General features: G+C 70.0%; 57 protein-coding genes (2 of these 57 cut by a window edge). 34 read left to right on the top strand and 23 right to left on the bottom strand.

The genetic code is table 11. The features are described 5' to 3' along the window. Window positions 1-191, top strand: partial view of a CCA tRNA nucleotidyltransferase gene (locus tag EFK50_RS20755; protein WP_123229488.1) — the 3' portion only. It extends 1,228 nt beyond the left edge of the window; 191 of the gene's 1,419 nt are visible here — the last part of the coding sequence; the start codon falls outside the window, past its left edge; its stop codon occupies window positions 189-191. A 388-nt stretch (window positions 192-579) separates the two neighbouring features. Here EFK50_RS20755 and EFK50_RS20750 read toward each other — a convergent pair whose 3' ends face one another. Then, window positions 580-3,150, bottom strand: a complete 2,571-nt coding sequence (locus EFK50_RS20750) for an RCC1 domain-containing protein (RefSeq protein WP_123229487.1) — start codon at window positions 3,148-3,150, stop codon at window positions 580-582. Window positions 3,151-3,313: 163 nt separating this feature from the next. On the opposite strand from EFK50_RS20750, the gene EFK50_RS20745 reads away from it, so the two are divergent. Together EFK50_RS20745 and EFK50_RS20740 are read left to right on the top strand one after the other, a co-directional pair. After that, window positions 3,314-3,793 carry an SRPBCC family protein gene (locus EFK50_RS20745; RefSeq protein WP_123229486.1) on the top strand — a complete coding sequence of 160 codons (480 nt, stop codon included), beginning with the start codon at window positions 3,314-3,316 and terminating at the stop codon, window positions 3,791-3,793. A 26-nt stretch (window positions 3,794-3,819) separates the two neighbouring features. Beyond that, the gene (locus EFK50_RS20740; RefSeq protein WP_123229485.1) at window positions 3,820-4,812 is read left to right on the top strand and encodes a 1-aminocyclopropane-1-carboxylate deaminase/D-cysteine desulfhydrase; all 993 of its coding nucleotides are present in this window, start codon (window positions 3,820-3,822) and stop codon (window positions 4,810-4,812) included. A 4-nt stretch (window positions 4,813-4,816) separates the two neighbouring features. Here the strand turns inward: EFK50_RS20740 and EFK50_RS20735 are convergent, their stop codons facing one another. The 5 genes from EFK50_RS20735 to EFK50_RS20715 all read right to left on the bottom strand — a co-directional run bounded on the left by EFK50_RS20735 (window position 4,817) and on the right by EFK50_RS20715 (window position 8,959). Then, window positions 4,817-5,428 carry a histidine phosphatase family protein gene (locus EFK50_RS20735; protein ID WP_123229484.1) on the bottom strand — a complete coding sequence of 204 codons (612 nt, stop codon included), beginning with the start codon at window positions 5,426-5,428 and terminating at the stop codon, window positions 4,817-4,819. Beyond that, complete coding sequence (locus EFK50_RS20730) at window positions 5,425-6,126, bottom strand: hypothetical protein (RefSeq protein WP_148046250.1); 702 nt, start codon at window positions 6,124-6,126, stop codon at window positions 5,425-5,427. Before EFK50_RS20730 ends, EFK50_RS20735 begins: the two co-directional genes overlap by 4 nt. 59 nt (window positions 6,127-6,185) lie before the next feature. Then, window positions 6,186-7,067, bottom strand: a complete 882-nt coding sequence (locus EFK50_RS20725) for a hypothetical protein (protein WP_148046249.1) — start codon at window positions 7,065-7,067, stop codon at window positions 6,186-6,188. 165 nt (window positions 7,068-7,232) lie between these two features. Beyond that, window positions 7,233-8,324 carry an inositol-3-phosphate synthase gene (locus EFK50_RS20720; protein WP_123229481.1) on the bottom strand — a complete coding sequence of 364 codons (1,092 nt, stop codon included), beginning with the start codon at window positions 8,322-8,324 and terminating at the stop codon, window positions 7,233-7,235. Between the two features lie 20 nt (window positions 8,325-8,344). Then, complete coding sequence (locus tag EFK50_RS20715; RefSeq protein WP_123229480.1) at window positions 8,345-8,959, bottom strand: PadR family transcriptional regulator; 615 nt, start codon at window positions 8,957-8,959, stop codon at window positions 8,345-8,347. A 299-nt stretch (window positions 8,960-9,258) separates the two neighbouring features. Between EFK50_RS20715 and EFK50_RS20710 the strand changes: the two genes are divergently transcribed. Continuing rightward, window positions 9,259-11,472, top strand: coding sequence for a transglycosylase domain-containing protein (locus EFK50_RS20710; RefSeq protein WP_123229479.1), 2,214 nt, complete (start codon window positions 9,259-9,261; stop codon window positions 11,470-11,472). Beyond that, entirely contained in the window at window positions 11,469-12,926 is a 1,458-nt protein-coding gene (locus EFK50_RS20705) for a glycosyltransferase family 87 protein (RefSeq protein WP_123229478.1), read from the top strand. The genes EFK50_RS20710 and EFK50_RS20705 overlap by 4 nt, the downstream gene beginning before the upstream one ends. On the opposite strand, the gene EFK50_RS20700 is transcribed toward EFK50_RS20705, so the two are convergent. Both EFK50_RS20700 and EFK50_RS20695 read right to left on the bottom strand, forming a co-directional pair. Further along, window positions 12,837-13,895: an alanine racemase gene (locus EFK50_RS20700; protein ID WP_123229477.1), complete on the bottom strand. Its 1,059-nt coding sequence runs from the start codon at window positions 13,893-13,895 to the stop codon at window positions 12,837-12,839. The genes EFK50_RS20705 and EFK50_RS20700 overlap by 90 nt on opposite strands. Before the next feature lie 4 nt (window positions 13,896-13,899). Then, complete coding sequence (locus EFK50_RS20695; protein ID WP_123229476.1) at window positions 13,900-15,078, bottom strand: lipid II:glycine glycyltransferase FemX; 1,179 nt, start codon at window positions 15,076-15,078, stop codon at window positions 13,900-13,902. 60 nt (window positions 15,079-15,138) lie between these two features. On the opposite strand from EFK50_RS20695, the gene EFK50_RS20690 reads away from it, so the two are divergent. After that, the gene (locus tag EFK50_RS20690; RefSeq protein WP_123229475.1) at window positions 15,139-15,438 is read left to right on the top strand and encodes a DUF2470 domain-containing protein; all 300 of its coding nucleotides are present in this window, start codon (window positions 15,139-15,141) and stop codon (window positions 15,436-15,438) included. A gap of 12 nt (window positions 15,439-15,450) precedes the next feature. Here the strand turns inward: EFK50_RS20690 and EFK50_RS20685 are convergent, their stop codons facing one another. The 4 genes from EFK50_RS20685 to EFK50_RS20670 form a co-directional block, all read right to left on the bottom strand. Next, window positions 15,451-16,179 (bottom strand): alpha/beta hydrolase family protein, encoded by a 729-nt coding sequence (locus EFK50_RS20685; protein WP_123229614.1) that lies wholly within the window; start codon window positions 16,177-16,179, stop codon window positions 15,451-15,453. An 80-nt stretch (window positions 16,180-16,259) separates the two neighbouring features. Then, the gene (locus tag EFK50_RS20680; RefSeq protein ID WP_123229474.1) at window positions 16,260-17,066 is read right to left on the bottom strand and encodes a deoxyribonuclease IV; all 807 of its coding nucleotides are present in this window, start codon (window positions 17,064-17,066) and stop codon (window positions 16,260-16,262) included. Window positions 17,067-17,100: 34 nt separating this feature from the next. Then, window positions 17,101-18,360: an HNH endonuclease signature motif containing protein gene (locus tag EFK50_RS20675; RefSeq protein ID WP_123229473.1), complete on the bottom strand. Its 1,260-nt coding sequence runs from the start codon at window positions 18,358-18,360 to the stop codon at window positions 17,101-17,103. A 54-nt stretch (window positions 18,361-18,414) separates the two neighbouring features. Then, on the bottom strand, window positions 18,415-18,768 hold the full coding sequence (locus EFK50_RS20670; RefSeq protein WP_123229472.1) for a hypothetical protein: 354 nt from the start codon (window positions 18,766-18,768) through the stop codon (window positions 18,415-18,417). Between the two features lie 65 nt (window positions 18,769-18,833). On the opposite strand from EFK50_RS20670, the gene EFK50_RS20665 reads away from it, so the two are divergent. The 5 genes from EFK50_RS20665 (at window position 18,834) to rplI (ending at window position 21,316) form a co-directional block, all read left to right on the top strand. Then, window positions 18,834-19,496 (top strand): TetR/AcrR family transcriptional regulator, encoded by a 663-nt coding sequence (locus EFK50_RS20665; RefSeq protein ID WP_123229471.1) that lies wholly within the window; start codon window positions 18,834-18,836, stop codon window positions 19,494-19,496. Between the two features lie 134 nt (window positions 19,497-19,630). Beyond that, complete coding sequence (gene rpsF, locus EFK50_RS20660) at window positions 19,631-19,921, top strand: 30S ribosomal protein S6 (protein WP_123229470.1); 291 nt, start codon at window positions 19,631-19,633, stop codon at window positions 19,919-19,921. A 43-nt stretch (window positions 19,922-19,964) separates the two neighbouring features. After that, window positions 19,965-20,546 carry a single-stranded DNA-binding protein gene (locus tag EFK50_RS20655; RefSeq protein ID WP_123229469.1) on the top strand — a complete coding sequence of 194 codons (582 nt, stop codon included), beginning with the start codon at window positions 19,965-19,967 and terminating at the stop codon, window positions 20,544-20,546. A gap of 71 nt (window positions 20,547-20,617) precedes the next feature. Beyond that, window positions 20,618-20,854, top strand: a complete 237-nt coding sequence (gene rpsR / locus EFK50_RS20650; protein ID WP_123229468.1) for a 30S ribosomal protein S18 — start codon at window positions 20,618-20,620, stop codon at window positions 20,852-20,854. Between the two features lie 18 nt (window positions 20,855-20,872). After that, window positions 20,873-21,316, top strand: coding sequence for a 50S ribosomal protein L9 (gene rplI, locus EFK50_RS20645; protein ID WP_123229467.1), 444 nt, complete (start codon window positions 20,873-20,875; stop codon window positions 21,314-21,316). Between the two features lie 44 nt (window positions 21,317-21,360). Here rplI and EFK50_RS20640 read toward each other — a convergent pair whose 3' ends face one another. Both EFK50_RS20640 and EFK50_RS20635 read right to left on the bottom strand, forming a co-directional pair. Next, window positions 21,361-21,960, bottom strand: a complete 600-nt coding sequence (locus tag EFK50_RS20640) for a hypothetical protein (protein ID WP_123229466.1) — start codon at window positions 21,958-21,960, stop codon at window positions 21,361-21,363. 5 nt (window positions 21,961-21,965) lie between these two features. Then, the gene (locus EFK50_RS20635) at window positions 21,966-23,264 is read right to left on the bottom strand and encodes an MATE family efflux transporter (protein ID WP_123229465.1); all 1,299 of its coding nucleotides are present in this window, start codon (window positions 23,262-23,264) and stop codon (window positions 21,966-21,968) included. A gap of 567 nt (window positions 23,265-23,831) precedes the next feature. Here EFK50_RS20635 and dnaB point away from each other — a divergent pair. From dnaB to EFK50_RS20560, 15 genes are all read left to right on the top strand, one after another. Continuing rightward, window positions 23,832-25,136, top strand: coding sequence for a replicative DNA helicase (dnaB, locus tag EFK50_RS20630; RefSeq protein WP_246004270.1), 1,305 nt, complete (start codon window positions 23,832-23,834; stop codon window positions 25,134-25,136). A 57-nt stretch (window positions 25,137-25,193) separates the two neighbouring features. Next, window positions 25,194-26,159 carry an ABC transporter ATP-binding protein gene (locus EFK50_RS20625; RefSeq protein WP_123229463.1) on the top strand — a complete coding sequence of 322 codons (966 nt, stop codon included), beginning with the start codon at window positions 25,194-25,196 and terminating at the stop codon, window positions 26,157-26,159. Then, complete coding sequence (locus tag EFK50_RS20620) at window positions 26,156-26,962, top strand: ABC transporter permease (RefSeq protein WP_123229462.1); 807 nt, start codon at window positions 26,156-26,158, stop codon at window positions 26,960-26,962. Before EFK50_RS20625 ends, EFK50_RS20620 begins: the two co-directional genes overlap by 4 nt. A gap of 12 nt (window positions 26,963-26,974) precedes the next feature. Continuing rightward, complete coding sequence (locus tag EFK50_RS20615) at window positions 26,975-27,763, top strand: helix-turn-helix domain-containing protein (RefSeq protein ID WP_123229461.1); 789 nt, start codon at window positions 26,975-26,977, stop codon at window positions 27,761-27,763. Window positions 27,764-28,116: 353 nt separating this feature from the next. Further along, window positions 28,117-28,506 carry a hypothetical protein gene (locus EFK50_RS20610; RefSeq protein WP_123229460.1) on the top strand — a complete coding sequence of 130 codons (390 nt, stop codon included), beginning with the start codon at window positions 28,117-28,119 and terminating at the stop codon, window positions 28,504-28,506. A gap of 36 nt (window positions 28,507-28,542) precedes the next feature. Next, the gene (locus EFK50_RS20605) at window positions 28,543-29,379 is read left to right on the top strand and encodes a hypothetical protein (protein WP_123229459.1); all 837 of its coding nucleotides are present in this window, start codon (window positions 28,543-28,545) and stop codon (window positions 29,377-29,379) included. Beyond that, a complete protein-coding gene (locus EFK50_RS20600; protein ID WP_123229458.1) occupies window positions 29,376-29,801 on the top strand; it encodes a hypothetical protein in 426 nt (141 codons plus the stop codon). Before EFK50_RS20605 ends, EFK50_RS20600 begins: the two co-directional genes overlap by 4 nt. Window positions 29,802-29,809: 8 nt before the next feature. Next, on the top strand, window positions 29,810-30,517 hold the full coding sequence (locus EFK50_RS20595) for an ABC transporter ATP-binding protein (RefSeq protein WP_123229457.1): 708 nt from the start codon (window positions 29,810-29,812) through the stop codon (window positions 30,515-30,517). Further along, window positions 30,514-31,701: an ABC transporter permease gene (locus EFK50_RS20590; protein WP_123229456.1), complete on the top strand. Its 1,188-nt coding sequence runs from the start codon at window positions 30,514-30,516 to the stop codon at window positions 31,699-31,701. The genes EFK50_RS20595 and EFK50_RS20590 overlap by 4 nt, the downstream gene beginning before the upstream one ends. 189 nt (window positions 31,702-31,890) lie before the next feature. Continuing rightward, on the top strand, window positions 31,891-33,153 hold the full coding sequence (locus EFK50_RS20585) for an MCE family protein (protein ID WP_123229455.1): 1,263 nt from the start codon (window positions 31,891-31,893) through the stop codon (window positions 33,151-33,153). A 159-nt stretch (window positions 33,154-33,312) separates the two neighbouring features. Then, window positions 33,313-34,845 carry a Re/Si-specific NAD(P)(+) transhydrogenase subunit alpha gene (locus EFK50_RS20580; RefSeq protein ID WP_123229454.1) on the top strand — a complete coding sequence of 511 codons (1,533 nt, stop codon included), beginning with the start codon at window positions 33,313-33,315 and terminating at the stop codon, window positions 34,843-34,845. 3 nt (window positions 34,846-34,848) lie between these two features. Continuing rightward, a complete protein-coding gene (gene pntB, locus EFK50_RS20575) occupies window positions 34,849-36,291 on the top strand; it encodes a Re/Si-specific NAD(P)(+) transhydrogenase subunit beta (RefSeq protein WP_123229453.1) in 1,443 nt (480 codons plus the stop codon). Between the two features lie 57 nt (window positions 36,292-36,348). Then, entirely contained in the window at window positions 36,349-36,720 is a 372-nt protein-coding gene (locus tag EFK50_RS20570) for a DUF4267 domain-containing protein (protein WP_123229452.1), read from the top strand. An 80-nt stretch (window positions 36,721-36,800) separates the two neighbouring features. Next, window positions 36,801-37,457, top strand: a complete 657-nt coding sequence (locus EFK50_RS20565; RefSeq protein WP_123229451.1) for a 4a-hydroxytetrahydrobiopterin dehydratase — start codon at window positions 36,801-36,803, stop codon at window positions 37,455-37,457. 21 nt (window positions 37,458-37,478) lie between these two features. Next, window positions 37,479-37,919 carry a nuclear transport factor 2 family protein gene (locus EFK50_RS20560; RefSeq protein WP_123229450.1) on the top strand — a complete coding sequence of 147 codons (441 nt, stop codon included), beginning with the start codon at window positions 37,479-37,481 and terminating at the stop codon, window positions 37,917-37,919. Between the two features lie 84 nt (window positions 37,920-38,003). On the opposite strand, the gene EFK50_RS20555 is transcribed toward EFK50_RS20560, so the two are convergent. After that, complete coding sequence (locus tag EFK50_RS20555) at window positions 38,004-38,966, bottom strand: GlxA family transcriptional regulator (protein WP_123229449.1); 963 nt, start codon at window positions 38,964-38,966, stop codon at window positions 38,004-38,006. 88 nt (window positions 38,967-39,054) lie between these two features. On the opposite strand from EFK50_RS20555, the gene EFK50_RS20550 reads away from it, so the two are divergent. After that, window positions 39,055-39,888: a dienelactone hydrolase family protein gene (locus tag EFK50_RS20550; RefSeq protein ID WP_123229448.1), complete on the top strand. Its 834-nt coding sequence runs from the start codon at window positions 39,055-39,057 to the stop codon at window positions 39,886-39,888. On the opposite strand, the gene EFK50_RS20545 is transcribed toward EFK50_RS20550, so the two are convergent. Further along, the gene (locus EFK50_RS20545) at window positions 39,875-40,222 is read right to left on the bottom strand and encodes a hypothetical protein (protein WP_123229447.1); all 348 of its coding nucleotides are present in this window, start codon (window positions 40,220-40,222) and stop codon (window positions 39,875-39,877) included. The two genes, EFK50_RS20550 and EFK50_RS20545, sit on opposite strands and share 14 nt — an antisense overlap. Window positions 40,223-40,433: 211 nt before the next feature. Here EFK50_RS20545 and EFK50_RS20540 point away from each other — a divergent pair, with 211 nt between their 5' ends. The 5 genes from EFK50_RS20540 (at window position 40,434) to EFK50_RS20520 (ending at window position 46,646) form a co-directional block, all read left to right on the top strand. Continuing rightward, window positions 40,434-41,939: a flavin-containing monooxygenase gene (locus EFK50_RS20540; RefSeq protein WP_123229446.1), complete on the top strand. Its 1,506-nt coding sequence runs from the start codon at window positions 40,434-40,436 to the stop codon at window positions 41,937-41,939. 73 nt (window positions 41,940-42,012) lie between these two features. Then, on the top strand, window positions 42,013-42,921 hold the full coding sequence (locus EFK50_RS20535; RefSeq protein ID WP_221177495.1) for an alpha/beta fold hydrolase: 909 nt from the start codon (window positions 42,013-42,015) through the stop codon (window positions 42,919-42,921). A gap of 183 nt (window positions 42,922-43,104) precedes the next feature. Continuing rightward, window positions 43,105-43,380: a DUF1905 domain-containing protein gene (locus EFK50_RS20530; RefSeq protein ID WP_123229445.1), complete on the top strand. Its 276-nt coding sequence runs from the start codon at window positions 43,105-43,107 to the stop codon at window positions 43,378-43,380. After that, on the top strand, window positions 43,377-44,159 hold the full coding sequence (locus tag EFK50_RS20525; protein ID WP_123229444.1) for a crotonase/enoyl-CoA hydratase family protein: 783 nt from the start codon (window positions 43,377-43,379) through the stop codon (window positions 44,157-44,159). The genes EFK50_RS20530 and EFK50_RS20525 overlap by 4 nt, the downstream gene beginning before the upstream one ends. A 54-nt stretch (window positions 44,160-44,213) precedes the next feature. After that, window positions 44,214-46,646, top strand: coding sequence for a penicillin acylase family protein (locus EFK50_RS20520; protein ID WP_246004255.1), 2,433 nt, complete (start codon window positions 44,214-44,216; stop codon window positions 46,644-46,646). A 55-nt stretch (window positions 46,647-46,701) separates the two neighbouring features. Here EFK50_RS20520 and EFK50_RS20515 read toward each other — a convergent pair whose 3' ends face one another. Beyond that, complete coding sequence (locus tag EFK50_RS20515; RefSeq protein ID WP_246004254.1) at window positions 46,702-47,982, bottom strand: MFS transporter; 1,281 nt, start codon at window positions 47,980-47,982, stop codon at window positions 46,702-46,704. Window positions 47,983-48,048: 66 nt separating this feature from the next. On the opposite strand from EFK50_RS20515, the gene EFK50_RS20510 reads away from it, so the two are divergent. After that, window positions 48,049-49,956, top strand: coding sequence for a penicillin-binding transpeptidase domain-containing protein (locus EFK50_RS20510; RefSeq protein WP_123229442.1), 1,908 nt, complete (start codon window positions 48,049-48,051; stop codon window positions 49,954-49,956). 1 nt (window position 49,957) lies between these two features. Here EFK50_RS20510 and EFK50_RS20505 read toward each other — a convergent pair whose 3' ends face one another. From EFK50_RS20505 to EFK50_RS20480, 6 genes are all read right to left on the bottom strand, one after another. Further along, a complete protein-coding gene (locus tag EFK50_RS20505) occupies window positions 49,958-50,998 on the bottom strand; it encodes an NAD(P)-dependent alcohol dehydrogenase (RefSeq protein WP_123229441.1) in 1,041 nt (346 codons plus the stop codon). 39 nt (window positions 50,999-51,037) lie between these two features. Next, entirely contained in the window at window positions 51,038-51,496 is a 459-nt protein-coding gene (locus EFK50_RS20500) for a MerR family transcriptional regulator (RefSeq protein ID WP_123229440.1), read from the bottom strand. A gap of 88 nt (window positions 51,497-51,584) precedes the next feature. Then, the gene (locus EFK50_RS20495; protein WP_123229439.1) at window positions 51,585-52,190 is read right to left on the bottom strand and encodes a hypothetical protein; all 606 of its coding nucleotides are present in this window, start codon (window positions 52,188-52,190) and stop codon (window positions 51,585-51,587) included. Further along, window positions 52,187-53,530, bottom strand: coding sequence for an MFS transporter (locus tag EFK50_RS20490; protein WP_123229438.1), 1,344 nt, complete (start codon window positions 53,528-53,530; stop codon window positions 52,187-52,189). The genes EFK50_RS20495 and EFK50_RS20490 overlap by 4 nt, the downstream gene beginning before the upstream one ends. Before the next feature lie 30 nt (window positions 53,531-53,560). After that, complete coding sequence (locus tag EFK50_RS20485; RefSeq protein ID WP_123229437.1) at window positions 53,561-54,526, bottom strand: epimerase; 966 nt, start codon at window positions 54,524-54,526, stop codon at window positions 53,561-53,563. Between the two features lie 36 nt (window positions 54,527-54,562). After that, window positions 54,563-55,345 carry a helix-turn-helix domain-containing protein gene (locus EFK50_RS20480; RefSeq protein WP_123229611.1) on the bottom strand — a complete coding sequence of 261 codons (783 nt, stop codon included), beginning with the start codon at window positions 55,343-55,345 and terminating at the stop codon, window positions 54,563-54,565. Between the two features lie 64 nt (window positions 55,346-55,409). Here EFK50_RS20480 and EFK50_RS20475 point away from each other — a divergent pair, with 64 nt between their 5' ends. Next, window positions 55,410-55,640, top strand: partial view of a DUF4345 family protein gene (locus EFK50_RS20475; protein ID WP_123229436.1) — the 5' portion only. Its footprint extends 138 nt past the window's final position; 231 of the gene's 369 nt are visible here — the first part of the coding sequence; the start codon lies at window positions 55,410-55,412; its stop codon lies beyond the right edge, outside the window.

Genomic DNA, 55,640 nt, shown 5'->3' with positions numbered 1-55,640 from the left:
CCGAGCAGGAGGAGCTGGCCTCGATCCGCCCCGACCTCGACGGGAACCAGATCATGGAGATCCTCGGGATCCCCGCCGGACGCGAGGTGGGCGAGGCGTACAAGCACCTCCTCGAGCTGCGCCTCGACAACGGCCCGATGAGCTACGAGGACGCAAAGACCGCCCTCCTCGAGTGGAGCGCCGCCCGCTAAAGACCCGGAAACGGTGTCGGCTTTGCGCGCACCTCACCACGTCTCGACAAGCTCGACGTCCGGGGGGCAGAGACCCCACGACAAGACGGTCCGTTCGGAGCTTTCCAGAACCCCCACCAGAGGGGCCGGGCAAGGCGGGGTGGGACGGGGAGAGGCCGGAGCAGCCAGCATAAAGCGCAGCGCGGCGCTGCAAGCAAAGCTCGTGCGCGGCACAGAAGTCGCAGCGACGCGGTAAGCCCGCTGGTGCGAGGACCTCTCCCCGGCACGCCCCGCAAACCCAGCCACGGAGCCCGCCGCAGGCGCACCCCGCCGCAGGCGAAGAGCCGCAGGCGCAAGCCCGAAGGGCAAAAAGCCCGAAGGGCAAAAAAGCCCGAAGGGCAAAAAAGCCCTAACCAACCACCCCAACCGGAACCCGCGACTGCGCGGTCGAGTTGTTCCCCAGCTGCCCCTTGGTGTTCGCCCCCCAGCAGAAGATGTCTCCGTCGGTCTGGACTCCGCAGGTGTGGGTGTCGCCGGCCGAGACCGTCTCCCAGTTGCTGGCGGTCCCGATCCGGATCGGCGTGCCCTGGTCGGCGAGCGAGTTGTTGCCGACCTGACCGTTGCCGTTCTTGCCCCAGCACCAGAGCTGGCCGGCGGTGTTGACCGCGCAGGTCTGGCCCGATCCGGCGGTGACGTCGGACCAGTTGGTGGCGGTGCCGACCTGGACCGGGGCGAGGACGTCCTTGGCGGTGTCGTTGGCGGTCTCGCCGTTGCCGAGGGATCCGCCGTCGGTGATTCCCCAGCACCACAAGGTGCCGTTGGTACGGATGCCGCAGGTGTACCCGTAGCCGACCCGGACCTTGCTCCAGTCGGTGGCGGTGCCGACCTGGACCGGCGCGCTGGTCGAGGTGGTGCCGCCGGTGCCGAGCTGGCCGCGGTGGTTGGCGCCCCAGCACCAAAGGGTGCCGGTGGCCTTGATCGCGCACCCGAAGTTGTAGCCGGTCGAGACCGAGGTCCAGTCGTTGGCGACCCCGACCCGGGCCGGGGCATTCACGTCGTTGACGCTCGCCGACCCGATGCCGAGCTGACCCTGGTCGTTCTTCCCCCAGCAGTAGAGCGCGCCGGTGGTGGTGACGCCGCAGGTGGAGTTCCAGCCGGCGTCGAGCTTCGCCCAGGAGAGTCCGCCGACGACCTTGACCGGCACGGCGGTGTTTCCGGCCGCGGTACCGCCGGCACCGATCTCGCCGTTCTTGTCCGAACCCCAGCACCAGGCGTCGGTGCCGCGAAGCGCGCAGGCGTGCCGCTCGGTGATCAGGTTGTTGTTGCCGGTGGTGATCCCGGACCAGTCAGTCGCGGTGCCGACCTGCTGCGGGGTGAGCTTGCCGGGCCCGTCGCCGATGGTGCCGTTGATACCGAGCTGGCCGCTCTCGTTGTAGCCCCAGCACCAGAGCTTCTGGTCCGCGTCCGTACGGCAGCTGAACTGGCCGCCTGCGCCGACCGCTACCGGGACGGCCGGGGCGACGTTGGCGAGCTTGAGCGGGATCACCACGGGGGACGCGGCTTGACCGGTTCCCGCACGGGTGAAGCCCACGGTCACGTTGTACGTCTTGGTGAAGTCCGCCGCCTTGCCGGAGATCGCCCCGGTCGCCGGGTCGAGGGTCAGTCCGCCGGGCAGCCCGGTCGCGGACCAGATGCCGGGGACGCCGCCGGAGACGAAGAGCTGGGCCGAGTAGTTCACCAGCGGCCGGGCGTCCGGCAGCGACAACGTCAGGATCACCGGGGCCGGCGGCATCACGACGTCCAGGGTGAGCGCCTTGGTCCCGGAGAGACCGGTGTTGGTCTGGTGGAAGGTGAAGGTGTGACTCACCGAGGAGGCCACGGTCGGCGTCCCGGTGATCGCGCCGGTCATCCCGTTGAGCGAGAGCCCGCCGGGCAGGCCGGGGCTGACCGTCCAGGTTCCGGCCGGGTTGCCGGTGACGGCGAGCTGGGCGCTGTACGCCGTACCGGCGGTTCCGCCCGGCAGCGAGGTGGTGCTGATCACCGGCGGCGTGGCCGGATTGATCGTCAGGCTGAGGGCGGCCGGGGCCGCGGCGAGACCGGTGCTGGTCTGGGTGAACCCGAACGTCAGGGCCTTGGTCTCGGCGGTGGTCGGGGTGCCGGTGATCGCGCCGGTGGCGGTGTTCAGCGAGAGCCCGGCGGGCAGGGTCGGGGTGACCGACCAGGTGCCGGCCGGGTTGCCGACGACGCTCAGCGTCTGCGAGTACGACGTCCCGACGGTGCCGGCGGGCAGCTGCGAGGTGGTGATCACCGGGTTGGTGGTGACCTTCTTCTCGGCCGAGACGGCCGCGAGGTAGAGGCCCTTGCGCGGGACCGAGAGCCGGAAGGTCGTGGTCTCGGTGAGCGGGATCGCCTGGCTGAAGGTGCCGGTCGTGCCGAGGCCGGCGACGGCGGCGGTCTGCCAGGTGCTGCCGACCTTCTTCTGGATCGAGACGATCGCGAACTTGGTGAACGGCTTGACCGTCCCGGAGAGGGTGACGGACTGGCCGGCGGGGACGACGTCGGCACTGGACTTGAGGGTGGCGACCACCCGGGCCAGCGCGCTGATCTTGATGGTGCGCGACGTGGCGGCCTTGAGCTTCTTGGTCTTCACCGCGATCGCCCGGTAGCTGTAGACGGCGGCGGTGGCGGGGAGGGTCACCTTGGCGGCGTACGCGCCGGCGGCGGTCTTGGTCCGCGTCGATCCGGCGGCCACCCACTTCGTGCCGACCTTGCGCTGGATCTTGACCACGGTCCCCCGGGGCGACCGGGTCAGCTTGCCGCTGACCGTCACCGCGGACTTGGCCACCGCGCTGGTCGGGCTCGCGGTGATGCTGAGGGCGCGCTTGGTGGCCGCGCCGGCGGGAGGCTGCAGCGCGCCGATCACCAGGAGCGCGGCGAGCAGGGCGATGATCGGCCGGAGTACGAGCAGACGTGACGGCATCGTGGCAACCTGTGGGGCTCGTGGGGGTGGAGGGGTCCCCCCGGATCCTTCATCAGGGTAGGTCCGGACCTCCATACTTGTCGGGGAAACTGGTGATGACGGTCATAGCGCCGGATTCCTACCCGCCGGTAGCATCACGGCACCTACTTCCCAGGAGACCCCTATGCCGCTCACCGACGTCGCCCCCATCTCGGCCAGCATCGAGATCGCCGCACCCCCGGCCCAGGTCTGGGCCCAGGTCTCGGACCTGCGCAACATGTCCCAGTGGAGCCCGCAGACGGCCAAGTCGATCCTGCGCGGCGAGAACGGACTCGGGGCGCGCTTCATCAACATCAACCGCAAGGGCCCGCTGGTCTGGCCCACGCAGACCAAGATCGTGCGCTTCGACGAGCCTGGTGCCGACTCGACGGGCGAGATCGCCTGGCGCGTCAAGGAGAACTACACGATCTGGAGCCTGCGCCTGGAGCCGACCACCGACGGCGGCACCAAGCTGACCTCGACCCGTGAGGCGCCCGAGGGCATCTCGGACGTCTCGGTCCGGCTGACCAAGGTCGCCTTCGGCGGCGTCCCGAAGTTCACCAGCCAGCTGGAGACCGACATGGGGAAGACCCTGGCGAAGATCAAGGCGGCCGTCGAGGCGTAACCGCGGTCAGGCTCTAGCCTTCGCCTATGACCACCGCAACCCTGCTCCACCAACGCTGGCCCGGACTCGATCTGGGCCACGTTGCGTTGGGGACCGGTCCGACCCCGGTACGACGCCTCGACGGCCTGGTCGACGGCGTCGACCTCTGGATCAAGGACGAGAGCCGGTTCGGCGACGGTGCCTGGGCCGGCAACAAGGTCCGCAAGCTCGAGTGGATCATCCCGGAGGCGAAGCGGCGCGGGGCCCGGACGCTGTTCACGGTCGGCGGGATCGGCACGCACTGGGGTCTGGCCTGCGCGCTCTACGGCAAGGAGCACGGCCTGCGGACGGTGCTCGGCCTGGTCGACCAGCCGGTCGACGACCACGTCCGGGAGCAGCTCGCCCGGCTGGAGGCGTCCGGTGCCAAGCTGCACCGCTACCCGAACGCCCGCCAGCTCCGGTTGGCCGCGCCCTGGCTGATCGCCAGCAACATCCGCGGCGGGTCGGTGCCCTGGTACCTGCCGGCCGGCGGGTCGAACCCGGTCGGCAGCCTCGGCTACGTGGAGACCGCCCTCGAGCTGGCGGCCCAGGTGGCCGCCGGGGAGCTGCCCGAGCCGCGCTCCCTGGTCACCGCGATCGGCTCGGGAGGCACCGCCGCCGGACTGACCCTGGGCCTGCGGCTGGCCGGGTTGTCCACGCGGGTCTACGGCGTGGTGGTCAACGACGCGTTCGCGCTGGACGCACCGGTGATCGCCCGGCTGGCAGACCGTACCGCCGAGCTGCTGCGGGACCGCGGCGCGGAGGACCTGCCGCTGATCGGGCAGTCCGACCTGACCACCTCGGACGCCTGGCTCGGCAGCACGTACGGCGACCCGACGCCGGCCTCGGTGGCAATGGTGGCGAAGGCGGCCGGGCTCGGCCTCGAGCTGGAGCCGGTCTACACCGGGAAGGCACTGGCCGCGATCGCGGACCTCAACGCCGGGTCGAGTTCGGACCTGCCCGGGCCGGTGCTCTGGCTGAACACGCACGGACCGCGCTGAGCCGCTACCCGAGCTGCCGGTCGCCCCACCGGGTGAGGTGCCAGGTATCGTTGTCGGCGACCAGCTCGGCACTGGCGCCGTTCTCGAGCAGGTGGTGCTCGGCGTACGACGGCGTGACGTTCTGCGCCAGGCTGGGCAGCGCGATGCCGCCGGCAGTCTGGTGGCTGACGACCAGCACGGTCTCCCCGCGGTGCTGGTCGACGATCTGCTCCAGCACCGCGCGGTAGCGGCCGACGACCTCGGCGCCGGACTCGCCGCCGGCGAAGCGGGCCTCCAGGTCGCCTTCGAACCAGCGGTCGGTGACCGCGTGGATCGCGTCGATGGAGAACTCCTGGCCGCGCAGGCCGCCGATGTCGACCTCGCGCAGCGCCGGGGTGACGGTCACGCCCAGGCTGAGCCGGGCGGCCACGATCTCGGCGGTCTGCACGGCGCGGGAGGTGTCCGAGGTCCAGACGTGCGCCACCCGCCGGCTGCTGACCAGGTCGGCCAGCGCGCGAGCCTGCGACCGGCCTTCGGCGGTCAGCGATCCGCCCTCGTCGGAGAACCGGGACTCGACGTATGCGGCGTCGCCGTGCCGGGCGACCACCAGCGTCGCCGCGCACATGAGATCACTCATCCGGCATCCCGGTAGCGAAGCGTCTGCGCGATCAGCACCACCGGGATCGCGACGAACAACCCGGCCCCGAGGCAGAGCAGGCCGAGCAGCAGCACGCCGCTCGCGCGGAGGACGAAGCCGGCCTCGCTGAGCAGCCGGGTGCCGCAGAACGCGAAGCTCGCCCCGATCGCGGCGAGGACGCCGAGCTCCCGGTCGACCGCGAAGAGCAGCGCGTACCGGGTGAAGAAGCCGATCACCAGACCCGGGACCAGCATCACCAGGGTGCCGATCGTGAGCGCCGCACCGAGGACCAGGGCGGTCGGGAGCACCCGGAGCAGGTAGCCGCCGTACGGGTTCCGGGCCGGCCGGCCGTCGACGACGTCGAGGAAGCACCGGTACATCCCGGCGACGACCAGGTGGCCGATCACGAAGAGGGCGAAGAGCCCGAGCAGCAGGCCGGCCCCGGCGGCCCCGTTCGTCGGGCCGCAGTCGGCGATCAGGGTGGCGGAGCCGAAGTGCCGCTCGCACTCGGTGCCGCGGACGACCCAGACCCCGATCAGGTGCTGGACGAGCACGTGCAGGGCGATCGCCGGCACCGCCAGCGCGATCGTGGTGACCAGGATCCGTTCGGGCTGGGCGATCACAGCGCGCCAGCCGGCACGCAGCGTTCCAGAGGGCGGTCCGGAGGCGCCCGCGGAGACAACTGCTGAAACAGTCACGCCCGGCATCCTAGGTGGGATGCCGGGCGTGACCGAGGTCAGGCGATCAGATCGGGCTGTCAGGGAGCCAGCGGCGCGACCGGCTGGTTCTGCAGCACCCGGAAGGTGTACGCCGCAGCGACGACGATCACCGGGATGGCGACGAAGATGCCGACCAGGCAGGCGATCAGACCGACGATGACGGTGGCGATCGTCAGCAGGAAGAAGATGATCGTGTCGCCGATCTTGCTCAGCATGAAGTCGAAGCTCGCCTTCAGCGCCGCGACCCCGGAGAGTCCCTTGTCGACGACGAAGTACATCGCGAACGCGGTGAAGAAGCTGACGATGATCGCCGGTACGTAGAACAGGAACGTGCCGACGAAGCTCAGCGCGGCCAGCAGGCCGGCCGTGGCGATCACGCCGGGCTTTCCGGCCCAGGAGAAGACGCCGCCGATGTCCAGGGCGGGCTGGCCGTCGACGATGTTGAGCGACGACTTGATCAGACCGGCAGCCAGGATCTGCCCGACGAAGGTGGTCACTGCGGATGCCAGTGCCGCGACCAGCAGGCCGGTGAAGAGGCCGGAGCCCGAGTCACAGCTGACCCGGAAGGCACCGTCGCCGGTCGAGGTGCTGCAGCTGGGGTCGTCGATCAGGATGCCGGCGAAGAGCAGCTGCGCGAGGAACGAGACGACGCCGACCGCGAGGATCACCACCAGGGCCGGCACCAGCAGCGTGGCCGGGCTCTTCGTGAAGGTCGCCCAGCCGTACTTGATCGCCTCGACGGCGTCGTAGCCGCCGGCACCGGCGGGCGGTGCGCCGTACTCGGGGGGCACCGGCGGGGCCGGGGTCCCGTACGCCGGCGGGGGCGGGGGCGGCGGCGGAACCGACCCGGGCGGGGTCGGCGGCGGGGGCGGCGGTACGGCTCCGGACGGAGGCTGCGGGGGTGTGGTGTCATCGCTCATGCGGGTAACCGTAGTGACCCGGGACCGGCCTGCCCATCCCTGGATGGGTTGAAATCTGAACGCAACGGTGCAGAAACGCATCGGACCCCGGGCCAGGAGGCCCGGGGTCCGACGTGGAAATCAGTTGAGGGTGCGTCCCCGCAGTGCAGCGGGGTCAGCCGAGCTTCAGCGCTCGACGTCTCCGCGGATGAAGGCCTCGACCGAGGCGTGACCCTCGTCGTCGGGGCGCTGCACCGGCGGCGACTTCATCAGGTAGGAGCTCGCCGACAGCAGCGGCCCGCCGACGCCGCGGTCCTTGGCGATCTTCGCCGCCCGGATCGCGTCGATGATGATGCCGGCCGAGTTCGGGGAGTCCCAGACCTCGAGCTTGTACTCCAGGTTCAGCGGAACGTCACCGAAGGCACGACCCTCGAGGCGGACGTAGGCCCACTTGCGGTCGTCGAGCCACGCGACGTAGTCCGACGGACCGATGTGCACGTTCTTGTCGTAGACCTTGCCCGACAGCGGACCGTTCAGGTTCGAGGTCACGGCCTGGGTCTTGGAGACCTTCTTGGACTCCAGGCGCTCGCGCTCGAGCATGTTCTTGAAGTCCATGTTGCCGCCGACGTTGAGCTGGTAGGTGCGGTCCAGCGTGACGCCGCGGTCCTCGAACAGCTTCGCCATCACGCGGTGGGTGATGGTGGCGCCGACCTGGCTCTTGATGTCGTCACCGATGATCGGGACGCCGGCGTCCTCGAACTTCTTGGCCCACTCGGGGTCCGACGCGATGAAGACCGGCAGGGCGTTGACGAAGGCGACGCCCGCGTCGATCGCGCACTGCGCGTAGTACTTGTCGGCGATCTCGGAGCCCACCGGCAGGTAGGAGACGAGAACGTCCACCTGCGCGTCCTTGAGGGTCTGGACGACGTCGACCGGCTCGACGTCGGACTCCTCGATGGTCTCGCGGTAGTACTTGCCGAGACCGTCGTTGGTGACGCCGCGCGAGACGATGACGCCGCTCGGGGGCACGTCGGCGATCCGGATCGTGTTGTTCTCGGAGTTGTTGATCGCCTCGGAGAGGTCGAAGCCGACCTTCTTGGCGTCGACGTCGAACGCGGCGACGAACTCCACGTCGCGGACGTGGTAGTCGCCGAACATCACGTGCATCAAGCCCGGCACGGTGCTGTTCGGGTCGGCGTTCTTGTAATACTCGACGCCCTGAACAAGGGAGCTGGCGCAGTTGCCGACTCCCACGATGCCTACGCGAACTTTCGCCATGGCGGTTTCCTCCTGCTTTCTCAACTGATTTCGGTGCTGAAGTCTGTGGGGGACGCGGTCGGCGGGGTCGCGTTGCGCGGTCGCGCGGCCACCCCGGTGCGGTCCTGGCCGGTGCGCTCGGCCTCGATCAGGTCGGTGAGCCAGCGCACCTCGCGCTCGACCGACTCGGTGGCGTGCCGACGCAGCTCCGTCTGGTAGCGGTCCGAGCCGCTGCTCAGCGCCCGCGCCCGGTCCAGGCGCTCCTGCAGCCGGGTACGGCGGCCCTCGAGGATCCGGAGCCGGACGGCGCCGTCGGTGCGCGAGAAGAACGCGAACCGCATGTTGAAGTTCTCGTCCTCCCAGGCGGCCGGTCCGGCGTCGGTGATCTCGGCACCGAAGTACTCGACCCCCGCGGGGGTGATCTGGTAGACGATCCGGGCTCGACGGGAGACCGGCGTGCTGGTGGCGACGACCTCGGTGATCCAGCCGGCGCGCAGCATCCGCTTGAGCGCTGGGTAGAGCGAGCCGTAGGAGAGCAGTCGGGTCCAGCCGAGGAGCAGGTTCAGGCGCTTACGCAGCTCGTAGCCGTGCAGCGGGGACTCCTGGAGGAGTCCGAGCACTGCCAGCTCGAGGGTCGCGCCCTTGCTCGGCGGCATCTGGGTCTGCTTTCGTCGGTCGGGTCAGGCATAGCGCGCGGTCATATCGACCTGGCGTATCGAAGTAATCTATCGCACCGATATATCAGAGTTCCAATTCACCACGCGTTCATCTGCGAAACAAGGGTTCTTCGCCGCCAGATGAGCGCCCGTCCGGGCGCATCAACCCGCGTCCGCTGGGCGAACGCCGTACCCTCGACCTAGCACCCCGGCCGGACAGCGGTCGCTGCGCAGCCGGGAGCCACCGTCTTTCTCCGCTTGACCAGATCCGATTCGACCTTCCCCTGGAGTCCCCCACAGTGAGTGCCAGCACGCCGCGGTCACGCCCGTCCCAAGGCCAGAAGCGCACCGGTTCCGCCGGCGGCACCTCCCGCCGTTCCGGCTCGGGCTCGAAGGGCAGGTCCCGGAGCAGCAAGGCCAAGCCGACTCCCAAGGAGCGGTTCCGCAAGTACCTGAAGTACGTCCTCATCGCCGGCGTCGTCGGCACCCTGCTGATGGTCTCGATCTTCTACTTCGCCTACCGCCAGACCGAGATCCCGAACCCCAACACGGCGTTCCAGGCGCAGACCACCAACGTGTACTACGCCGACGGCAAGGAGAAGATCGGCCGCTTCGCCACCCAGAACCGTGAGTCGATCAAGCTCTCCGACATCCCGAAGGTGATGCAGGACGCCGTGGTCGCGGCCGAGGACCAGAGCTTCTGGACCAACAAGGGCATCGACCCGAAGGGCATCCTGCGCGCTGCCTTCTCCAACGCCAAGGGCGGGTCGACCCAGGGCGCCTCCACGATCACCCAGCAGTACGTGAAGATCCTGTACCTGACCCAGGAGCGGACCTTCAAGCGGAAGATCAAGGAAGCCTTCCTGTCGCTGAAGATCCAGCAGCAGAAGTCCAAGTCGGAGATCCTCGAGGGCTACCTCAACACCATCTACTTCGGCCGCGGCGCGTACGGCGTCCAGGCGGCCGCGAACGCGTACTTCGGCATCCCGGCCAAGCGCCTCAACGCCTCCCAGGCGGCGATGCTGGCCTCGATCCTGAACTCGCCGAACTACCTGAGCCCGGACCGGAACGAGTCGGCCCGGGCCGCGCTCCTGAACCGGTACGACTACGTCGTCGGCGCGATGGTCGACTACGGCGCGATCAGCAGCAGCGACGCGTCGAAGATCTCCGGGCGGCTGCCGAAGCTGCGGAAGCCGGCGGCCAGCAACAGCCTCGGCGGGCAGACCGGCTTCATGCTCGACATGGTCAAGGACGAGCTGCTCAAGGCCGGCTTCGACGACGCCGAGATCGAGGCCGGCGGCCTCCGGGTCACCACCACGTTCACCCAGAAGGCGATGGACGCGGCCAAGGACGCGGTCGACCAGGAGCGTCCCGAGGGCCTCTCCGACAAGCAGCTGCACGCTGCGACCGCCTCGGTCGACGTGAAGACCGGCGCGCTGCTGGGCTTCTACTCCGGTCAGGACTACCTGCGCAGCCAGCTGAACTGGGCGGCCCGCGGCGGTCTGCCCGGCTCGACCTTCAAGGCGTTCGCGGTGGCGGCCGGCATCAAGGACGGCTTCAGCCTCAAGGACACCTTCGACGGCAACTCGCCGTACAAGTTCCCCAGCGGCCTGGAGTTCGGCAACCAAGGTGAGGGCCGCGGCCGGAGCTACGGCCGGATCAACTTGCTGACCGCGACCGAGAAGTCGGTCAACACCGCCTTCATCGACATGACCCAGGCGATGGACAACGGGCCGCAGAAGATCGTCGACATGGCGAACGCCCTCGGCATCCCCAAGAACGCTCCGGGTCTCGACGCCAACGCCGGTGTCGCGCTCGGTTCGGCGACGATCAGCCCGATCAACATGGCGAACTCCTACGCCACGATCGCCAACGGCGGGTTGCACCACGACACCTACGTGATCTCCAAGGTGACCCGGGCCAGCGACGGCGAGGTGCTCTACACCGCGCCGAAGAAATCCAACCGCGCCCTCGACGAGGACATCGCCGCGGACGTGAGCTACGCGCTGCAGAAGGTGGTCAGCAGCGGAACCGGTACCGACGCGCGGCAGATCAACCGCCCGGCGGCCGGCAAGACCGGCACCGCGACCAACGACGACGGCGACGTGATCTCGTCCTGGTTCGTCGGCTACACGCCGCAGGTCGCCACCGCGGTGATGTACGTGCGCGGCACCGGCGTGAAGCCGCTCAACGGCTACATGCCCAGCTTCTACGGCGGTGACTACCCGACCGAGACCTGGGCCGCGCTGATGGGGATGCTGATGGACGGCGTCGAGGAGGAGGGCTTCCCGCCGCCGGCGAACGTCGACGGTGAGGCGCCGTCGAACGGTCACGCCCCGGCTCCGACCAAGAAGCCCAAGCCGCCGAAGCCGACCAACACCGTGCTGCCGACGATCAAGCCGACGCCCACCCCGACGCCGACTCCGACGCCGACGCCCACCCCGACGCCCACCCCGACCGAGCCGACTCCCACCTGCGGGCTCCTGCTGCAGCCTCCCTGCCCCGAAGAGTGAGCCAGCCCAGCCGGGAGGACGGTGTCGTCGAGGCCTTGAGCGAGGTCATCGGCGGGCCGGTGGGCGACCATGCCCGGCCGGGGTCGTGGTGGACGCCGGTGCGGGTCCTGCTGGCCGTCTTCACGGTGGTCTTCTCGCTGAGCCTGGTGCAGAAGTACCCGTGCGGGAAGACCGACTGGTCCAACGAGAACGTCCGCTACGGGAAGATGTGCTACTCCGACGTCCCGTACCTGTACACCGGTCGCGGCTTCGCCGAGAAGCGCTGGCCGTACGGCGAGAGCGACGACCGGTACGACGCGATGGAGTACCCGGTCGTCATCTCCTACTTCGCGTGGGCCGCTGCCCAGGTGACCGGCCTGATGCCGTCGGGCCCGTCGCAGGAGGTTCGCGCCGACAGCACCACCGACGCGCTCTGGGGCCTGCCCGGGATGGTGAAGGAGGTCAACACCTACTTCCTGGTGACGGCGGTGCTCCTCTTCGTCTTCGGACTCGGCTCGGTCTACTTCCTGGCCGGTGCCAGTCCGGGGCGGCCCTGGGACGCGATGGGGCTGGCGCTCTCGCCGGTGCTGCTGGTCAGCGCCCTCGTCAACTGGGACCTGCTCGCGGTGTTCTTCACCGCCGCCGCGCTCTGGGCCTGGGCGCGGCACAAGCCCGGGCTCGCAGGGGTGATGGTCGGCATCGGCTTCGCCACCAAGCTCTATCCGGTCTTCCTGCTCGGAGCCTTCCTGATCGACGCGATCCGCCGGCGCCGCCCGGACCGGATCGCGATCGCGGCGGGAGCAGCGGGTGCGGCCTGGTTCCTGGTCAACCTGCCGGCGCTGCTCGGCAACTCGACCGCCTGGAAGCTCTTCTGGTCGTTCAACTCCGACCGCGGGGCCGACCTCGGGTCGCTCTGGTTGGTCCTGGATCAGCGCGGCGTGCAGGTCGGCCCGCACACGATCAACCTGGTCTCCGGCGTCCTCTTCCTGCTCGCCTGCGGTGCGATCTTCCTGCTCGGGCTGGCCGCCAAGAGCCGTCCGCAGGTCGCGCAGATCGCGTTCCTGGTGGTCGCGGCGTTCCTGATCGTGAACAAGGTCTACTCGCCGCAGTACGTGCTCTGGCTGCTGCCGCTCGCGGCCCTCGCCCGGCCGCGCTGGCGCGACCTGCTGATCTGGCAGGCCTGCGAGCTCGTCTACTTCGGCGCGGTCTGGCTCTACCTCGGCGGCTGGCTGGCACCGGCGTCGGGGACCACCTCGACGGCCTACCACGTCGCGATCGTGGTCCGGGTGCTCGGCGAGCTCTACCTGGTGGCGCTGATCGTGCGCGACATCTGGCAGGCGGAACCGGACCTGGCGGACCTGGACGAGCTGGCCGACGAAGCCGAGCTAGGAGATCTCGACCGCGTCGAAGGTCGTCGCGGTGAACCGGACCCGGACGTCGACGGTGTCGCCGATCTCGGGCACCGGCGCCTCTGAGGGCAGGAACAGCATCGACGCCTGCATGTGCGGCGGCTCGGCGAAGTAGCGGCTCTTCCCGGCGACGGTGAACGGCGACTTGGAGAGCCCGAGTGCGTCGAGGCCCCCGCGCGCGAGCGTGCTGACCCGCGCCCGGGCACTGCTCTCGCCGGTGGGTGACTCCAGGCCGATGCCGTGCGCGGTGCCGCCGGAGACGATCAGGATCGTCCCGGAGCGGGCCAGGGTGCGGCCGCGGTAGCCGAAGACCTCGCCGCGCTCGACCGGGTGGCTGTCCAGCACGTGCGCGCTGACCCGCAGCGCACCGCGGTCGCCGAGCCAGAGTTCGGTGCCGATCCGCTGCCGGAACCGGATCTCGGGGTAGCGGGTGGTCAGGGTGGCGACGTCGTTCGTGCTCAGGTGCGAGACCCAGACGGCCGGTGCCGTGCCGGCGGCGAGTCCGGCCGCGACGACCTCGGTCATCAGCGTCTCGACCTCGGCGAGGTTGCCGCCGGCCGGACCGAGCGGCAGGTGCAACGAGGCGCCCTCGACCCGGACCCGCTGGCCGGCTTCGGAGCGCACTGCCTCGCGGAGACCCCGCGGGGTGAAGCCGTGCCGCTTCATCGAGGTGATCAGCTCCAGCACGACGCGGGGGCGGTCACCGGTCGCGGCCAGCGCCTCCAGGTCCTCGAGCCGGTCGACGGTGTGGATCAGCCGACGCCGGTCGACGTCGGCGGGAAGCGGCTCGAACGCGCGCCACGGCGTCAGCACCAGCAGGTCGCCGTCGTACCGGTTCGCGACCTCGGTCAGCTCGCTCGGGGTGCCGACCGCCACCACGTCGGCGCCGAGCCAGCCGGACTTGCGGGCAAGGCGGCCGAGGCCGAAGCCGTAGCCGTTCCCCTTGATCACCGGGACCAGCCCCGGGCGGGCCTCGGCGACGGCGCGCAGGTGGCTGCGCCAGCGGTCGCCGTCCACGTGCAGGACCAGGCTCACCGGGTCACCCCCGTCGCTTCAGGTAGAGCTGAAACGCGCGATAGACCGTGCGGTTCAGCGGAAGGTCCCACTCGCCGGCGTACTCGACGGCCTCGCCGCCGGTGCCGACCTTGAACTGGATCAGGCCGAGGTGCGGGTCGTCGGAGGCCAGCGTCTGGGTGATCCCGCGCAGGTCGTAGACGGTGGCGCCGGTGGCGAGCGAGTCCGTGATCATCCGCCACTGGATCGCGTTCGAACCGCGGACGTCGCGCTTCTCGGTGGAGGAGGCGCCGTAGGAGTACCAGCTGTGCGTGCCGACCCGGATCCAGATCGTCGCGGCGACCAGGTCGTCCTCGTGGGTGGCCAGGTACAGGCGGATCTGGACCTTCCCGGCGCTGCGCTCCTCCTCGTCGGCGAGCGCGTCGTACATCGTCCGGAAGTAGGACAGGCCGCGCGGGGTGAAGTGGTCGCGCTCGGCGGTGTGCCGGTACAGGTCGTGGAACGCGGCGAGGTCCTCGGAGCTGCCGTCGGAGACCCGCACCTCGACGCCGGCCTTGGCGGCTTTCTTGATGTTGCGGCGCCAGAGCTGGTTCATCTGCGCCAGCACCTGCTCCTCGGACTTCGGTCCGTCGGGGCCGCTCAGCGGGATCTGGAAGTTGTACTGCGGCTGCCCGGCCGAGAAGCCGCTCTCGCCGGACTGGCAGAGCCAGCCGGCCTCCCGCAGCTGGGAGACCACGGCGGCACCGACCTGGCTGCGCTCGGTCGGCGGCAACGCGGTCAGCGAGGTGACGGCGTCGTCGGCGATGCCGTCCTTGATCTGGGTGGCGCTCCACCGCCGGGTCACGACCTGGGGCCCGATCCGGATGCCGAACGCGCCCTGCTTCTTCAGGTGGGCAGCCATCGGGTCGAGCCAGGCGGCGATGTCCGGATCCGTCCAGTCGATGACCGGGCCCTCCGGGAGGTAGGCCAGGTAGCGCTTGACCTTGGGCAGCTGCCGGTAGAGCACCAGCGCGACGCCTACCAGCTCGCCGTCGCGCAGCCAGCCGAGCGACTCCGCCTTCCACTCGGTCTTGACCCGGGCCCAGGCCGGAACCTGGAGGAAGCTCGCCGAGTCGCGGGTCTGCAGGAACGCCAGGTGCTCGGCGTCCGTGATCGTCCGGACCTGGAGCTGGGCTCGCGCTGAAGGGGGCTTGGCGGATGGCACGTCCCCGAGCCTAGGCGGTCCGCGAGTCGCGGCGGCACACGCGTCGCTAGGGTCGTGACCATGAGCACCTTCTCCGCCGAGGTCGTCGGCGCCGTCCTGGCGCACATGAACGACGACCACCGCGACGACAGCCTGCGGATCGTCCAGGCCTTCGCCCGTCCCGACGCGACGGCCGCACGGATGACCGGCCTCGACGGCGAGGCCGGCACCTGGCAGGTGACTCTCAGCGGCGCCGAGGAGGAAGTACGGGTCCCGTGGCCGGCGGCACCGATCACCGAGCGCGCTGCGATCCGGCGCGAGGTGGTGGCGTTGCACGACGAGGCGTGCGCGAAGCTGGGGATCGCCCCGCCGGCGCACTAGCTCACGCGGCACCTAGCCGAGCTGGGTGAGCACCTTCGCCCAGGCGGCACTGCTCGGGTCGATCAGCGCGAAGTGGTCGCCCGGCACCTGCACCAGCCCGGCCGCTCCACCTGCGGCGAGATCGGCGTCGACGTAGCTCCGGCTCTGCGAGAGCGGGACGGTGCGGTCGTCCCGGGCGTGCACCGCGACGACCGAGCCGTGCGCGGGCACCAGCTGGATCGGGTCGGCCAGCTGCTGCTCATCCGGGTCGGCCGAGCCGAGGAACGCCGCCACCGCCCCGTTGCCGAGACCGTCGGCGGCCGCGGAGCCCAGGTCGAGGACCCCGGAGAGCGAGATCGTGGTCTCGGCCAGCACCGCCGGCTTCCCGCCAGGGGTTCGTTCGCTGCGGGACGCCGCCCAGACGCCGAGGTGACCACCGGCGGAATGGCCGATCACGGTGACCGGCGCATCGACGTCGATGTGTCGGACGTGGTCGATACCTTGAGCTACATCCTCAAGAGTGGCTGGGTAGCCGCCATCACCACCGACCCGTCGGTACTCCAGGTTCCAGGTGGCATACCCGCGCGTCCGGAGGTCGGCGGCGATCGGCTCCATCAGGTCGGCGCCGTACGAGTCCGTCCAGAAGCCGCCGTGGATCAGCACGACCAGACCGAGCGGCTTCCCGTCGGGCAGGGCGAGGACGCCGTACTGGTCCGGGTGCTTGCCGTAGGCGATCTTGTCGCTGCCGCGCTCGGAGGGCATGAGCGGTGCCTCGGCTTCCCCTTTGCTGCACGCGGCCAGCAGCACCACCCCGGCAGCGCCGACGAGGAACCCGCGCCTGTTCAGAGCCGCGCTCGCAGCCAGGCGAAGTCGTCCTGGTGCTCGGCCGCCCCACCGGGGGTCTCGCAGATCACCGGCGCCCCGGCATCCCGTACGACGGCCGCGAACTCGTCCGGGTCGAGCTGACCGGCGCCGAAGTTGGCGTGCCGGTCGGCGCCGGAGTCGAAGGTGTCCCGGCTGTCGTTGGCGTGCACCAGGTCGATCCGCCCGGTGATCGCGTGCAGCTGCTCGACCGCGTCCGTGAGACTGATCCCGCCGGCCCAGGCGTGGCAGGTGTCGAGGCAGAAGCCGACGTTCTCGGCTCCCTCGGCCTGCTGGATCGCGGCCCACACCGACGCGATCCGGTCGAGCCGCCGCGCCATCGCGTTGTCGCCGCCGGCAGTGTTCTCCAGCAGCAGCGGGATCTTCAGGTCGGTCGCCTCGATCGCCTTCCGCCAGTTGTCGAAGCCCTTGGCCGGGTCGTCGTCCTTGTTCACGTGGCCGCCGTGCACGATCAGACCCTTGGCCCCGATCTCGGCGGCGGCGTCGAGGTGCTGCTGCAGCAGCTTGCGGCTGGGGATCCGGATCCGGTTGTTCGTGGTCGCCACGTTCACGATGTAGGGCGCGTGCACGTAGAGGTCGATCCCCGCGGCTTCGGCGTCCGAGCGCAGTCCGTCGGCCCCGCGGGCGTACGCGATCTCCGGACCCTTGTACCCCTGCGGGTCGCCCAGGAAGAACTGCACCAGCGTGGTGTCGCGTGCCTTCGCCTCGGCGATCGGGTCGGTCTGGTCGACATGGGCGCCGATGGCGAGCTGGGACTGGGAGGTCATGCGCCCAGCCTAGGAGTGACTGCCCCCACAAGACTCACGTCCTCTGGTGGAAGGTGATGGAACCGTCCGGATCTCGACGGTGTTCGTAGTCCTTGTCGTGCATCCGTTGGTGGTGGAAGTGGCAGACCGGCACCGCAGCTGACAGATCGGTGCGACCTCCTCGGGACCAAGGGTTCAGGTGGTGGAGCTCGCACCAGGCGAACGGCCGATCGCAGGCAGCTGCCGCGCAGGTCCGGTGCCGAAGTCCGAGGGCGATGCGCTGGCTTTCACTGAAGAGCCGGGCGGAGCGCCCGAGGTCGAGCGGGATCGATGCGCCGCCGAGCACCACCGGGACGAGCCCGGCGCCGCAAGCGAGTCGGCGGGCTTCGCCGGCACTGAGGTCGGCATCCGTGTCGAGGTGAGCCACCGCCAGGGCCCCTCGCAGGGTCGACTCGTCGAGGGAGACCACGACGGTTGCCGCCGTGCGCGGGTGCAGGTGGTCGGTGGGGAGATGCTCGATCAGCTCGCAGAAGGCAGAACCCCGCGCGCGGTCCCAGTCCGTCCGGAGCCCGACGTCGGTGCCGACCTGGGCCTGGGATGCTCCCAGCCGACCCCGCCGCGGTGCTGTGATCGTCTGGAGCACCTTGCGCAGGAGGTGGCCGTGCAGCCGGGGGACGGTGAAGTGCCCGGTCACGGTGCCGTCTTCGTTGTCGTGCAGCGTGAGGCGGGTCCTGGCCCGGGCGGCGCGCTCCTCGGCGGCGACCAGGTCGTCTTCATGTGCGTCCACGATGCGGTGGTCGGCTTCGATCTCCGCGAGGCCGCGACGCGCAGATCGGCGCAGTGCGCCCGGCGGCATCGTCAGGGCCTTGGCCACGAGAGCCGACTCGACGGTCGTGCGCTGAGCCGCGTCGACGCTCGGCGGTAGCTGGTCGACGGCTCGCACGATCACTGCTGCGTGCGCCGCACTGAGGTGCCCGGCCAGCAGTGCTTCCTGGGTGGCGCTGCGGTGCTCGAGCTGTTGGGAGAGGCGCACCTCGCGGTGCAGCACGACCGGGTCCGAATTGGTCGCACGAGCCGCCCACTGGTCCGTGGTTGCAAGTCCGCTCGAGGTGGCGACCTCTGCGCGGTGCGCGGCGCCGAGCACCCGGAGCTCGACCGCGGCGATCCGGGCCTCCGCCTGCCCGAGCTTCTGCAGCAGCGCCGTCTTCGCCTGGGCGCCGAACTCGTCCGGGTCCAGGTCGGCCAGGCGATCGATGCAGGCATGCAAGGCGGCCACCGGGTCGGTGGTCGTCTCGGGCAGTGCCAGCAAGGTCATGGATTGATCGTCCTTCGAACATCTGTTCGAGTCAAACGAGAATCCACAGGCTAGTCAGAGGCGCTTTCGGGCCGCCACCAGGGCCGCCGTACCCAGTCCGAGCTCGGCGACCAGGTACGCCCAGTACGCCCCGTCGGTCCGGGGCCGGTCGATCCTGAGGGACGCGATCCGGACGACGCCGGCACCGAGCCAGGTGGCGCCCACGGCCCGTTGCGCGCCGGCCGATTCGCTGAGGAGGGCGAACGCTCCGAGCGCGGCGTACGTCCCGCCGAGACCAGCACGGGTCTCGGCGACGCCGCGCGCCGTACCCGCGGTCAGGTCGAGAGCGTCGGAGACTCGTCCGGGTATCGCGATTCCGGCCGCACCGGAGAGCATCAGTGCCAGGCTGCTCAGGTGTCCTGCGTCCATGGGCCCAACCTAGGACGCCGAGCGCGAGCCTTGCGGATTTGAACACGTTCAAATAGTCTTCCCTCATGAGCCCTCGCCCAGCCGAGACCCGTCAGCTGATCCTGGACACCGCGCTGCGCCTCTTCGAGGAGCGCGGGTACGCCGCGACCACGATGCGTGCGATCGCGGCCGAGGCGGGTCTCTCGCCGAGCAACGCCTACTACTGGTTCGCCAACAAGGACGAGCTGGTGCAGGCGTTCTACGTCCGGATCCAGACCGACCACGCCGAGCGGGTGGCGGTGATTCTCGCCGGCGGGTTGCCGCTGACGGACCGGCTGCGCGCGGTGGAGCACGCCTTCCTCGACGTGATCGGCGCGTACCACGGCTTCGGGTCGGCGTTCGTCTCGATCGCGATCGCCCCGGACAGTCCCAGCAGCCCGCTCAGCGAGACCTCGGCGCCGGCCCGCGAGCAGTCGCTGGCGATCTACCGCGAGGTCGTTGCCGGCGCGGCACCGCGGGTGCCGGAAAAGGTCCGCGACCTGCTCCCCGAGCTGCTCTGGCTCTGCCACCTCGGCGTGACGCTGTTCTGGGTGACCGACCGCAGCCCCGGCCAGGAGCGCACCCGCCGGCTGGTCGACGCCACCGTCCCGCTGATCGGCCCGATGCTCCGGGTCGCCCGGCTGCCCTGGGGTGGAGCGGTGGTGGAGCAGGTCCGGACGGCGCTGGCGGTCGCGATGGAGCCGCGGTGAGCCGGGGATTGGCCTGATCCCCCCTGCGCCGGTTACCCTTGCCCGTCGCTCTCTCCCGATGAGAGCGCGGCAACGCTAGCCCTCCTGCCACGGAAACGCCGTGGCCGCCAAGTCCGAAGGAGGTGGAGAACGCTATGCGTAGCTATGAACTCATGGTCATTCTCGACCCGGAGCTCGAAGAGCGGACGGTTGCCCCGTCGCTCGACACCTACCTCAACGTCGTTCGCAACGACGGAGGCACCGTGGACAACGTCGACGTCTGGGGACGTCGCCGCCTTGCCTACGAGATCAACAAGAACGCCGAAGGCATCTACGCCGTCGTGACGCTTCAGGCCGAGCCGGCCACCGTCAAGGAGCTCGACCGTCAGCTCACGCTGAACGAGTCGGTGCTTCGTACTAAGGTCCTTCGACCCGACGCTCACTGAGCCTCGGACCGAAGATCCAGCGCACGAGACCTAGGGAGAAACCATGGCAGGCGAGACCCTCATCACCGTCGTCGGCAACCTGACGGGCGACCCGGAATTGCGCTTCACCCCCTCGGGTGCGGCCGTCGCGAACTTCACGATCGCGTCGACCCCGCGCAACTTCGACAAGCAGACGAACGAGTGGAAGGACGGCGACACGCTGTTCCTCAACTGCTCGATCTGGCGTCAGGCCGCTGAGAACGTCGCCGAGTCGCTGACCCGCGGCATGCGCGTCGTCGCTCAGGGCCGGCTCAAGGCCCGCAGCTACGAGACCCGTGAGGGCGAGAAGCGCACGGTCATGGAGCTCGACGTCGAAGAGGTCGGGCCGAGCATGAAGTACGCGACTGCCAAGGTCACCCGCGCCACCCGCAGCGGTGGCGACGGTGGCGGTTTCTCCGGTGGCGGCGGGGGCGGCAACGACCCCTGGGCCTCCCAGTCCGCTCCGCAGGCGGCCCCCCAGCAGGGCGGCAACTCGTGGGGCGGTCAGCAGGGCGGCGGCGCTCCGCAAGGTGGCAACGGTGGCGGCCAGCCGCCGTCGCAGGACCCGTGGGCCGTGCCCGGCGGGTCCGACGAGCCGCCGTTCTGATCACCAGCACAACTCATCCGTAAGCCAACCATTCCGGCACTGAGCCGGGCTCTACGAAAGGGAGCACCACAATGGCAAAGGCAGTTATTCGCAAGCCGAAGAAGAAGGTTTGCCAGTTCTGCAAGGACAAGGCGTCCGCGATCGACTACAAGGACACCAACCTGCTGCGCAAGTTCATCTCCGACCGCGGCAAGATCCGCGCTCGTCGGGTGACCGGCAACTGCGTGCAGCACCAGCGCGACGTCGCCACGGCCGTCAAGAACGCCCGTGAGGTCGCACTGCTCCCGTACACGTCTACGGCTCGCTGAGAAAGGGGAGTTGACGAGATGAAGCTCATCCTGACGCAGGAAGTCACCGGACTCGGCGCCCCTGGCGACGTGGTCGAGGTCAAGGACGGCTACGGCCGCAACTACCTGATCCCCCGTGGTCTCGGCATCCGCTGGACCAAGGGTGGAGAGAAGACGATCGAATCCATCAAGAAGGCCCGCGACTCGCGCGCGGTTCGCGACGCGGACCACGCTGCCGAGGTCAAGGCCAAGCTCGAGGGCTCGACGTTCCAGGTCAAGGTCCGCGCCGGTGAGGGCGGTCGCCTGTTCGGCGCCGTCACCACCGCTGACATCGCCTCGGCGATCGTCGCCGCGGGTGCCGAGGTCGACAAGCGCACGATCGTGGTCGCGAACCCGATCAAGTCGCTCGGCTCGCACACCGTGACCGTGAAGGTGCACGACGAGGTCGAGGCGAAGGTCAGCCTCAACGTCGTCTCCGCCTGACCGGTCTCGACAAGCTCGACCTCCGGGTCGGCAAGCCGTCCTCCCTACCGGGGAGGGCGGCTTTCGTCGTTCCGGGGCGGGTGGACCTCGAAGGGCCCGGGTCCGCCGAGCCAGGTACGGCGGTGCACCCGGAACAGGTAGTAGATGAACACCCAGGGCACCAGCCCGATCGTGATCAGGGTCGGGTCGACGAGGTCGTCGTTCTGGGTGCCGAAGGCGATGGCCGGCAACAGGATCAGCGCACCGGCCGCCCAGAGGAGTACGCCGAACCTGCCGGCGACGTACCGGTCCGGCGGCTCCTGCTCCAGCCCGGCCGTCCCGATCAGCCGGACCAGGACCAGGCAGAACAACGCCTGCGGCAGGAAGAACGCCCACTTGATCGACGCCTCGGCGACCTGGTCGGCGGGCAGCAGCCGCTCGAAGACCGGCGGGATCCACTGCACGACGCTCACCGCGAATGCCGTCCAGGTCAGCGGGACCAGGGTGCTGACGTCCAGGTGGCCGCGCAGGCCGCGTACCCCGGCGAGGATGAGCAGCCAGCCGAGCGGGTCGGGCAGGGCGTCCCAGACGTAGTCGCCGATCTGGAAGCCGCTGGGGGCGGCCAGCAGCGCCAGCCCCATGGCGATCTTCTGCAACGGCGACATGGCCGTCACCCTACGGTCATCCAGGCGTCGGTCCGCTCCCGCGCCATCAGGACGACGCAGCGCCCGCCCATGAACGCGACCACGAACGCGGCCCAGAGCCAGACCAGGGTGCCCCCGGCGGTGATCGCCAGCCAGGCGAGCGGCGCGAACCCGACCAGCACCAGCAGTCCGGCCTTCGCCAGGTAGCGTCCGTCGCCGGCCCCGATCAGGACGCCGTCCAGGACGAAGACGACCCCGGCTACCGGTTGCCCCAGGGCGGCGATCAGCAGCACCGGCCAGAGCAGGTCCTGGACGGCGCGGTCGGGCGTGAAGAGCGCTCCCACGAACGGAGCCAGGACGGCGAGCCCGACCCCGGTGAGGACGCCGGACCAGACGCCCCAGCGGAGCATCCGGCGGGTGACCGACCTAACCCGGTCGAGGTCGCCGGCCCCGAGGAAACGTCCGGTCAGTGCCTGCGCGGCGATCGCGATCGCGTCCAGCCCGAAGGCGAGGAACGTCCACAGCGTCATCGCGATCTGCATCGCGGCCAGGTCGGCGTCGCCGAAGGAGGTCGCCCCGTAGGTCATCACGAGCAGGCTGGCGCGCAGGGTGATGGTCCGGAGCAGTAGCGGTACGCCGTCGCGGCCGGCTCCGCGGATCCCGCCCAGCCGCGGGAGCAACGGCGTCCGGTGCCGACGGGCGGCCCGGAGGACGACCGCGACCAGCGCCACCGCCGAGCCGACCTGGGCGATCAGGGTGCCCCATGCCGAGCCGGCGATCCCCAGGTCGAGGCCGTAGACGAACCAGACGTTGAGTCCCACGTTGGCGACATTTCCGACGACCGCGACGAGCAACGGGGTCCGAGTGTCCTGGAGCCCGCGCAGGATGCCGGTCGCGGCCAGCATCACCAGCAGCGGGATGACGCCGAGCAGGGCGATCCGGAGGTACTCCAGGGCCTGGGTCGCCACTGGCCCGCTGGGATCGAAGACGTCCACCAGGGTGGTGGCGGACGCCAGGCCGGCCGCCGTGGTCAGCACCCCGATCCCGACAGCGAGCCAGATCCCGTCGATGCCCAGCGTCAGTGCCTCGCGGAGATCGCCGGCGCCGATCCGGCGGGAGACCGCCGCGGTGGTGCCGTAGGCCAGGAAGACGCAGAGGCTGACCAGAGTGCTGAGGACCGCTCCGGCGATACCGAGGCCGGCCAGCTCGGTGGTGCCCAGGTGGCCGACGATGACGGAGTCCGCGAGCAGGAACAGCGGCTCGGCGACCAGTGCGAGGAACGCGGGTACGGCGAGACGCAGGATCTCGCGGTCCTCGGCATGCATGGGCGTCAGCGTAGGTGTCCTCCGCGCGCGATTCCGAACCCACAGCCCCTCGTGAAATCTGTGGGTATCGGGGTTTCGCGGTCATAAGTCGACATGAAGACCGGCCCGTCCCAGATGACGAAACGGTGAACACCTTTCGATCCACAATTTCTTATCCACAGGCTGTCGATTCACAAAACCGCAGGTCAGAGCACCTTCTGGACAGCCAGGGCAGCGGCAATCCACAGCAGCGGCCACAGCTGTGCGCAATTTGGAATGGAGTACTCCACACCGGGCGCGGGTTATCCACAGTCGCCGCGACGCCCTGTGGAGAACCAAGGTGGAACTGACGGGCTCGGGAGACCTAGGGTCGCGCTTCTGGACCGCCCGCCGGCATCTGTCGGGGGTCCGGCGCAGCATCGGCGGAGAAGTGCGGAGAGGGGTGGTGGCGCGGTGAGCATGACGGAATCCCCGGGCGTGGGCGAGCAGGGTTTCAGCGCGGGCTACCCCGACGACGCCTCCGGCCCGACTCAGGTCTTCAGCGGCTTCGGCGAGTCGTCCGGCAACCAAGAGCACTGGGCCGGCCGGATGCCCCCGCAGGACGTCGACGCCGAGCAGAGCGTGCTCGGCTCGATGCTGATCTCGAAGGACGTGATCGCCGACGTCCTCGAGGTCGCCAAGGCGCACGACTTCTACCGTCCTGCCCACGAGACCATCTTCGACGCGATCACCGACCTCTACGCCCGCGGCGAGCCCGCCGACCCGGTGACCGTCTCGGCCGAGCTGAACCGCCGCGGCGAGCTGGTCAAGATCGGCGGCGCGCCGTACCTGCACACGCTCTCGGCGAGCGTGCCGATCGCCGCCAACGCCGGCTACTACGCCGAGATCGTCCGGGAGAAGGCGATCCTGCGCCGGCTCGTCGACGCAGGCACCAAGATCGCCCAGCTGGGGTACGCCGGCGAGGGCCAGGTCGACGACACCGTGGACCGCGCCCAGGCGGAGATCTACGCGATCACCGAGAACCGGGCCTCCGAGGACTACCTCCCGCTGAACGCGATCATGGAGGCGACCCTCGACGAGATCGAGGCGATCTCCAACCACGACGGCTCGCTGCGCGGCGTACCGACCGGGCTCGCCGACCTCGACGAGCTCACCAACGGCCTCCAGCCCGGCCAGATGATCATCGTCGCCGGCCGACCCGGTAGCGGGAAGTCGACCCTCGGTCTGGACTTCTGCCGCGCCGCCTCGATCCACAACGGGCTCACCAGCGTGATCTTCAGCCTGGAGATGGGCAAGGCCGAAATCACCATGCGGCTGCTCTCCGCCGAGGCCCGGATCCCGCTGGGTCACATCCGCAACGGCGGCATGAACGACGAGGACTGGGCCAAGCTCGCCCGCAAGATGGGCGACGTCTCCAGTGCGCCGATGTTCATCGACGACAGCCCGAACATGACGATGATGGAGATCCGGGCCAAGGCGCGGCGGCTCAAGCAGCGCCACGACCTCAAGCTGATCGTGATCGACTACATCCAGCTGATGACCTCCGGCAAGAAGGTCGAGTCCCGGCAGGTCGAGGTCTCCGAGTTCTCCCGGCAGATCAAGCTGCTCGCCAAGGAGCTCGAGGTCCCGATCGTGGCCCTCGCCCAGCTCAACCGTGGTTCCGAGCAGCGCGCCGACAAGAAGCCGATGGTCTCCGACCTCCGTGAGTCTGGCTCGCTGGAGCAGGACGCCGACATCGTCATGCTGGTGCACCGCGAGGACATGTACGAGAAGGAGTCGGCCCGGGCCGGCGAGGCCGACATCATCGTCGGCAAGCACCGTAACGGCCCGATCCGCGACGTCGTCTGCCTCTTCCAGGGCCACTACTCGCGGTTCGTGGACATCACCCACTGAGCGGGTCCCGCAAAGCGGCTTGACCTTGACCCTGCGTCAGGGTTCGACGATGTCCGCATGACTCATGACAACGCTGCGATCGAGGTCGTCGGACTGACCAAGTCCTACGGCGACCACTCCGTGCTGGACGGCGTCGACCTGACCGTGCCGGAGGGCACCGTCTACGCCTTGCTCGGCCCCAACGGCGCCGGGAAGACCACCATCGTCAACATCCTCTCCACCCTGCTGACCGCGGACGAGGGCGAGCTCCGCGTCGCCGGGTTCGACGTACGGCGGGAGCCCGGCGGGGTGCGCGCCGCGATCGGCGTGACCGGGCAGTTCTCGGCGATCGACGAGCTGCTCACCGGCCGGGAGAACCTCCGGCTGATGGCCGACCTGGCGCACCTGGACCGGGCGACGGCCACCGCCGCGGTCACCGGGATGCTCGAGCGGTTCGACCTCGCCGACGCCGCCGACCGGGGGGCGCAGACCTACTCGGGCGGCATGAAGCGCCGCCTCGACCTGGCGATGACGCTGATCACCCGGCCGCGGCTGATCTTCCTGGACGAGCCGACCACCGGCCTCGACCCGCGCAGCCGCCGGGAGCTCTGGGCGATCGTGCGCGAACAGGTCGCCGACGGGGTGACCGTGCTGCTGACCACCCAGTACCTCGACGAGGCCGACCACCTCGCCGACCGGATCGGCGTCCTCGACGGCGGCCGCCTGGTCGCCGAGGGCACGGCCGCCGAGCTGAAGCGGCGAGTTCCCGGCGGGCACGTCTCGGTGCAGTTCACCGACGCCGACGGGCTGGCGGCGGCAGCGGCTGCGCACCCGGACGCGAGCGCCGACCTCGACGCCCTGACCCTGCAGCTGCCCAGCGACGGCAGCGTCGCCGACCTGCGCCGGGTGCTCGACGGTCTCGACGACGACCGGGTCGACGGCCTGACCGTCGAGACCGCCGACCTCGACGACGTGTTCCTCGCGCTCACCGGCCACCCGGCCGCGGAGCAGTCCGCCCGTACCGACCTGGAGGTTCCGGCATGAGCACCACCCAGTCCACCGGCTACGCGATCCGCGACTCGGCCACGATGCTGCGGCGCAACCTGCTGCACATCCGCCGCTACCCGTCGCTCTCGATCATGCTGGTCGCCCAGCCGATCCTGTTCCTGCTGCTCTTCGTCTACGTCTTCGGCGGCACCATGGGCGCCGGGCTGCCCGGTCAGGAGACCATCGGGGACCGCGGCGACTACCTGGTCTTCATCGTGCCCGGCATCCTGATCATGACGGTCGCCAGCGTCGCACTCGGCACCGCGATCGCCACCGCCACCGACATGACCACCGGGATCATCGCCCGGTTCCGGACGATGGACATCGCCCGGGTCTCGGTGCTCACCGGGCACGTCCTGGGTGCCGTCATCAAGACCGGGTTCGCGGTGGTGATCGTGACCGCGTTCTCGTTCCTGCTCGGCTTCCGCTCCGACGCCGGTCCGCTGGAGTGGCTGGGCGCGATCGGCCTGCTGGTCCTGATCGCGTTCGCGCTCACCTGGCTGACCGTCGGGATGGGCCTGGCCGCGGACAGCGTCGAGACCGCCAGCAACACCCCGATGTTCCTGGTGCTGCTGCCGTTCATCAGCAGCGGTTTCGTGCCGACCGACGCGATGCCGGCGGGGCTGCGCCAGTTCGCGGAGCACCAGCCGTTCACGCCGATGATCAACACCCTGCGCGACCTCGTCACCGGCGCTCCGACGGACTCGGACCTGTGGCTGGCGATCGGCTGGTGCGTGCTCATCTCCGTGCTCGGGTACCTCTGGTCGCGGAGGCTGTTCCTCCGGGTGCCCGCGAAGTAGGAGACTGGCCCGATGCTCACGATCAGCCAGCTGGCGTCGTACGCCGGAGCCACCGTGCGGGCGGTCCGGCACTACCACGCGAAGGGTCTGCTGCCGGAGCCGGAGCGCGACCACTCCGGCTACCGGCGCTACGACGCGCACGCCGTCGTCGAGCTCATCAAGATCCGCACGCTCGCCGATGCCGGGGTGCCGTTGGCCCGGGTGCGTGATCTGCTCGCCGCGGACGAGGCCGAGTTCGCGGAGGCGGTTCGCGACATCGACCGGCGGTTGCGGGTCGAGATCAAGGAGCTCCAGCGGCACCGCGAGCGGATCGCCCAGCTGGTGGCCGGAGACAGCCTGGCGCTGCCTCCGGAAGCGGTCGCCTACCTCGACCGGCTGCGCGAGCTCGGGCTGCCCGAGCAGCTGATCGGCGGCGAGCGGGACTCCTGGATCCTGGTCGCCGCCCAGCTCCCCGAGCAGATGCCGCTCTACATGGAGATCAAGCAGCAGCAGCTCGACGACCCGGCGACCGTCGCCTTCTACCGCGACCTGGTCGAGATGGTCACCTGGGAGGCGGACGACCCGCGGCTGATCGCCCTGAGCGACCGGCTCGTGACGCTTCTCGAGGCCGACTACGACGCGAACGTGGAGATGCAGGACGGCGGGGTGACCGACGAGCTCGCCGCACTCCTCGACGCGGTCTTCCTGGAGATGGTGCCGATCGCGGCGCGGCTGCTGGAGCTGCTCGAGGAGCGCGGGTGGCGGGGCTGGACGAAGTTCGAGCGGATGGATTCGCGTGATCGGACGCGCCCGCCGGTGTGATCCGTCGCGCATTGCGGGGATCGCGGGCATTCGCCCTGATTGGTTGTGCCATCGATCACCATGCGGCTGCTCTCCGCCGAGGCCCGGATCCCAGGACATGTACGAGAAGGAGTCGGCCCGGGCCGGCGAGGCCGACATCATCGTCGGCAAGCACGATCCGCGACGTCGTCTGCCTCTTCCAGGGCCACTACTCGCGGTTCGTGGACATCACCCACTGACGCAGCAGACGAGAAGCCTCAGGTCCGAGGACCAAGAATTCTCACTGCGCCGCGTCAGATTCCGTTCGCCAGGTGATCAGTAGGGGTGTCAGCCCGATCGGGCGGCTGACGATCTCGAGGCGAGGAGCGTGTGCAATGAAGAAGTTGATGGCGAAGATCGGGTGTGCTGTCGCTCTGGCAGCATCGGCGGTCGTGGTGCCGGCGGCGACCGGCCTGATGACCGCCGACGCGGCGGTGTGTACCCACAACTGGGTCAGTGTCGGTTGGTGGCAGCACACCTCCACGACGCAGGTCGCGGCGACCAACACCTGCGCGAACATGTGGACAGTGAAGACAGCGGCGTACGACGACTACGTCAGGGGGCAGTTCAAGAAGAACGGCGTCTGGACGAACAGCCAGGCCGGGTGGAAGTGGACCACTCCGACCGCCAACGAGCAGAAGATCGTCCTCGACCTCGTCGATGGGGAGCCGCTCCGCGCCTGGGTCCAATATGGACCGCGCCAGAGCGTGTTCCTCTGGTACTAGGCCGGCGACAGGAGGCGGGGCAAGAGGACGTTAGTCATGGTGGTTTTCACGCGGGCGAACAAGGTGTCGACGCTGTTCCTGTCGGGTTTGCTGGCCGGGTTGCTGATCTTGTCGGGATGCAGCGCCAGCGGCGACCGCGACGAGTCGCCTCAGGCCGGCCCCACCACTAATCGTGGTGGCGCGGTCGACCCGCAGGTGTTGGCCGATGCGGTGGCGGCCGCCTTCCCCGTTCCGGGCCCGAGCATGCGACGGATGATGAGGGTCAACAACTTCACGGTGGACTTCGTCTCTGTCGCGTGCGGTTCGACGGAGCATCGGTCCATTGATCGGACTATGGAACGCTATTCGCAAGACGAGTTCCCTGATCTGGATCTGATCCGCACCAAGGGATTCGTCGAGAAGGATCCTGCTGCGGATCGAGAAGGGCCTCCGCCGGGCTTCAGACGGGGCTGTGATGCGAGGTCCAAGGGCAACCTGTTCGAGACGATGCCCTCCCACCGTGCTTGGCTCGGCCTCGTCGAGCCCTGGGAGGACGTGCTCGCCACGGTGGAGCAGGAGCCGAGCGTCGTCGCGCTGAAGGAGCCCTTCGCGCAGTGCCTGCGCGACGGCACGAAAGGTACCGGGGTCGTCATTTCGAGTGACGACCCAGCTCGAACCTTCGTCACGCAGACGGACAAGGCCTACGTCGTGGGCACGATCACTGCTCGTGAACGGGAGCATCGGATCCCGAAGCTCTACGCGCGGTGCGGGTCGGCCTACTTCGGGCGTACCCAGGAGCTCTTGGAAGCCAAGAGGCCGGCGATGATCGAGCGACACCGCGAGTTGCTGGAGCAGGCCGCCCGCGAGCTGGTGGCGATGGGGTACGTGCCGTGACCAGCCGGGAGGGCGCGTGGGAGGGGCGCCGGTTCGCGGCGGTGGTGCTCGGTGGGGTCGTGGTGTCGTCGATACTGGTGGCAGCGTTGCTGGCGACGACCACGACGCCGGGGCAGGCGCGGGCTCAGCGCGCGGTTCCGGTTCTGCCGCCGCCGACGACGGCGGTCGCGGAAGGCTCACGCCAGGGTGTGCTGGCGGTTCCGGAAGGCGCCATCGTGACCGACGAGGAGGGTCGCACCTGGGTGCGTGTGTGGACCGCTCGGGGCTCACGCAGAGCGGAGGTGCACCAGCTGCCCTCGAGCCTGTCGAAGTTGATCGAAGTGACGAGCGCCGGCTTGCAGGCAGGTGACGTCGTCGAGCTGGTTGCTCCGAATGACGCTGAGGCTCGTCCACGCGCAGGCGCACGACCCGGTGGCCGGTGAATCGACCGGTGACGACCGAGATGACAGACGCGGTGAGCAGGCCGTTGGTGATGCTGCGAGGCGTGGGACTGGAGGTCGCCGAACCCGTCCCGACCAGGATCCTGCACCCCGTGGACCTCGACATCGAGTCGGCGACGGCTGTGGCGGTCGTCGGACCCTCGGGGGCGGGGAAGACGACCTTGGCCTCACTGATCGGTGCCCTGCAACAGCCGACGGAGGGAAGCTATCGGTTCGATGGCCAGGAAGTCGCCGGCATGTCCGGAGCGCGCCTCGCCGAGTTCCGTGCTCGGGATGTGGGATTCGTCTTCCAGCACTCTCACCTGATCGACGAACGCAGCGTCGTCGCCAACGTGGACCTCGGACTGGTCGGCTCGGAGCTGCACCGCGTCGAACGCGCCGAGCTGTGCGCAGCGGCCCTGGAGTGGGTGGGGCTGGCCACCCTTGGCGCGCGACGTAGCGCGTTCCTCTCAGGAGGGGAGCGTCACCGGGTGGCGATCGCACGGGCTCTGGTCAAGTCGCCGCGCTTGATCCTCGCGGACGAGCCGACGGCTGCGCTGGACCAGGAGACCGGTCGGGAGATCCTCGAGTTGCTGGCGAACGCGACCGCGCGGGGCGCCACGGTCATCCTGGTGACGCACGATCCTCGTGCCGTCGAGTACGTCGATGCGGTGCACCGGATTGTTGACGGGCGCCTCACCGGCGGTGGGCACTCATGACCTGGCGGCTCAGGGTCGAGTCGGTGCGTCGGTTGGCTGCGGATGCTGCAGCGTCGCTGCTCCTGCGCCCCGGGCACACGATCGGGATGGTCGCGGGGATCGCACTGGGCGTCGCGGGCGTCGTGGGCATCGTCGTGATCGCCGACACGCAGCAGATCCAGGTCGATCGGCAGTTCGATCTCCAGCGCTCCGACCGGGTCGTGGTGCGAGCCTGGACGCCGACCAAGGCCGGGTTCGATGCCACCCGGGTGGCCGCCGCTGAGCAGCTGGAGCCTGTCCTCGACGTGGGCGAGTTCTCCGTCTGGTCCCGCGCACGGACCGTCTCCCGGACCGACGGCACGGCGCGAAGCAGTCGCCCGGTGCTGGTCGCCGATGGCTCCGGACTGCTGGCCACCGATACCCGGGTCGTCAGGGGCAGATCAGGCGACAGTCTTTCGACGGCGCGGGGGCCGGTCGCGTGGATCGGCGAGAGACTCGCGAGAGATCTCGGACTTGCGCCGGGTGACGACCTCGACAACGCCCAGGTGCTGGTCGGCGACCTTCCGTTCGAGGTCGTGGGCATCATCGCCAACGACGAAGGGTTCGGCTACGCGTCCTCCGGCGTCCTGATCTCGCGCAAGACTGCTGTGGCCACCCTGGGCGGCGTCGGAGAGAACGTTCGAGTCATCGCCCACGTGCGTCCAGGATCCGCCAGCGCCGTCGGCGACAACATGGTCGCCGGACTCGATCCCTATCGCGAGCTGATGCTGGAGGACGTGACTCCTCCCGACGGAAAGGTCCTGCTCAGCAATGTCGGATCCGACCTGCGCCGCATCGGGGCGGCACTCGGTGGCTTCATGGGCTTGATCGGGATGATCACCGTCGCCAACACCCTCATGATGGCCGTCTACCAGCGGCGCCGCGAGCTTGGACTTCGCTCCGCGATGGGTTGGAAACGCCGCAGGATCGGAGTCCTCGTCCTCACCGAATCCGCGACCGCCGGGATCGTCGCCAGCACCCTCGGCGTAGGTCTCGGCCTCGGTGTCGCCGTGATCTGGAGCCACGTCCAGCACTGGGAGCTGATCCTCGCGCCGTGGCTCCCCTTCGCCGCCATCGGCTCAGGCCTCACAGCCAGCCTGGTCGGCGGCATCATCCCCGCCTATCTCGCCGCCTCGACGCCGCCCATGACAGCCATGCGTTCTTAGAACGTCCATGGCTGCGAGGACAGCCCGTCCCTCGAATCCGTGCACCGGCAGGATTCCGTCGAGGAGGCGCAACGGATCGTGTGATCCGTCCCGCATTGCGGGGATCGCGGGCATTCGCCCTGTTTGGTTGTGCCATCCTGACCCGGGGAGACCGGCCGTCTGGTCGGCGGGACGAGAGGGCGTGGGGCCGTGCTGACGCAACGGACCAAGCGGCAGCTGCTGGTGTTCGTGTTCATCACGTTGATCGGCGTCTCGTACGTCGGCGCCCGCTACGCCAAGCTGGACCGGCTGGTCTACGACACGTCGTACCAGGTGAACGCCCACTTCGAGCAGTCCGGCGGGATCTTCACCGGAGCCGAGGTCACCTACCGCGGGGTCGGTGTCGGCCGGGTCACCGACATGCAGCTGATCGAGAACGGCGTCAACGTGGTGCTCTCGATCGAGAAGGGCACCAGCAAGATCCCCGCAGACACCTTGGCACTGGTCGGGAACAAGTCCGCGGTCGGCGAGCAGTACGTCGAGCTCCAGCCGCAGGTCGACAACGGCCCGTACCTCAAGGACGGCTCGGTGATCGAGCCCGCCGATACCGAGGTGCCGGTCTCGACGACCGAGATCCTGACCAACCTGGACCGGCTGATCACCTCGGTGCCGCAGGACCAGCTCCGCACCGTCGTCTCCGAGCTCGGCGACGCCTTCCAGGGGACCGGTGCCGACCTGGCCCGGATCATCGACACCTCGAACTCGTTCATCCAAACCGCCAACGACAACTTCGACGTCACCTCGGCCCTGATCCGCGACGGCAGCAAGGTGCTGAAGACGCAGGTGGACAAGGGCTCGGCGATCCGCAGCTTCGCGCGCGACCTGTCGCTGTTCAGCACCGTCCTGGCCGACAACGACGAGTCGTTGCGTCGGCTGATCGACAACGGGTCCGCGACCGCCATCGAGCTGCGCACCTTCCTGGAGCAGAACCAGGTCGATCTCGGCAGCCTGATCAACAACCTGGTCACCACCGGCGACATCATCGTCAAGCACCTGCCGGGCATCCGTCAGGTGCTGGTGCTCTACCCCTACATCGTGGCCGGCGGCTTCACCGTCGTCGCGAAGAACGCCGAGGGGTACAACGCCCGCTTCGGCTTCATCCTCAACCAGTTCCCGGCCGTCTGCCACCAGGGCTACGACCCGAAGGAACGACGCTCGCCGACCGACGGCTCCAACAAGCCGATGGACGAGGACGCCGGGTGCACCGAGCCGGCCAGGAAGACCAACGCCCGCGGTGCCCAGAACGCGCCGCGCACGGGGACGTCGTACGGGACCCCGATGGCGACCTACGACCTGGACACCCGGACGACGACCTGGTCGGACCAGGCTCCCGCCCAGCGGAGCGCGGGAGCGACCGTCCCGTTGTCCCGCGAGGACGCGCTGCAGTACCTGCTGTTCCGCTCGGCCAGCTGACCGACGGGTCAGGCCGAGTCGCGGTCGTCACATTTGCGCAGTACGCCCCGGGCCCTGGGCTACCCTCCGAACGCGGACGTTCCACCCCTCGGGCACCCGTCTCGCATGTAGGACACGTCTGACAGGCTGCCGGGCAGCCCGTACCAGGAAGGAGTCATCGTGCGTATCGGTATTCCCCGCGAGTCGAAGGCCGGCGAGACGCTTGTCGCCGCCACCAGCACGACGGCCGGACAGTTGCAGAAGCTCGGCTACGACGTGGTCGTGGAGGCCGGCGCCGGCGTGCACTCCAGCCAGCCCGACAGCGCCTTCACCGACGCCGAGGTCACCGTCGGCACCGCCGAGGACGTCTGGTCCTCCGACATCGTGATCAAGGTCAACGCGCCGACGACCGAGGAGATCTCCCGGCTCCGCAGCGGCGCCGTGATCGTCTCGATCATGGCCCCCGGCCGCAGCCCCGAGCTCGTCGACGCGCTCGCCGCCCAGGGCGTCACCGCCCTCGCGATGGACGCCGTCCCGCGGATCAGCCGTGCGCAGTCGATGGACGTGCTCTCCTCGATGGCCAACGTCGCCGGCTACCGCGCCGTGATCGAGGGCGCGCACGCCTTCGGCCGCCAGTTCACCGGCCAGGTCACCGCCGCCGGCAAGGTCCCGCCGGCCCGGGTCTTCGTGGTCGGAGCCGGTGTCGCTGGCCTCGCCGCGGTGGGTGCCGCCGGCAGCATGGGCGCGATCGTCCGCTCCTTCGACGTGCGCCCCGAGGTGGCCGAACAGGTCGAGTCGATGGGCGCCGAGTTCGTCACCGTCGACATGGAGTCCGAGGTCTCGACCGACGGCTACGCCAAGGAGATGACCGAGGCGCAGGTCGCCGCCACCGCGGTGATGTACGACGAGGAGTCGCGGGCCGCCGACATCGTGATCACCACCGCGCTGATCCCGGGACGCCCGGCACCGAAGCTGATCACCGCCGAGTCGATCGCCGGGATGCGCACCGGCTCGGTGATCGTCGACATGGCCGCGGCCAACGGCGGCAACACCGAGCTGACCGTGACCGACGACGTGGTCGTCACCGAGAACGGCGTCACGATCATCGGGTACACCGACCTGGCCGGCCGCCTGGCCGCCCAGACCTCGCAGCTCTACGGCACCAACATCGTCAACCTGCTCAAGCTGATGACGCCGGAGAAGGACGGGGTGATGACCCTCGACCTCGAGGACGTCATCGTCCGCGGCATCACGGTCGCCGACCAGGGCGCCTCGATGTGGCCGCCGCCGCCGGTCCAGGTCTCGGCCGCGCCCGCTGCCCCGGCTGCCGCGGCCGCCGAGCCCGAGGCACCGAAGGCGCAGCTCTCCGCCGGTGCCAAGGTCGGCCTGGTGCTGGGCGCGATCGCCGCCTTCTGGCTGGTCAACGCGACCGCGCCGGACCCGATCCCGAAGCACTTCACGACGCTGATGCTCTCGATCGTGATCGGCTACTACGTCATCGGCAAGGTTGCGCACGCGCTGCACACGCCGCTGATGTCGGTCACCAACGCCATCTCCGGCGTGGTGGTGGTCGGGGCGCTGCTCCAGATCTCCAGCGACGACGCCGCGGTCCGGGCGCTGTCGACGATCGCGATCCTGCTCGCGTCCATCAACATCTTCGGTGGCTTCGCGGTCACCCGTCGCATGCTCGGCATGTTCAGCAAGGGGGCCTGAGCCATGGACACCAGTTCGATCGCCACTGCGGCGTACGTCGTCGCGTCACTGCTCTTCATCCTGTCGCTCGCCGGACTCTCGAGGCACGAGTCCGCCAAGAACGGCCTGACCTACGGCATCGTCGGGATGGCGGTCGCGCTGATCGCGACCGTCGTGCTCGTGATCGACGACAGCACCGACCGCGACAACGAGATCGCGATCGTGCTGATGATCGCCGCGATCGCCATCGGGGCCGTGATCGGTCTGTGGCGGGCGAAGATCGTCGAGATGACCGGCATGCCCGAGCTCATCGCGGCGCTGCACTCGTTCGTGGGTCTGGCCGCCGTGCTCATCGGCGTCAACGGCCACATCGGCGGCGCCCACCTCAGCCACGTCACCAAGCTCAGCGACATCCCGACGCTGCTCAACATCCACGAGGCCGAGGTCGCGATCGGCATCTTCATCGGTGCGGTGACCTTCACCGGCTCGATCGTGGCGAACCTGAAGCTGTCCGGGAAGATGAAGTCCGACCCGCTGATGCTGCCGGGCAAGAACCTGATCAACGTCGGGTCGCTGGTGGTCTTCGCGGTGCTCACCGCGGTCTACGTCGGCCTCGACGAGGGCAGCTCCGGGCAGGACGTCATCCTCGTCGTGCTGACGGTGCTCGCGCTCGCGCTCGGCTGGCACCTGGTCGCGTCGATCGGCGGCGGTGACATGCCGGTCGTCGTCTCGATGCTCAACTCGTACTCCGGCTGGGCCGCGGCCGCGTCCGGGTTCCTGCTCAACAACGACCTGCTGATCGTCACCGGTGCGCTGGTCGGTTCCTCCGGTGCGTACCTGTCGTACATCATGTGCAAGGCGATGAACCGCTCGTTCATCTCGGTCATCGCGGGCGGCTTCGGCATCGCGCCCCCGGACGGCGACGCCAAGGACTACGGCGAGCACCGTGAGATCCAGGCCGAGGCGGCCGCCGACATGCTGGCGAATGCATCCTCCGTGGTGATCACCCCCGGGTACGGCATGGCCGTCGCCCAGGCGCAGTACCCGGTCGCCGAGCTCACCGCCAAGCTGCGCGCTCGCGGGGTCGACGTACGGTTCGGGATCCACCCGGTGGCGGGTCGTCTGCCCGGCCACATGAACGTGCTGCTCGCCGAGGCGAAGGTGCCCTACGACATCGTCCTGGAGATGGACGAGATCAACGAGGACTTCGGGGCCACCGACGTCGTGCTGGTGATCGGCGCCAACGACACCGTCAACCCGGCCGCGCTCGACGAGCCGAACAGCCCGATCGCCGGCATGCCGGTGCTCGAGGTCTGGAACGCCAAGGACGTGATCGTCTTCAAGCGCTCGATGGCCGCGGGGTACGCCGGCGTGCAGAACCCGCTGTTCTTCAAGGAGAACTCGCAGATGCTGTTCGGCGACGCCAAGGACAAGGTCGAGGAGATCATCCACAACCTGCCGTCCTGACCTCCGGCGCGGTCAAACCCGCGTCGATCGGCGTCGGTGCCGTCTAGCATCCCCGGCATGGGTATCGACAAGGCGGCGCTGACGGCCGGCAGCATCAGGATGGCGTCCGGCGTCCACTTCCTGATCTCCCCGGAGCAGGCCAACAGGCTCTGGGGGGACAAGGAACCCCCGGTCCCGACGGCGCGGCTGCTGCTGCGCTCGATGGGCTACCGGGACGCGCTGATCGGCGGGTTGCTGGTGCAGGCGGCGCTGCGCGGCCGGGACACCCGCGGGTGGTTCCTCGCCTCTGGCGGTGCGGATGCCGCCGACCTGCTCGGCGGCTGGAGCACCCACCACCAGATGAGCAAGTCCCAGCGGTTCGTCGGACTGGGCGGCGCGATGGTCGGGATCGGCGTCGGGGTGTGGGGCGCGACACGTAAGCGTCGCTAGTCGGTGCCGGGGGTGGCGGCGCGACTCCTAGGCGTCGCCCAGGGGTATCGAACCCCGGGCAACTGGGTAAGCATGGGTGCATGAGCACCGAGAAGCTGACCGGCCAGCAGATCTCCGACGCGGGCCTGACCGGCTGGACCTACCTCCTCGGCGGCCTGCAGACCCGGATCCACACCCGGGACTTCGCGACCGGTCTCCAGGTGGTCAACGCGATCGGCGCCGCGGCCGAGGCCCTGAACCACCACCCCGACCTCGACCTCCGCTACCCGCGCGTCGACGTCCGGCTGAGCAGTCACGACGTCGGCGGCGTCACCGAGCGCGACCTGGTGCTGGCCCGCGAGATCAGCTCCATCGCCGCCTCGGTCGGCGCCGAGGTCGAGTGCGCGACGGTGTCCCGGGTGGAGCTCGGCCTGGACTCCCCGGACGGTGCCGCGATCGCTCCGTTCTGGGCCGCCGTCCTGGGGATGAAGCACGAGGGCGGCGAGGACTGGAACGACATCGCCGACCCGTACGACGTGCTGCCGCTGATCTGGACCCAGCCGTCCGGGTCGGACGAGCCGCGCCAGCGCTGGCACCCGGACCTCTGGGTCGACCCGGACCGGGTGCAGCCGCTGATCGACGCCGCGATCGCCGCCGGTGGGACCCTGGTCAGCGACGAGCGCGCGCCGCGGTTCTGGGTGCTCGCCGACGCCGAGGGCAACAAGGTCTGCCTCTGTACCTGGCAGGGACGGAGCTGACCGACCACTAGGCTCCCGGGCATGACCGAGCAGGGAACCGTGCGCTGGCTCGCCGCCGACGATCCGCACCCGGCCCGACGGGCGCAGCAGGCGGCGCTGGCGTGCGCGATCGCCGGGGACAAGCAGGGTTGGTTGGCGCTCTGGGCCGAGGACTGCGAGATCCACGACCCGGTCGGCCCGTCGATCTTCGACGCCAGCGGCGAGGGGCATCACGGGCGCGCCGGCATCGAGCACTTCTGGGACGTCGCGATCGCCCCGGTGGCGCGCTTCGACGTCGAGGTCCGTACGTCGCACGCGTGCGGAGACTCCTCCGCGCAGGAGGCGACGTTCCGTACGGCGTTCCCCGACGGCACCCGAGCCGAGATCGACCTGATGGTGGTCTACCGGGTCGACGTCGCCGGGCTGATCACCTCGATGCGGGCGTACTGGGAGCTGGAGCGGGTTCGGCTGACGGCACCCTGAGGTCGAGCGCGATCCGCACCGGGTCTAGGTGCGCCGTACGCCGTCCGACGACAAGGGCCGACTCAACCGACAGAAAGGGCCTACTCAGCGGGGGCGGTAGCGGCTCGGGGTCGCGCCGGAGACCTTCCGCATCGCGCGGCGCAGGGCGGTCGGGTCCTGGTAGCCGACGGCCTCCGCGACCTGCGCGACCGAGAGCCGGCCCTCCTCGAGGAGCGACCGCGCCCGGCGGATCTTGACGCTCTGGATCAGCGCGAAGGTGCTCCGGCCGGTGGCGCGGTGGACCTGCCGCGCCAGCGTCCGCTCAGAGATCGTCAGCGCCTTCGCGAGGTGGGCGACCGACGGGGGGTGCGGCAGGGCGGACTCGATCCTCTCCACCAGATCGACCACCAGGGCGTCGCCGCGGGCGAGCACCTCCGGGACGACGTACTCGGACTGCGCCTGGCGGGCGTCGATCACCAGGGTGCGGGCGACCGTGTCGGCCAGCGTGGCGCCGCCGTACTCGCGGAGCAGGTGCAGCATCAGATCGGTCTGGGCGAACGCGGCTCCGGCGGTGACCACCGGGCCGTCGGCGCAGATCATCCGGTCCGCGTCGACCGTGCAGTCCGGGGCCCGGGCCGCGAGCAGCGGCGCCAACCACCAGGTCGTGGTCGCGCGGCGACCGGTGAGCAGGCCGGCCTCGGCGAGCAGGAAGACCGCCGAGCACGAGGCCGCCACCCGGCCGCCCTGGCGGGCGTGTCGGGCGAGGGCGCGGGTGGCCGCGATCGCGTCGTCCCGGCCCAGCCGCTCGACGACCGCGGGTGCGGTGTCGGTGGCGATCCCGGGGACCACCCAGGTCGAAGCCTCGGCCCGGGCCGGGATCCGGGTGGTGTCGACGGTGAGTCCGCCGGTCAGTGGCACCGGGCCGCCAGCCACCGAGACCACCCGCCAGGTCGGAGCGCCCGCGCCGGCGCGCGGTGCCAGCGCGGCAGCGGAGCGGAGCGAGTCGACGGTGGCGGCGACGCCGGACGCGAAGGCGCCGTCGAGGACGAGCACGGTGAAGTCGGTCATGGCGGAATCAGCCCCAAAACTGTCGAATCAGACACTCGTATCGTCACTCCGATCCGGATGGAATGCAATCCCCGACCCAGGAGCACCGATGCGCGACCCGTACGACGACCCGGACGACCACCTGGCCGACCCGCTCGCCGACTTCACCCGTCGCGAGCTCACCCTGGACGGGGTCACCAAGGTGGTGCACGTCTCCGGCGAGGGACCAGGGGTGATCGTGCTGGCGGAGATGCCGGGGATCAGCCCGCACGTGGCCCGGTTCAGCCGCTGGGTCCGCGACGCCGGCTTCACCGTCTACCTGCCCTCGCTCTTCGGACGCGACGGTGCCTACCCGGAGGCGGCCGCCGGCCTGGAGGTGCTGCAGCGGGCCTGCGTGAGCGCCGAGTTCCGGGCCTTCGCCTCCGACGAGTCCAGCCCGGTGACCCAGTGGTTGCGGGCGCTCGCCCGGCGCGCGCACGTGGAGTGCCGCGGACCGGGGGTGGGCGCGATCGGGATGTGCTTCACCGGCAACTTCGCCCTGACGATGACGCTCGAGCCGGCCGTCCTCGCGCCGGTGCTGTGCCAGCCGTCGCTGCCGCTGGACGACCCGGCCGGGATCAACATGGCGCCGTCGGAGCTCGACGAGGTGGCGGCGCGCCTGGAGCGCGACGACCTCACCGTGCTGGCGTACCGCTTCGCGGGCGACCGGCACTGCCGGGCCGAGCGGTTCGCGGCGTACCAGCAGGCACTGGGGAGCCGGTTCGTCGCGGAGGTGCTCCCCGACGAGGCCGCCGCTCCGGATCCGCCACCGTTCTTCGCCGAGATCGTCGGCACGCCGCACAGCGTCGTCACCGCGCACCTGATCGACGAGGAGGGTCAGCCGACGGTCGCGGCCCGGGACGCGATCCTCGCGTTCTTCGCGGAGCGGCTCAGCGGAACGTGATCAGCATCCCGGCGATGGCCGGGATCACGCCGAGCGCGATCCACGGGCTGACCGGGTTCTTCTTGTGGATCGCGAGCCCGGCCGCGACCGCGGAGACGCCGAGGATCCCGGCGATCACGTTCAGCCCGATCCGGGCATCGACCCGGTCGGTGTCGGTGAAGACCGCCGCCAGGATCAGGCCGACGCACAGGTGCAGGATCGTGGTGACCGCGAGTACCGACATCACCCACTGCTTGACCCGGGTCAGCCGCTCGTCGTCGCGCTGAACCGCCCGCCGGGGCGGGTTGGCCGGGTCGATCAGGTGCTTCGCGACGCGCTTGGTGGGTTCAGTCATGGTGTCGTGCTCGATCGGGACGCGCGATGGGGATGCTCACGCCTCCTATTCTCCCATCCGTCCGTCAGGGCCGCTCAGGGCGCTCTCGAGCACCGAAACGGCCTACTGAACTTTCGTCAATAGGGTGTAACTCACAGTTACTACTCGGTCGGAACCGGGCTACTCTCGATCCGACGGGCCGAACGCCGGTGCGTCGATCGAGGAGGACCTGATGACGTCACGGCTCAATCCCGCCCCGGACTTCGACGTCCTGGTCGTCGGCGCCGGCCTCTCCGGCATCGGTGCCGGCTACCGGCTGCAGACCGAGTGCCCGGAGAAGACCTACGCGATCCTGGAGGCCCGGGACTCGATCGGCGGCACCTGGGACCTGTTCCGCTACCCGGGCATCCGGTCGGACTCCGACATGTTCACGCTGAGCTTCCCGTTCAAGCCGTGGAGCAACGAGGACTCGATCGCCGACGGTCCCGCGATCCTCAGCTACATCAAGGACACCGCGGCCGAGTTCGGGATCGACGAGAAGATCCAGTTCCGCACCAAGGTGACCTCGGCGAACTGGTCCTCGGAGACCTCGACCTGGACGGTCAACGTGGAGGACCGCCGCGGGACCAAGGCGAGCAAGCGCACGATCACCTGCTCGTTCCTCTACGCCTGCTCCGGCTACTACGACTACGAGCAGGGTCACGAGCCGGTCTTCCCCGGCATCGACGACTTCGCCGGCCTGGTCGTGAAGCCGCAGTTCTGGCCGGAGAACCTCGACTACGCCGGCAAGAAGGTCGTCATCATCGGCAGCGGCGCGACCGCGGTGACCCTGGTGCCGTCGATGTCCGAGGACGCCGCCCACGTGACGATGCTGCAGCGCAGCCCCACCTGGATCGGCGTGGTCCCGAAGAAGGACAAGGTCGCCGACGTGCTCCGGGCCGGGCTGCCCGCCGGGGTGGCGCACAAGGTCGTCCGCACCAAGAACATCGCCTACCAGATGGGCGTGTACCAGTTCTGCCAGCGGCAGCCGAAGCTGGCGAGCAAGGTGCTGCTCGGGATGACCACCAAGATCCTCAAGGATCCCGAGATGGTGGCCGAGCACTTCACGCCGTCGTACAACCCGTGGGACCAGCGGCTCTGCGCCGTGCCGAGCGCGGACCTGTTCAAGGCGATCCGGCGCGGCAAGGTCGACGTGGTCACCGACCACATCGACACCTTCGTGCCCGAGGGCATCCGGCTGAAGAGCGGGAAGGTGCTTGAAGCCGACATCGTGGTCCCGGCGACCGGGCTCAAGATCCAGCTCTTCGGCGGCATCGTGCCGACCGTCGACGGCGCCGCGGTCGACCTGCACGAGAACTTCGTGTGGCAGGGCTGCATGCTCACCGGGCTGCCGAACTTCGCGCTCTGCGTCGGCTACACGAACGCGTCCTGGACGCTGCGTGGCGACCTGACCTCGCGGCTGGTCTGCAAGGTGATCAACGAGATGGACAAGGTCGGAGCCGCGTCGGTCATCCCGGTTCCGGACGGTCCGCTGGAGGGGCGGCCGCTGCTCGACATCGCGTCCGGCTACGTCCAGCGCGCGCTCGGCGACCTCCCCCAGCAGGGCCACCGCGGTGCGTGGCGGGTGCGGCAGAACTACCTGCTCGACTCGGCCACGACGATGCGCCGCGACCTGCACAAGACCTTGAAGTTCAGCCCGCCCAGGACAGCCGCGGCAGGGGTGAAGGCGTCGGCATGATCCTCACTGCGTTCGTCAACAGCGCTTCCCCTCCTCGGCCTCGAGCAAGCTCGGGCGCTCGGAGGCTCGCGCTGTGAGCGGTCCGTTCCCCGCGACCGGCACCAGCACGGTCGAGGTCGGCGGCGTCCCGCTCCGGGTGCGGGTCTCCGGTCCCGGCGACGGTACGCCGATCCTGCTGATCCACGGGATCGCGCGCAGCCTGGAGGACTGGAACGAGTCCCAGGACCTGCTCGCGGCCGCCGGCCACCGGGTGATCAGCACCGACCTGCCCGGGTTCGGCTACAGCCGCAAGGGCCGGGAACGTCCGGGACTGCCGGCGTTCGGGCGCGCGATGGCGGGGTTGCTGGACGCCCTCGGCGTCACCGAGCCGGTGCACGTGATGGGCAACTCGCTCGGTGGCGGCGTCTCGATGACGCTGGCCGTCGACCACCCGGACCGGGTCGCGAGCGTCACCCTGGTCAACAGCGTCGGCTTCGGCAGCGAGGTGAACATCTCCGCGCTGCCGATGACGTACGGCGTGCTCGCCCAGCTGCCCGGGCTGGCCGGCACCTTCGGTCCGCGGGCCCGCGAGGCCGGGGCGAACACGATCCGCGACCTGTTCTTCGACCGGTCGCTGGCGACCACGGACCAGTTCCGGCACGCCGGCAAGCTGGCCAAGCAGAAGGACTTCCGGGCGACCTTCCTCGGCACCGCGGCGACCCTGGGCGCTCCGGTGGTCGGCGTGAAGGCAGGCTGGCGCCGGGAGCTGCTCGGCCGGGTCGCGGCGTCGGGGATCCCGATCCTGGTGATCTGGGGCGACGCCGACAAGATCCTGCCGCCGCACCAGGTGGACGCGGCGAAGGCCGCCCTGCCGGCGGCGAGGTTCCACGTCTTCGCCGACACCGGCCACATGCCGCAGGTCGAGCGGCCCGCCGAGTTCGTCGCCGTCGCCGGCGCTTTCGTCGACGAGGTCCAGGCGGCCCGGCGTACTGCTCGCGGCTGAGCGTTCGGCCGGCGGTGCGATCCCGCGCCGTGTGCTCGTACAGCGACCTGCGAATGTCGCGCGTGTGCACGCTGGGGCGCTCAGCAGCCCCACCCGCGACATTTGCATGTCGGCGTACGGGCGGCGGGCGGCGGGCAGGGAAGGCGCTGTCATCTCCTGCCGGGCGCGGGCATGATGGGCGGCATGGAGCCGTTGGTCGCGTTCGACGCTGAAGTGGTCAGGTCCGACAAGCCCGGGGGCTGGTCGTACGTGATCTGGCCGGAGTCCGCCGCGTTCTTCGGGACCAAGGGGCTGGTCAAGGTCCGCGGCACCGTCGACGGGGAGCCGTTCGAGTCCTCGTTCATGGCGCTCGGCGACGGCAACCACAAGCTGCCGGTGAAGTCCGCGATCCGGGTGAAGATCGGCAAGGAGGCCGGCGACAGCGTGCACGTCGTGGTGACCGAGAGGATCGAGAAGTGACCGCCGTCCTCACCGAGCGGGACGGGCACGTCCTGATCGTCACGCTCAACCGCCCTGAGGCCCGCAACGCCGTCAACGCCGACCTCACGCTCGGTCTCGGCACCGCGCTCGAGCAGGCCGACCAGGACATCGACATCCGGGCCGTCGTCCTGACCGGCTCCGGTGACCAGACCTTCTGCGCCGGCGCCGACCTCAAGGCGATTTCGCGCGGGGAGAGCCTGAACCCGCCCGGGACCGAGACCTGGGGGTTCGCCGGAATGGTGCAGCACCCGATCGCCAAGCCGGTGATCGCGGCGGTCAACGGCACCGCCCTCGGCGGCGGCACCGAGCTGGTGCTCGCCAGCGACCTGGCGGTGGCCGCCGACACCGCGACCTTCGGTCTCCCCGAGGTACGACGGGGGCTGATCGCCGCGGCCGGCGGGGTGCTCCGCCTTCCCGAGCAGCTGCCCCGGAAGGTCGCCATGCGGATGATCCTGACCGGCGAGCCGATCGACGCCGCCACGGCGCTGCGCTGGGGCCTGGTCAACGAGGTGGTGCCGGCCGACCAGGTCCGGGACGCCGCGGTGGCCCTGGCCCAGGTGATCGCCGCCAACGCGCCGGTCTCGGTGCAGGCCAGCAAGCAGGTCGCGCTCGGTCTCGTGGACGGCACCATCCCGAGCGAGGCGGACGCCTGGGCGGCCAGTGATGCCGCGATGATGCGGGTCTTCACCAGCGAGGACGCGATGGAGGGTCCGATCGCCTTCGCCGAGAAGCGGGCACCGGTCTGGAAGGGCCGCTGATCGCTGGTTACCGACCCGTAACCGGAACTCCTTCGAGCCGTTTATCACCACATGGTGACCTCACACACCCGGCTACTGGCATGCGCAGCCGCAGGTGCTCTCGCTCTCTCGATCCTCGCCACGAACGCCCCGGCCACGTCGGCCCCGACGGCGAAGGCGGCCGCGCCGAAGTACTCGGCGACGATCACCCGGACCGCGCACGGGATCCCGCACATCACCGCGAAGAACTTCGGCTCGCTCGGCTTCGGCGCCGGGTACGCGGCCGCCCAGACGAGCACCTGCATCCTGGCCGACGTGCTGCTGACCGGCCGCGCCCAGCGCTCCCGCTACCTCGGGCCGAAGGGTCACTACGACGACGGCGTCGCGATGAACGGCACCAACCTGCAGGCCGACGCGCTGGTCACCGACCTGCACAACCGCAAGGTCGTCGAGAAGCTGCTCGCCGACCCGAAGGCCGGCCCCGGTTCCGAGGCGCGCCAGATGGTGACCGGCTACGCGGCTGGCATCAACAAGTACATCCGGGCGAGCGGCGGCTCGAAGAAGATCACCGACCCGGCCTGCAAGGGTGCTCCCTACATCCGGCCGAACATCACCGCGATGGACGTCTGGTACGGCGTCTACATGGCCAACATCCTGGCCTCGACGGGCAACTTCCTGAAGCAGATCGTCGGCGCCACCCCGCCCTCGTTGTCCGACCCCGGACTGCCGAGCCTGGCGACCTTCGGCATCGTCCCGCCGGAGCTGCCGACCTCGGCCGAGCTGAAGAAGGCGCTCGGCAAGGACCCGAAGTCGCCGTTCGGCTCGAACGCCACCGCCGTCGGCCGGGCGGACACCTCCACCGGCAAGGGCATGCTGCTCGGCAACCCGCACTTCCCGTGGAACGGCCGCTACCGGTTCAGCCAGCAGCAGCTGACCATCCCGGGCAAGTACAACGTCGCCGGCGCCAGCCTGATCGGCTCCCCGGTGGTCAACATCGGCTGGAACCGGAACGTGGCCTGGAGCCACACCGTCTCGACGGCGTACCGGTTCACGCCGTACGAGTACCGCACCGTGCTCTCGCCGTTCATGTACCTCTCCGCCAACGGCCTGATCAAGCAGCTGGAGAAGCGGGTCGTGAAGGTCGTCGTGAAGAACCCGAACGGGTCGCTGAGCACGGTCACCGAGGACATGTACCGGACCCCGCAGGGCTACGTGATCGACGATCCGGCGACGCTGATGGGCTGGACGCCGCTGAGCTTCTTCGCGATCCGCGACGCCAACGGCGAGCAGCTCCGCACGATCGACACCTTCCTCAACATGGGCAAGGCGACCTCGGTCCGCGACCTGATCAAGCGCCAGGACGCCGGCGGCGGGATGCCGTGGGTGAACACCACCGCGGCCGACCGCAACGGCGACGTCGTGTACGCCGACCACTCGGTCGTCCCGAACGTCCCCAACTCGATGGCGAACGTCTGCATGACGCCGATCGGCCGGGTTACCCAGCAGCTGGCCGGCCTGCCCGGCCTCGACGGCACCTTCGCCGACGGGATCTGCAAGTGGAAGACCGACGCCGACGCGCAGCGACCCGGCATCTTCGGCACCAAGAACCTGCCGGCGGCGTACCGCAGCGACTGGGTGATGAACGCCAACGACTCCTACTGGCTGCCGAACCCTGCCCAGCGGCTGACCGGCTACGCCAAGATCATCGGCTGCGAGAACTGCCAGCGCACGCTGCGCACCAAGGTGGTCAGCCGGTACGTGATGGACCGGGTCAAGGTCGGCAAGGTGACCCCGGCGGTGCTGCGCGGCTTCGAGCACCAGAACCGGGTGATGGGCGCCGAGGTGATGGGCACCGCCGCGCTGGTCAAGGTCTGCCAGGCCGCGAACGGCGGCGACGCCTGCCCGGTGCTGGCCGCCTGGGACAAGCACTCCAACATCACCAGCCGGGGCAACCACATCTTCGAGGAGTTCGTGAAGCGGCTCCCCGGCGGCGGGCTGCTCGGCGGCGAGACCTACTGGAAGGTCCCGTTCAGCTCGGCCGACCCGATGAACACTCCGCGCGACCTGGACGTCACCAACGGCAAGGTGATCAAGGCGATGAAGGAGGCGATCGCCTACCTGCGGTCGAAGAACATCCCGATGAACGCCACTTGGGGTTCGGTGCAGGTGGCCGGTGACCGCGGCGCTCCGCCGATCCCGCTCGGCGGCGGCTCCGGTGACGACGCCGGCAACGCCAACGCACTGGCCGGCCGCGGGCCGTCCGCCAACGGCGGATTCCTGAAGCCGATCACCTACGGGTCCTCGCACATCCAGGCGATCTCGTTCCTGGCGAACGGGCTCGTCGACGCGAAGACGATCCTGACCTACGGCCAGTCCGACAACCCGCGGTCGCCGTGGTCGAAGGACCAGACCCTGCTCTTCAGCCAGAAGAAGTGGGTCTCGTTCCCCTGGACGACGGCGCAGATCAAGGCGCAGAAGATCAGCGCGATCAGGATCAGCGGGAACTGACGTCCGAGACAAGCTCGACGTCCGAGGCTAGCTCGACGTGCGTGACAAGCGGTGCTCAATCGCCGGCGGGTGCCGGGCGCAGCCGGTAGCGGATGAAGCCCGGCACCGCGAAGGCCGCGACGATCACCAGCACCACTACCAGCACGCCACCACCGGCGGCCGCGGCCGCGGTCCCGACCACGGCCGCCGCACCGCCGTGGGCGACGTCGGCGATCCGCGGTCCGCCCGCGACCACCACGATGAAGACGCCTTGCAACCGGCCGCGGACGGCGTCCGAGGCGGACGCCTGGAGCATGCTCATCCGGAACGCCGCCGACGCCATGTCCGCGGCGCCGGCGATCACCAGCATCAGGACGGCGAGTGCGAGCATCGCCGTCCGGGCGGTGGTGTCGGCGAAGGAGACCGCCAGGCCGAAGCCGACGATCGCCAGGCCCCAGACCACGATCGAGTAGATGACGGCGAGACCCTGGCGCTCGACCCGGGAGACCCAGCCGGAGAAGACTCCGCCGAGGACCGCCCCGAGCGGGATCGCGGCGAAGAGCAGCGCGAACGCGAGGCCGCCCTCGGAGGGGCCGCCGAAGTCGAGGTGCGCGATCTCCGGGAAGAGTGCCCGCGGCATCCCGAAGACCATCGCGATCAGGTCGACCACGAAGCTCATCATCAGCACCGGGTGCCCGCGCAGGTAGCTGAGCCCGTCGATCACGGCGCGCAGTCCCGGCGTGCCGGAGGCGCCTTCGACCGGCAGCTTCGGGAGCCGTACGACGGCGCCGAGGGTGGCGAACAGGGTGATCGTGTCGACCAGGTAGAGCCAGGAGAACCCGACCACCGGGATCAGCGCGCCACCGACCAGCGGGCCCGCGATGGCGCCTGCCTGGAGCACGGTCATGTTCAGCGAGTTCGCCGCGGGCAGCTCGGAGTCGTTGAGCAGCTTCGGCAGGATCGCGCTGCGGGTCGGCTGGTTGACCGCGAAGAACGCCTGCTGCACCGCGAACAACCCGAGCAGCAGCCAGACGTTCCCGGCACCCAGGGCAGCCTGCACCCAGAACCCGGCACTGGTGCCGATCAGCCCGACCGTGGTGATGATCAGCAGCGTCCGGCGGTCCATCACGTCGGCCAGCGCGCCGCCCCAGAGGCCGAACACCACCAGCGGGACCAGCCCGAAGAGACCGGTCAGGCCGACGTACGCCGAGGAGCCAGTCTCGGCGTAGATCTGCGCCGGCACGGCGACCACGGTGAGCTGGGCCCCGACGACGGTGACCATGTTCGCGGTCCAGAGCCTGCGGAAGTGGGCGTTGCGCAGCGGCGTCGTGTCCGCGAAGAGCCCCCTGATCTGCACCCAGGGAGATTACGCCTGGCGGGGGTTCACCTTGAACGGGGCCGTGTGGTCTGGTCGTATCGACGCATGACATCTCGGCGCCGGTTCCGGCTGCTCCTCCCGCTCCTGATCGTGGTGGCGCTGTTCGCCTCCGCCTGCGGCCCGTTCGGGGGTGACGACGACGGCGCGAAGAAGGCCGCCGAGGAGTTGGCCGAAGCCCTCGCCGGCGGCGACGTCGCGAAGATCCCGTTCACCGAGGACAACGCCGCGGCCCGGTTCACCACCCTCACCAAGCCGCTGAAGAGCTTCGCCTCCGAGGTCACCGTCACGGGGGTCGAGCAGGACGGCGACAAGGCCACCGCGACCCTGGCGTGGAAGAGCGATCGGGACGGTGCCGTCTGGGACCGCGAGACCGAGGCCGACCTGGTGAAGAGCGGCGAGACCTGGAAGACGGTCTGGAAGCCCTCGATCGTCGAGTCCTCGCTGGTCGATGCCGAGGAGCTGGTCGTCACCGGCATCAAGCCCGAGCGCGGCAACATCATCGGCCGCGACGGCAAGGCGCTCGTGGAACCGAGGCCGGTGGTCCGCTTCGGCATCGACAAGACGTTGGTCCCCGGTGCGGCGGCCGCCGCTTCGGCCGCCAGTCTCGCCGCCGTGCTCGACGTCTCCGCCGCCGACTTCGTCAAGGAGGTCAAGGCCGCCGGACCGAAGGCGTTCGTAGAGGCGATCGTGCTCCGGCGAGCCGACGTGTCCAGCTCGCTGATCGGCCGGGTCGAGGCGGTCAAGGGCGGGCGCTCGATCTCCGACCACCTGCCGCTGGCGCCGACCAAGGACTTCGCGGCGGCACTCCTCGGCACGGTCGGGCCGGCCACCGCCGAGATCATCAAGGACAGCAAGGGCCGGTTGCGGGCCGGCGACGACGCCGGGCTGTCCGGTCTCCAGGCCCGGTACGACGAGCAGCTCGGCGGCGTTCCCGGAGTGAAGGTCAGCGCGAAGCACGTCGTCGAGGAAGCGTCCGACCTGAACGAGGATGCCACTCCCCGGGTGCTCTTCTCGGCGGAGCCCACCAAGGGGACCGACCTCGACCTGACCCTCGACCTGCGGCTGCAGGGCAAGGCCCAGGACCTCCTCGAGCGCTACGGCCCGGCGAGCGCGCTGGTCGCGATCAAGCCGTCGACCGGCGAGATCCTGGCGGCGGCGAGCGGACCCGGGTCGAAGGGCTACAACACCGCGACCTTCGGCCAGTACGCCCCCGGCTCGACCTTCAAGGTGGTCAGCTCACTGGCGCTGCTGCGCTCCGGGCTGAAGCCGAGCTCGCCGGTCCAGTGCCCGGCGACGATCAGCGTCAACGGCAAGCAGTTCAAGAACTACTCCGACTACCCGTCCGGCAAGCTCGGCCGGATCACGTTGCGCGACGCCGTCGCCAATTCCTGCAACACCGCCTTCATCTCCTCGCGGTCCAGGATCAAGGGCACCGCGCTGGCCGATGCCGCGGCGGCGCTCGGCTTCGGCGTGGACCACGACCTCGGCTTCCCCGCGTACTTCGGCCAGGTGCCGGCGCCGCAGGGGGAGACCGAGGCGGCGGCCGACCTGATCGGCCAGGGCAAGATCCTCGCCTCCCCGATGGCGATGGCCGCGGTGGTGGCCAGCGTGGTGAAGGGGGCGACCGTCGTACCGGCGCTGGTGGGGGGCCTGGAACGTCCCGCCGCCGACCCGGCGAAGCCCCTGACGAAGGCCGAGGCGGCCAGCCTCCGCGAGCTGATGCGCGCCGTGGTCACCAGCGGCTCGGGCTCGTTCCTGGGGTCGCTGGCCGGTCCGCCGGTGATCGCCAAGACCGGCACCGCGGAGTACGGCACCAAGACGCCGCTGCTGACGCACGCCTGGATGGTCGGCGCGCAGGGCGACCTGGCCGTCGCGGTGTTCGTCGACACCGGGCAGTCCGGGTCGCGGACGGCCGGTCCGGTACTGGACGCGTTCCTGCGCGCCGCCCGGTGAGTCAGTCGAGCGTGGAGACGTCGATGACGAACCGGTACCGGACGTCCGAGGCGAGCACCCGCTCGTAGGCCTCGTTGATCTGGTCGGCCGCGATCACCTCGATCTCCGAGACGATGCCGTGCTCGGCGCAGAAGTCCAGCATCTCCTGGGTCTGGGCGATGCCACCGATCATCGAGCCGGCGAACGAGCGGCGGGCACCGATCAGCGACATCGCGTTGACCCGCATCGGCTTCGGCGGGGCGCCGACGTTGACCAGCGTGCCGTCGAGCGCGAGCAGGCCGAGGTAGGCATTGACGTCGACGCTCGCACTGACCGTGTTGATGATCAGGTCGAAGCTGCTGGCGAGCTCGGTGAAGGTGGCCGGGTCGGAGGTCGCGAAGTAGTGGTCCGCGCCGAGCTTCAGGCCGTCCTCCTGCTTCTTCAGCGACTGCGAGAGCACGGTGACCTCGGCACCGAGCGCGTGCGCGAGCTTCACGGCCATGTGGCCGAGCCCGCCGAGACCGACCACGGCGACCTTGGTGCCCGGGCCGGCGTCCCAGTGCCGCAGCGGCGAGTACGTGGTGATGCCGGCGCAGAGCAGCGGGGCAGCGGCGGCCGGGTCGAGGCCGTCGGGGACGGTGACCACGAAGTCGGCGTCGACGACCACGTGCGTCGAGTAGCCGCCGTGGGTGAAGGTCCCGTCGCGGTCCTCGGCGGCATAGGTGCCGACCGCGCCGTCCAGGCAGTACTGCTCGTCACCGCGGACGCAGCTGCTGCACTTGCCGCAGGAGTTGACCAGGCAGCCGACGCCGACCCGGGTCCCGACCTGGTGCTTGGTCACCTGGTCGCCGACCTCGAGGACGGTGCCGACGATCTCGTGTCCCGGGACGACGGGGAACGGCTGCGCGCCCCAGTCACCGCGGACGGTGTGGATGTCGGAGTGGCAGATGCCGGCGTACTGGATCTTGATGAGCACGTCGTTCGGTCCGACGGCACGGCGTTCGATGGTGGTGGGGGCCAGCGGCTCGCCGGCGGCGGGTGCGGCGTAGGCGTTCACGCGCATGGTGGTGTCTCCTCGATGTCGAAGCTGGGTGGGTGGGGGCTACTTCTTGATCTGCTTGAGCTCGTCGGCGAGGACGCGGGCCTCGCCGGAGAGCAGCTCGGCGCGTTCGGTGTCGCCGGCTTCGGTCGCGTGCCAGAAGTCGAGCTTGATCCGCACGTACCGCTGCCGCAGGGCGACCTGCTCGGCCTCGATCGCCAGCCGCTGCTGCTGCACGGTGAGCAGCTCGATCTGCTCCGACGCTGCCGACGGTCCGCGCTGCCCGTTCGCGACGTACTTGCGCATGTCGCTGACGGCCATCCCGGTGGCCGCCAGGCAGGCGATCCACAGCAGCTGGTCGAGGTCGTCCTCGTCGTACATCCGGTGCTTGCTGCTGGCACCGCGCGGGATCGGCGCGATCACGCCGATGGATTCGTAGTAGCGCAGCGTGCTGGCCGGGAGTCCGGTCAGCGCGGAGGCTTCCTTGATCGTGTAGGTGTGCTGAGTGGTGCCGGTGCTCATGCCTACGACCGTAGGAACTTCAAGTACTTGAAGTCAAAGCCGACGTGATCGGCATTTCTTGCCGGGGTGCAGGAAGCGGCAGGACCGGTCAGAGCAGGCTCCGCAGCCGCTCGGTCAGCGAGTCCTGGACGGCCCGGGTGAGTACCGGCTCGATCTGCCGGGCGAGATCGTCGGGGTCCTCGAGGTTCGTCAGCAGGTCGCGCAGGTCGAGGTCGTCGATCGTCCGGGTCAGGACGTCGTCGGTCTTCAGGGCGGCGTCGACCACCGCGTCCGGGAGCGCCAGGATCGCCGCCTTGAGCAGACCGTTGAGCTCGATCGCGTCCAGCGCCTCCCGGACCAGCGCCGAGGCCGGCGGCAGCGTTCCGTCGGCCTTCATCCGGCGGACGGCGTCCAGCAGGCCCTGGCGCAGCGCAGCGAGCTCGGCGTCGGTCGGCGGCTCGGGCTCGGCGAGCTCGAGGGTCAGCGCTTCCCGGCTGAGGTGCAGCCGGCAGGCGGCGCCGTCGATGCCGAGCAGCACCAGGCGTTCGGTGAGTCCGTCGATGCCCGCGGAGACCGAGTCGACCTGGCGGGCGGCGCACGGGTCGGCGGTCCGGGTCGGCTCGAACGAGCCGCCGCCGTGGGCGAGCTGGATCCCGAGCACGCCGGCCACCAGGGCGAGCGCGACCGCGGGCAGGCCGAGGAGACGGAGGTTCACGGTGCCCTCCGGCGGCGCGGGACGACCACGGTCAGGAGTGCGGCCAGGGCGAACCCGGCGCCGATCAGGAACGAGGCCTGGAACGCCTGGGTGGCGGCGCGTTCGAGCTGGAGGTCGAGGTCGCGCTCGAGCCTGGCCGCCGCCGTACGGTCCTCGGGGGCGAAGTTCGCCTCGACGAAGGCCTGGTGCAGGTCGGGGACCCGGCCTTCCTGACCGACCAGGGCGTCGCCGAGCGACTGGGCCAGGGCGATCTTGTCGGCCGCCTTGAGCGGAGCATCCAGCACCAGCGACGTGATCGCCTCCTGGGCGGGCTCCTGGGCGTCCCTCAGGTCGGCGGTGAAGACCGGGGTCAGGACGGCGAGCCCGAGCACCACGCCGACGTGCCGGGCGGCGATCGTCCAGCCCGCGTGCTTGGCCCGCGGCAGTCGCATCTCCATGGCCTGGGCGGTGAGGTGGTCGACGGTCAGGCCGAGCCCGAGACCGACCAGCGCCTGCGGGGCGATCGTCCAGGCCAGGTTCGCCGACGGCAGCAGCCCGAGTCCGGCGAGCCCGCCGGCGATCAGCAGGCACCCGGCCGCGACCTCGGCCCCCGGCAGCGAACGCAGCACCCGAGCCAGCGGGCGGGCGGCCAGCGCGGCGACCGCGACCACCGAGACCGTCACCGCCGCGGTCGCCGGCGAGTGCCGCCACCCCTCGACGACGAGCAGGACCAGCAGGAACAGCGCCGCGGTGAGCGCGGCCGACAACAGCGCCAGGGTCAGGTTGGGGCGGACGGCCGGCCGGTGCCGGTCCGCGGCCGGCTCCGGATCAGCCCGTACGGCGAGCGCGGCCGGCACCGCGAGCGCCGCGAACGGCACCTGCACCACGAAGATGGCCTGCCAGGAGATCGCCTCGGTGAGCAGCCCGCCCATCACCGGACCGGTCGCCGTACCGATCACTCCGGCTGAGACCCAGACCGCCAGCCCGCGCCGATCGCCCTGCGCGGCGACCAGCAGCTCCAGGCAGCCGACCAGGGCCAGGGCACCGCCGAGCGCCTGGATGCACCGGGCCGCGATCAGCACGTCGATGGAGCCGGCGAGCGCGCACCACGCCGAGGCCAGGGCGAACACCGCGATCCCGACGGCGGTGAAGATCCGCGGCTGGGTGCGCCCGAAGAGCAGGGCCGCCGGGACCGCCGCGACGCCGAGCACGATGTTGAACGCGATCAGCACCCAGGCGACCTGGTCGACGTCGGTGTTCAGGTGCTGGAGGATGTCCGGGAGGGCGAGGGTGACGACCGCGGAGTCGGCGAGCACCAGCGCCACGGTGATGGCGAGCAGGGGAGCCACGGCACGACGCACGGGTTCATCCTGGCAGTTGCTGCCGTGAGGTCAGCCGCGCCCACGCCGGTCCCGCACCGCCGCCACCAGGTCGGCGGCAGCGTCGGGCCAGGTCGGGTGCCGGAACTCGAACCCGGCGTCCAGCAGCCGGCCGGGCACTACTCGCCGGCTCTTGAGCAGCAGCTCGGTGTCGGTGCGCAGCGCCCAGGCACCGACTGCGGCCATCGCCCGGGTGGCGGGGAGTCCGGGGCGGTGACCCCACGCTCGGCGCAGGTCGCGCATCAGCTCGCGCTGGGGGAGCGGGCCCGGGGCGGCGAGGTTGACCGGCCCGTCGAGGTCCTCCCGGTCGATCAGCAAGTCGATCGCGCGGCAGAAGTCGTCGGCGTGGATCCAGGAGACGTACTGCCCGCCGCCGGCGACCGGGCCGCCGAGGCCGAGCCTGGCCATCCAGAGCAGGTAGTCGAAGACGCCGCCGCGGTCGGGGCTCATCACCATCGCCGAGCGGAGCGCGACCCGGCGGGTCCGCGGCAGGGTCGCCTCCTGCTGGGCCGCCTCCCAGTTGCGGGCGATCCGCACGCTGAACTCCCAGTACGACGGCACGCCTGGTTCGTGGCCGCCGATGATCCCGGTCGCCTCGTCGTTCGCGGCGTCCCGCCGGTCGGCGTAGATCGTCGCGGTGCTCATCTGCAGCCAGAGCGCCGGCGGGCGCGCGGTCAGCTCGAGGGCGCGGCCCAGCGCGAGCGTCGAGTCGACCCGGGAGTCCATCATCTGGCGCAGGTTCTTCTCGGTGTAGCGGCAGCTGACCGTGCGCCCGGCCAGGTTGACGACGACGTCGGCACCGTCGAGCTCCTCGGCCCAGTCGCCGACGGTGCGTCCGTCCCAGGCCCGGTGCCGAACTCCTGGCTCCAGGGTCTCGGGGCGGCGGCTGAGCACGACGACGTCGTGGCCGGCGGCGGCGTACCAGCGTCGGAGGATGCCGCCGACCTGGCCTGTTCCTCCGAGGATGACGATGCGCATACCGCCACTGTACGCACTATTTGAACATGTTCAAATTCACTCGTCGGTCGCGATGAGGAGACGCGTCGGTCCGGCGAGCAGCGCGCTCGCCGAAAGCCCGAACATCGCCCGGAAGGTGTCGCTGAAATGACTCGGCGAGGAGAAGCCGGCAGCGATCGCGGCCGTGGTCAGGTCGGCACCGTCACCCAGGGCGCCGGCCGCGTGGCACATCCGGGCCCACATCCGGTAGCGGCGGAAGCTCGTCCCCGCGGAGGCCGAGAACAGGTGCAGGAAGCGGGACGTGGAGAGTCCGACCGCGGCGGCGATCTCGGCCGCACTGGCGTTGTCGGCGGGCTGGGAGCGGAGGAGGCGCATCGCGGACCGGACCCGTACGTCGACCGGTGCGGCGTCGACCGGTCCGAGGAGGCGGCGTCGCAGAAGCTCCGGTCCCGCCGACGGGTTCGACCGCCAGGCCGAGATCAGGGCTGCCTCGTCGCGGTGGTGGACGGTGATCGTGGTCGACCGGTCGGTCAGCTGCTCGTCCAGACCGGCCGCACCGGGAGCGCTCGGGTCGACGTAGAAGAACACCATCCGGCCGGTGTCCGCGACCAGCTGGTGCGGCGTACGGGCGGGGATCAGGGCGCTCCGTACCTGCCGTTCCGCGGTCCCCTCGGAGCGGAGCAGGAACGGCGCGTCCAGGCCGAGCGCGAAGCAGTGCACCGAGCCGGAGTGCACGTCGAGCTGCAAGGACGGGCCCTCGTACGCCGCGTGCCCCGACCAGAGCCACACGGTCGCCTGGTCGGCGTCGCAGCACGATTCCGGAAGCGGCACCGTGACCATGCGGGCGATGATCGCACGGAGACAAGGCTCGGTCGAGCCCTCCGATCCGAACTCAGGGAGCCCCATGGACACCACCGTCATCGTCGTCGCCGCTGTCTTCTTCCTCGGCATGGGCCTCTATGCCCTGGCCGCGCCGGCAGCGCTCGCGGCGCCGTTCCACCTCTCGGTCCAGACACCCGAGAGCCGGTCGGAGGTCCGCGCCGTCTACGGCGGGTTCGGGGTGGCGATCAGCGCGGTGCTCGGCGCGGCAGCACTCGACCTCGGCGACGACCTCCGGGCCGGCATCGTCACCACG

It is taken from the genome of Nocardioides marmoriginsengisoli (assembly GCF_003725695.1).
Taxonomy (GTDB): domain Bacteria; phylum Actinomycetota; class Actinomycetes; order Propionibacteriales; family Nocardioidaceae; genus Marmoricola; species Marmoricola marmoriginsengisoli.
This window is presented reverse-complemented; position numbering and strand designations above follow the sequence as displayed.

Coding starts and splice junctions, on each gene's coding strand:
- EFK50_RS20740 (WP_123229485.1), top strand. CDS start 3,820: ATGACCACCGCAACCCTGCTCCACCAACGCTGGCCCGGACTCGATCTG.
- dnaB (WP_246004270.1), top strand. CDS start 23,832: ATGCCCCCGCAGGACGTCGACGCCGAGCAGAGCGTGCTCGGCTCGATG.
- EFK50_RS20685 (WP_123229614.1), bottom strand. CDS start 16,179: ATGCCCTCCGAGCGCGGCAGCGACAAGATCGCCTACGGCAAGCACCCG.
- EFK50_RS20485 (WP_123229437.1), bottom strand. CDS start 54,526: ATGCGCATCGTCATCCTCGGAGGAACAGGCCAGGTCGGCGGCATCCTC.
- EFK50_RS20565 (WP_123229451.1), top strand. CDS start 36,801: ATGAGCACCGAGAAGCTGACCGGCCAGCAGATCTCCGACGCGGGCCTG.
- EFK50_RS20745 (WP_123229486.1), top strand. CDS start 3,314: ATGCCGCTCACCGACGTCGCCCCCATCTCGGCCAGCATCGAGATCGCC.
- pntB (WP_123229453.1), top strand. CDS start 34,849: ATGGACACCAGTTCGATCGCCACTGCGGCGTACGTCGTCGCGTCACTG.
- EFK50_RS20625 (WP_123229463.1), top strand. CDS start 25,194: ATGACTCATGACAACGCTGCGATCGAGGTCGTCGGACTGACCAAGTCC.
- EFK50_RS20560 (WP_123229450.1), top strand. CDS start 37,479: ATGACCGAGCAGGGAACCGTGCGCTGGCTCGCCGCCGACGATCCGCAC.
- EFK50_RS20690 (WP_123229475.1), top strand. CDS start 15,139: ATGAGCACCTTCTCCGCCGAGGTCGTCGGCGCCGTCCTGGCGCACATG.
- EFK50_RS20540 (WP_123229446.1), top strand. CDS start 40,434: ATGACGTCACGGCTCAATCCCGCCCCGGACTTCGACGTCCTGGTCGTC.
- EFK50_RS20615 (WP_123229461.1), top strand. CDS start 26,975: ATGCTCACGATCAGCCAGCTGGCGTCGTACGCCGGAGCCACCGTGCGG.
- EFK50_RS20605 (WP_123229459.1), top strand. CDS start 28,543: ATGGTGGTTTTCACGCGGGCGAACAAGGTGTCGACGCTGTTCCTGTCG.
- rpsF (WP_123229470.1), top strand. CDS start 19,631: ATGCGTAGCTATGAACTCATGGTCATTCTCGACCCGGAGCTCGAAGAG.
- EFK50_RS20640 (WP_123229466.1), bottom strand. CDS start 21,960: ATGTCGCCGTTGCAGAAGATCGCCATGGGGCTGGCGCTGCTGGCCGCC.
- EFK50_RS20610 (WP_123229460.1), top strand. CDS start 28,117: ATGAAGAAGTTGATGGCGAAGATCGGGTGTGCTGTCGCTCTGGCAGCA.
- EFK50_RS20590 (WP_123229456.1), top strand. CDS start 30,514: ATGACCTGGCGGCTCAGGGTCGAGTCGGTGCGTCGGTTGGCTGCGGAT.
- EFK50_RS20500 (WP_123229440.1), bottom strand. CDS start 51,496: ATGAGCACCGGCACCACTCAGCACACCTACACGATCAAGGAAGCCTCC.
- EFK50_RS20655 (WP_123229469.1), top strand. CDS start 19,965: ATGGCAGGCGAGACCCTCATCACCGTCGTCGGCAACCTGACGGGCGAC.
- EFK50_RS20675 (WP_123229473.1), bottom strand. CDS start 18,360: ATGACCTTGCTGGCACTGCCCGAGACGACCACCGACCCGGTGGCCGCC.
- EFK50_RS20725 (WP_148046249.1), bottom strand. CDS start 7,067: ATGAGCGATGACACCACACCCCCGCAGCCTCCGTCCGGAGCCGTACCG.
- EFK50_RS20735 (WP_123229484.1), bottom strand. CDS start 5,428: ATGAGTGATCTCATGTGCGCGGCGACGCTGGTGGTCGCCCGGCACGGC.
- EFK50_RS20555 (WP_123229449.1), bottom strand. CDS start 38,966: ATGACCGACTTCACCGTGCTCGTCCTCGACGGCGCCTTCGCGTCCGGC.
- EFK50_RS20505 (WP_123229441.1), bottom strand. CDS start 50,998: ATGCGCGTGAACGCCTACGCCGCACCCGCCGCCGGCGAGCCGCTGGCC.
- EFK50_RS20545 (WP_123229447.1), bottom strand. CDS start 40,222: ATGACTGAACCCACCAAGCGCGTCGCGAAGCACCTGATCGACCCGGCC.
- EFK50_RS20480 (WP_123229611.1), bottom strand. CDS start 55,345: ATGGTCACGGTGCCGCTTCCGGAATCGTGCTGCGACGCCGACCAGGCG.
- EFK50_RS20750 (WP_123229487.1), bottom strand. CDS start 3,150: ATGCCGTCACGTCTGCTCGTACTCCGGCCGATCATCGCCCTGCTCGCC.
- rpsR (WP_123229468.1), top strand. CDS start 20,618: ATGGCAAAGGCAGTTATTCGCAAGCCGAAGAAGAAGGTTTGCCAGTTC.
- EFK50_RS20550 (WP_123229448.1), top strand. CDS start 39,055: ATGCGCGACCCGTACGACGACCCGGACGACCACCTGGCCGACCCGCTC.
- EFK50_RS20680 (WP_123229474.1), bottom strand. CDS start 17,066: ATGACCTCCCAGTCCCAGCTCGCCATCGGCGCCCATGTCGACCAGACC.
- EFK50_RS20530 (WP_123229445.1), top strand. CDS start 43,105: ATGGAGCCGTTGGTCGCGTTCGACGCTGAAGTGGTCAGGTCCGACAAG.
- EFK50_RS20665 (WP_123229471.1), top strand. CDS start 18,834: ATGAGCCCTCGCCCAGCCGAGACCCGTCAGCTGATCCTGGACACCGCG.
- rplI (WP_123229467.1), top strand. CDS start 20,873: ATGAAGCTCATCCTGACGCAGGAAGTCACCGGACTCGGCGCCCCTGGC.
- EFK50_RS20510 (WP_123229442.1), top strand. CDS start 48,049: ATGACATCTCGGCGCCGGTTCCGGCTGCTCCTCCCGCTCCTGATCGTG.
- EFK50_RS20720 (WP_123229481.1), bottom strand. CDS start 8,324: ATGGCGAAAGTTCGCGTAGGCATCGTGGGAGTCGGCAACTGCGCCAGC.
- EFK50_RS20570 (WP_123229452.1), top strand. CDS start 36,349: ATGGGTATCGACAAGGCGGCGCTGACGGCCGGCAGCATCAGGATGGCG.
- EFK50_RS20670 (WP_123229472.1), bottom strand. CDS start 18,768: ATGGACGCAGGACACCTGAGCAGCCTGGCACTGATGCTCTCCGGTGCG.
- EFK50_RS20715 (WP_123229480.1), bottom strand. CDS start 8,959: ATGCCGCCGAGCAAGGGCGCGACCCTCGAGCTGGCAGTGCTCGGACTC.
- EFK50_RS20620 (WP_123229462.1), top strand. CDS start 26,156: ATGAGCACCACCCAGTCCACCGGCTACGCGATCCGCGACTCGGCCACG.
- EFK50_RS20635 (WP_123229465.1), bottom strand. CDS start 23,264: ATGCATGCCGAGGACCGCGAGATCCTGCGTCTCGCCGTACCCGCGTTC.